Origin of the sequence: Dactylosporangium sp. CA-092794, assembly GCF_050948465.1 — a bacterium.
Lineage (GTDB): Bacteria > Actinomycetota > Actinomycetes > Mycobacteriales > Micromonosporaceae > Dactylosporangium.
Genome location: NZ_CP192044.1, coordinates 4,181,818 through 4,238,553 on the forward strand (window position 1 = coordinate 4,181,818; position 56,736 = coordinate 4,238,553).

A 56,736-nucleotide genomic window follows, 5' to 3' on the forward strand; every position below is an offset into this window, starting at 1 on the left:
TTCGAGCGGATGGAGATCCGCACCGACTCCGGCGGGGCCGGTGCGTTCCGCGGCGGGGCCGGGCTGCGCCGCGACATCCGGTTCGTGACGCCGGGGGAGTTCCTGTCGGTCATCAAGAAGACCAAGGCCCGGCCGTGGGCCCTGGCCGGCGGGCTGTCGCCGGAGCCGAACCGGGTCATCGTCTTCCCGGGCACCGACCGGGAGCGGTCGGTCAGCACCAAGCGCACCGCCGTGGCCGCCGGCGACCGGGTCACGCTGCTGACCGCCGGGGGCGGCGGGCACGGCGACCCGCGCGAGCGCGACCCGGGCCTCGTCCGCGAGGATGTCGCCGAGGGGTACGTCTCCCCGGAGGCGGCCCGGGACGTCTACGGGGTCGCGGATGTCTAGTGTGGACGGTGCCACCGCCGAGGTGGTGCGCAGCTACCTCGCCGCCGCCGCCGAGGAGATGCGCGCCGCGCTCGTGCGCACCGCGTTCAACCCGGTCATCTACGAGGTCCACGACTTCGGCATCTCGATCTACGACGCCGGCCTGCGGCTGGTCGCCGAGTCGACCGGGCTGTCGCGCTTCCTCGGCGCCAACGACTACTCGATCCGCAAGGGCGTGGAGTACGCCGGCCGGGACACCCTGCGGCCGGGCGACATCGTGCTGCTCAACTACCCCTACTGGAACGCCGCCCACGCCTACGACGCCACCCTGTTCGCGCCGGTCTTCCACGGCGGCGAGCTGGTCGCCTTCCTCTGCGTCCGCGCGCACTGGATGGACCTCGGCGCCAAGGACCCCGGCTACGTGCTCGACTCCACCGACGTGCACCAGGAGGGGCTGCTGTTCCCCGGCACCCGGGTCTTCGCCGGTGGCGAGCCGGTGCGCGAGATCCACGAGCTGATCCGGTTCAACTCCCGCATGCCCGACGCCGTGCTGGGCGACCTGCACGCCCAGGTGGCCTGCCTGCGCACCGGCGAGCGGCGGGTCGCCGAGCTGTTCGCCACCTTCGGCCGCGACACGGTGGCCGCCGTCGTCGACGCCGTGCTCGCCGCGGCCGAGGCATCGGCCCGCGAGGCGGTCGGCGCCCTGCCCCAGGGGTCGTGGAGCGCCGAGGACTGGCTCGACGACGACGGGATCACCGACGACCCCATCCTCATGAAGGTCACCGTGACGATCGATGGCGGCACGTTCACCGTCGACTTCGCCGGCTCCTCGCCCGCCGTGCCCGGCCCGGTCAACCTGCCGCTCGGCGCGACGATCGCGACCTGCCGGGTGGCGTTCAAGGCCATCACCACCCCGGCCGAGCAGACCAACGCCGGCCACTTCGCGCCGCTGGTCGTGAAGGCCGAGCCCGGCACGCTCTTCCACGCCGTCTACCCGGCCGCCACGTTCACCCAGTGGACCGGCACCGTCGCGCTGGAGCTCATCTACAAGGCCCTGGCCCAGGGCATGGCCGACCGGCTGCCGGCATCCTCCGGCGGCGACGTGCCCGGCTTCATGATGGTCGGCCTGCACCCCGACACCGGAGCGCTGTTCGCGGTGTCCAACAACGAGCCGGTCGGCTGGGGCGGGGCGCCGGCGCACGACGGCATCGGCCCGGCCAACCACCCGTGCCAGACCCAGGCCCGGATCACGCCGGTCGAGGTGCTGGAAGCGAAGACCGGCATGTTCTTCGAGCGGATGGAGATCCGCACCGACTCCGGCGGGGCCGGTGCCTTCCGCGGCGGGGCCGGGCTGCGCCGCGACATCCGGTTCGTGACCCCGGGGGAGTTCCTGACCGTGATCAAGAAGACGAAGTCCGCGCCGTGGGCGAGCGCCGGCGGTGCCTCCCCGGAGCCGAACCGCGTGCTGCTGTTCCCCGGCACCCCGCGGGAACGCGCGGTCAGCACCACCCGCACGGCCGTCGCGGCCGGCGACCGGGTCACCGTGCTCACCGCGGGCGGCGGCGGCCACGGCGACCCCGCCGCGCGCGACCCCGCCGCCGTCCGCCGGGACGTGGCCGACGGCTACGTCTCCGCCGCCGCGGCCCGCACGACCTACGGAGTGGAACTGTGAGCGTCGTCCTGCACAACTGCACGGTCGTCGACGGGCGCCTCGCGCCGGTCGAGGACGCCGCCGTCCGGGTGATCGGCGAGCGGATCGCCGCCGTCGGCCCCCGCGACCGGGTCCTCGCCGAGGCCGAGGCCGACGGCGCGGTGACCCGCGTCGACCTCGGCGGCGCCTGGCTCACCCCCGGGCTGGTCAACATGCACACCCACCTGTCGCTCACCCTGCCCGGCACCGCCGGGGACCGGCTCAAGCGGATGGGGCCGCACGAGCTCGCCCTCTACATGGCCGACGGCGCCCGGCGAACGCTGCACTGTGGAGTGACGACGGTCCGCTGCGTCGCCGAGAAGGACCACGCCGACTTCGCGCTGCGCCGCTCGATCGAGGCCGGCCGCGCGCCCGGCCCGCGCATCTTCACCGCCGGCCTCGCGCTGGTCTGCACCGGCGGCCACGGCCACGAGGGCAGCGACACGCTCGAGTGCGACGGCGCCGACGGGTTCCGCCGGGGGGTACGCCAGCAGATCCGGGCCGGCGCCGACCTCATCAAGGTGATGATCTCCGGCGGCATCGCCGGCGAGCACGAGGCGATCGACACCCGCCAGCTGCACCCCGACGAGCTGGCCGCCGTGCTGCAGACCGCGCACGACTGGGGCCGGCGGGTCACCGCGCACGCCGGCCCGGCCCCGGTCATCGCCGAGGCGGTCGAGCTCGGCCTGGACTGCGTCGAGCACGGCTACCAGCTGACCGCCGAGCTCGCCGCGCGGATGGCCGAGCGGGGCACCGCCCTGGTGCCGACCCTGCTGGTCACCCGGTGCAAGGAGTTCTTCGACGAGCTCGGCGTGCCGGACTGGATGCAGCGGCGCTCGCTCGGCGCCGGCGACCGGCACCTGCAGAGCTTCGCCTACGCCGTCGAGGCCGGGGTGGAGGTGCTGCTGGGCAGCGACATGCCGCCGTTCTGGCCGTTCGAGGGCACCAACGCGACGGTACGCGAGCTGGAGCACATGTCGGCCGTCATCGGGCCGCGGCGGGCGCTCTACGCCGGCACCCTCGGGCCGGTGCGCTGGCTGCGGGCCGAGCGCGATCTGGGCACGGTCGAGGCGGGCAAGCTCGCCGACCTCATCGCGATGGACGCCGACCCCACCGCCGACACCGCGGCGTTCCGGGGCGTGCGATGGGTCATGAAGGGCGGCGCCGTGGTCCGCGACGACCGGTGCGGGGTGCGGGCGTGAGCGCCTGCGCGGAGATCGCCGCCGCGATCGACGACATGTACGCGGCGTTCCTGGCCGGCGACCGGGCCGGCTTCGACGCCCACCTCGACCCCGAGGTCACCACCTGGGAGACCCACCTGCCCGGCCCGCTGCGCTCCCGGGCCGAGCTGGACGACTACCGCGACCGCCGGGACTCGTCCGGCGCCCGGCCGCGCCTGGCCGAGCTCGCCGCCCGGGCCAAGCGGATCGACGTGTGGGGCGACGTCGGGGTGGCCCGCTACGAGCTGCACGCCCACCCCGCGGACGCCACCGGCGCGGCGTCGGTCACCCGCGTGACCGACGTGCTGCGCCGCACCGGCGAGCGCTGGCTGATCGTGCACCACCACGCCGAGCTGGTGCGCCCGTGAGGCGGCTGGTCGCCTACCGCGACGGCGAGCCGCAGGACGTCCTCGCCGTCGCCGACATGCCCGCCGACCCGGAGCCGGGCCCGGGCCGGGTGGCCGTCGCGGTGGAGGCGGTCGGCCTGAACTTCCTCGACGTCATGTTGTGCCGAGGGGGGTACCCGGTTAAGCCTCCGCCGCCGGTCACCCCCGGCGTCGAGTTCTCCGGCCGGGTGCTGAGCGGGCCGGACGCCGGCCGGGCCGTGATCGGCTGCCCGGCGCTGCCGCACGGCGCCCTCGGCGAGACCGTCACCATCGACGCCGGCCTGCTGGTGCCGCGCCCCGTCGGGCTCGACCCGGTCACCGCCGCCGCGATCCCGGTCACCTACCAGACCGCCTGGTTCGCCCTGGAGCGGGCCGGAGTGTCCACAGGGGACACCGTGCTGGTCCACGCCGGCGCCGGCGGGGTCGGCGTCGCCGCCACCCAGCTCGCGCTCGCCCGCGGCGCGCGGGTGATCTGCACCGCCGGCGGCCCGGCCAAGGCCGCGGTCTGCCGCGACAACGGCGCCGAGGTCGCGATCGACTACCACGCCGACGACTTCGTGCCGGCGGTGCAGGAGGCCACCGGCGGCGCGGGCGCCGACGTGGTGATCGACCCGGTCGGCGGCGACGTGTTCGCCCGGTCGCTGTCGTGCCTCGCCTTCGAGGGCCGGATCGTCGCGGTCGGCGCGGCGGGCGGTCCGCCGCCGCCGGTCGACCCGATGGCCCTGGTCGCCCGCAACGCCACGCTCGTCGGCCTCTCGTGGGGCTCGGCCTACCCGTGGCAGCGGCCGGACGAGGTCGCCGCCGCCTACGCGGCGCTGTTCGCGCTGTGCGAGTCCGGCGCCGTCCGGCCGCCGGTCACCCGCATCGAGCCCCTGGAGGGCGCGCCCGCCGCCCTGGCCGACCTCGCCGCCGGGCGTACCACCGGCAAAATCGTCATCCGGATCGGAGGCTGAGCGTGTCCGAAGAGAACGACATGGAGCTCTACGACCTGCGGGTCACCGTCGACCGCATCGAGGGCCGCTCGGTCTGCGGGATGGCGGTCGGCGACTGCTTCGAGCTGGAGCAGAGCGCGCACCTGCGGCTGCCCGACGGCAAGCACTTCTGCGTCTACGCCCTCGCCGCCGTGCTGCCGTTCCTGGCCGCCAAGCAGCGCGCCCTGCCGGCCGGCGACTGGCTGGAGCGCGACACGCTGTTCTGCTGCCCCGATCCGGAGGAGCGGCTGGTGATGCGGGTTGAGCGGACCCGGCGGCGCGGGATGCGATCGGGCGACCTGACGTGACGGGCGGCGCGGAGTTCGGCGGCGTCGAGTTCGGGCTGGGCATCCAGAGCGACAAGCGGCCCGGCGACTACGCCCGGCTCGCCCGCGCGGCCGAGGCGCACGGGTTCGACGTGCTGACCGTCTTCGGCGACCTCATGTTCCAGCCGCCGATCTTCCCGCTGCTGGAGATGGCCGCCGCCACCGCTCGGGTCCGGCTCGGCGCCGCCTGCCTCAACCCGTACTCGATGGCGCCCTACGAGATCGCCGGCCAGGTCGCCGCGCTCGACCTCGCCTCGGCCGGCCGCGCCTACCTGGGGCTGGCCCGCGGCACCTGGCTCGGCGCGGTCGGCCTCGCCCAGCCCCGGCCGGTCACCGCGCTCGCCGAGGCGGCCGAGGTGGTCTACCGGCTGCTCGGCGGGCGGACCGACGGCTTCGAGGGCCGGGTGTTCTCCCTCGCCCCGGGCGTCGCGCTGCGGTATGCGGTGCAGCGCCCCGACCCGCCGCTGCTCATCGGCGCCTGGGGCGAGCGGGCCGCGGCGCTGGCCGGGCGGATCGCCGCCGAGATCAAGGTCGGCGGCAGCGCCAACCCGGCCATGGTGGGCGTCGTGCGCGAGCGGCTGCGGGCCGGTGCCGAGCCCGCCGGCCGCCCGGTCGAGCAGGTGCGGATCGTGCTCGGCGCGGTCACCGTGGTCGACCGGGACGGCGCGGCGGCCCGGGCCCGGGCGCGCACCGAGGTCGCCATGTACCTGGCGGTGGTGGCCGGGCTGGACCCGACCGCGGGGGTGCCGGCCGACCTGCTGCGCCGGGTCGCCGAGCTGGTCGACCGGGGCGAGCACGAGGCGGCCGGCCGGCTGGTCCCCGACGACGTGCTCGACCGGTTCGCCTTCTCCGGCACGCCGGAGCAGGTCGCCGCCCAGGCGCGGGCGCTGATCGACGCGGGCGTGGGCCGGGTGGAGTTCGGCACCCCGCACGGGCTGACCGACGACGGGGGAGTGGACCTGCTGGGTGCCGCGGTGCTGCCGCTGCTGCGAGGGGAGACGACGTGAACGTCGACGTGATCCTGGGCCCGGGGCTGGTGGCCGACCCCGGTCTCGTTCGCGAGCTGGCCGAGGCCGAGTTCGCGGGCCTGGGCGTCGAGGGCGTGGTGCGGGAGGTGGACGACCTCGCGGCGGCGCTGGCCGGGACCACCGGCGCGGTCGTGGCGCTGCCCGGGCCGACGGCGGCCGCCCGGGCGCTGCTGACGGTGCCCGGCGAGCACGCCGCGCGGACCGTGTGGCTGGACCTGACCGCGACCGGCCCGCTGCCCGTCGCGGACGGCGCCGAGCACCACCAGGGCCGCGAGATCTGGGGCGTGACGTGGGCCGTCCGGCGGGCGGTGCACCGGCTGCGCCGGCCGGCCCGGCGGATCGCCTACGGGCCCGGCCCGGAGCAGTGGGGCGAGCTGCGGCTGCCCGACGGCCTCGGCCCGGTGCCGGTCGCGGTGCTGCTGCACGGCGGCTTCTGGCGCTCGGTCTGGGGCGCCGACCTGATGGACGCGATGGCGATCGACCTGACCGCGCGCGGCTTCGCGGCGTGGAATCTCGAGTACCGCCGCCCGGACCGGCACGGCTGGGCGGCCACCACCGCCGACGTGGCCGCCGGGCTGGCCTTCGCCGGGATCGCCGACTCCCGGATCGACCCCGCCCGCACCGTCCTCTTCGGCCACTCCGCCGGCGGTCAGCTCGCCGTGCGGGCGGCGGCCGACGCGCCCGGCGCGGTCGCGGTGGTCGTGTCGCAGGCCGGCGTGCTGGATCTGACCGAGGGGGAGCGGCGCGGGATCGGCACCGGCGCGGTGGCGGCGGCGCTGGGTGGCGACACGGCCGCCCTCGCCGTGTCGGATCCGCTGCTGCGGCTGCCGCTGGGCGTGCCGGCGGTCGTGGTGCAGGGCCGCTTCGACGGCCTGGACCTGGTCGACATGTCCCGCCGCTACACCCGGGCGGCCCGCGCGGCCGGCGACCGGGTGGTGCACCTGGAGCTGCCCGCCGACCACTTCGACGTGATCGACCCGCGCTCCGAGGCGTGGACGGCGACCATGGCGGCGGTCACCGAAATAATGAAGTGACAGTGAACATGATCTTCAGAACAGGCGCGGGGTCACCACCGAGACCACGGTGGTGACCCCGTCGGTGTCGTTGTAGAGCCGGTGCGGGGTGCTCGAGCGCAGGTGCAGGCTGTCGCCCGGGAAGAGCCGGTGCTCGATGCCGTCGACCTCGTAGAGCAGCTCGCCCGAGACCACGTAGGCGAACTCCTCGCCGGCGTGGCCGTAGGCCTCCTCGCGCCGCCCGCCGGGCGCGATGTGCACCACCATCGGCTCGAGCACCAGCTGCGGCCCGCGGTCGGACAGCATGCGGTAGGTGGTCTGGCCCGAGACATACTCGGTGGCGCCGTTCTGCGCGCGGGTCAAGGTGAAGTGGTCCGGCGGGGTGTCGGCCGGTGCGGCCGGGCGGGACGGCTGGTCGCCCTCGTGGAGGAACTCGGCGACCGGCCGGTCCAGGGCCGCCGCGACGCCGTTGAGCGCGGTCAGGCTGATCGCCGAGATGCCCCGCTCGACCTGGGACAGGAAGCCGATGGACAGCCCCGACTGGGTGGCCAGGCCGCGCAGCGTCAGCCCCCGCTCCTTGCGGAACTGGCGCATCCGCGCACCGACCAGGGTCTGCCCGCCGCCGTCGCCGCGGTCGTGTCTTACCGTCGTGCGCACCTTCGAACCTCCTGCGGAAACTTGTTCGATCCTATCGAACTTGACCCGCTGCTGAGGACCCCCGGACGGCTGTTGTCTTGTCCGCTCCGATCGAAGGCCGCGACTCGGGCCACGCCCTCGGCGGTCGTTGCTCTCCGAAAGCCGTGCCCGGCCTGCGCCTCCCAACGCCCCGGGGTGGGCACGATCGACGGTCACGTCCTACCCGTCGGGCGGCTGCACGCCGCGGGGCACGGCGCAGCGACCGGAAGTCTCCGTGATCATGCGCACCCGGCATCGACACCAACGGTTTTTCATGATTGTGGAGCGCTGATGTACCCCCGTGTGCCACAAGTCTCCGGGATCATGGCAAACCCGGTGTGCGGTCAGCGCGAGCATCATGATCACGGAGACATGCGTCCGGCCCGGCCGCGCGGATCGCAGGTTGCGCCCGACGGGTGCGACATCGCGGTGCTGGTTGGGCCGATAGGGGTCGGCCCGGGGATCGTGACGGAGCGGGTTCAGCCGGTTGGTCCAGCGGCGGTGGAGCTGAGTCTGGTCGCCGGCGTGGAACCGGTCGTGCATGAGTTGCTGGGTGGTGAAAGCACCGCCTCCGGCTCGATGCCCCTGTAACAGGTGCGCAACACGCGGGAACGTTTGCGCAACATGCCCTGGATGAGGCAGCGTATGTTCGGCAGGGCACGGTGCGGGAGAGGACGATGCAGTGGACGCGGACCTTCGTCGGGTCGCGGAGGCCAGCGGGGTCTCCGTCAGCACGGCCTCCCGCGCGCTGTCCGGGTCGGGGCGGGTCAGCGAGGCCACCCGGGCGAAGGTCCGCCGGGTCGCCGACGAGCTCGGCTACCGCCCCAACGCGCTCGCCCGCGGCCTGCGCACCAGCCGCTCGCGGCTGATCGGCCTGGTGGTGACCAACCTGGTCAACGCGTCGCTGCACGTCATCGCCGAGGTCGTGCACCACCGGCTGAAGGCGGCCGGCTACCACCTGGTGCTGTGCGTGACCGGCGGTGACGCCGACGAGGAGCGGGCCTACGTCGAGACCCTGCGCGACCACAACGTCGACGGCATCATCGTGGTCGGCTCGGACGCGGCCGCCGTGGAGCGGCTGCGGCACACCGGGATCCCGGTCGTGCACCTGGCCCGGCGGCCCCGGCACCCGGCCGGCGACTGCGTGCTCGGCGCCGAGCTGGAGGGCGCCCGGGAGGCCACCCGGCACCTGCTCGGCCTGTCCCACCGCCGCATCGGCGTGGTGGCCGGCCCGGCGGCGGTGACCTCCGGCCACGAGCGGCTCGCCGGCTACCGGCTGGCGCTAGACGAGGCCGGCGTCGCCTACCGTGAGGACCTGGTCTTCTCCGGCCCGCTGGAGCCGGCCGCGGGCGCCGAGGCGGTGCGGCGGCTGCTGGCCCTGCCCGCCCGCCGCCGGCCGACCGCCCTGCTGGTCACCAACCACGAGTCGGCCTTCGGGCTGTTGCCGGCGCTGCGCGAGCGCAAGGTGCGCATCCCCGACGACCTCAGCGTGCTGTGCTACGAGGACGCCGACCTGCTGCGCTGGTGGGATCCGGCGATCACCGTCATGGACAACAACGCCGCCCGGATGGGCGACCTGGCGGTGAACATCCTGCTCGACCGGATCGCCGGAACGTCCGGCGGGGAGCCGGGCGCGTGGACCGAGTACCGCGTCGGCGCGCAGCTGGTCGTGCGCCAGTCCTGCCTCGTCGCCAAACCGTGATCTCGCCCGCCGGGGCCACCCTTGACTTTGACCTCCGTGGTCGGCAGGTTTGTGGAAACGTTTGCTCAAGGCGGCCGTGACAGCCCGGCCATGGAGGCCCGTATATGAAGATTCGGTCTGCCGGGGCGCTGGCAGCCGCCCTGGCCCTGTCGGCGACCCTCGCCGCGTGCGGCGGCTCGAGCTCCTCGTCGAACAACCAGCAGGCGGGCGGCACGCTCGTCATCGACAACGCCTTCCAGCTCAAGACCGCCGACCCCGGCCGCATGTTCGAGCCGACCGGCCTGATGCTCGGCCAGGCGATGTACGACACGCTGCTGACCTTCAAGGGCAGCGACGTCACCAAGCCCGTGCCCGACCTCGCCGAGTCCTACACCGCGACCCCGGACGGCAAGACCTTCACCTTCAAGCTGCGCACCGACGCGAAGTTCTCCGACGGCACCCCGGTCACCTCGGCCGACGTCGTCTTCTCGCTCACCCGCGTGAAGAACCTCAAGGGCAACCCGTCGTTCCTCATGGACGGGCTCACGGTCACCGCGCCCGACGCCGCGACCGTGGTCATCACCAGCGAGAAGCCCAACGCGGCGGTGCCGTTCATCGTGCCCAACCCGGCGCTGGGCATCCTCAACTCCAAGGTGGTCAAGGCCAACGGCGGCTCCGACGCCGCCGACGCGGACAAGGCCGACACCGCGGAGAGCTTCCTCAACGCCAAGTCGCAGGGCAGCGGGCCGTACGTGCTGGACAGCTACAGCACCACCACGCAGGTCGTCATGACGCCGAATACGAACTACTGGGGCACCAAGCCCGCCTACACCAAGGTCGTCGTGCGCAACGTGCAGGCCAACGTGCAGCGGCTCAACGTGCTCAAGAACGAGTCGCAGATCGCCGTCGACCTCTCGCCCGACCAGGCCAAGGGCCTCGACGCGCTGCAGGTCGTCAGCGGCGCCTCGCCCAACGTGTTCTTCCTCTTCACCAACAACAACCCGGCCATCTCCAAGACCACCTCCAACCCGAAGTTCCAGGAGGCGGTCCGGTACGGCATCGACTACAAGGGCCTGATCGAGCTGGCCGGCGAGGGCGCCGTGCAGGCGCCGGGCGTCGTGCCGTCGATGTTCCTCGGCGCGCTGCAGGCGAGCGACGCGGTCGCCCGCGACGTCGACAAGGCCAAGGCGGCGCTCGCCGCGTCGGGGCTGACCAACCCGACGGTGACCCTGAGCTACCCGAGCGACGTGCAGGTCAACGGCCTCAACTTCGGCGACCTCGCGGCCCGGGTCCAGGCCAACCTCAAGGACGTCGGCATCACGGTGAACCTCGCGCCCGCCTCGGTGCAGGCGGCGCTGGACACCTACCGCGGCGGCAAGGAGGAGATGGGGCTGTGGCAGTGGGGCCCGGACTACCCGGACCCCAGCGACTACCTCAACTTCCTGCCCGGCCAGCTGGTCGGCCTGCGGGCCGGCTGGGCCAAGGGCGCCGACCCGGCGCTGGAGCAGCTCGGCGACCAGGCCGCGACGACCATCGACGACCCCCAGCGGGCCGGCCTCTACAAGCAGATCCAGCAGAAGATGAACACCGCCGGGCCGATCATGCCGCTGATCCAGTCGGCGCAGATCCTGGTCACGTCCAAGTCGGTGAAGAACGTGCAGTCCAACGCGGTGTGGCTGGTCAACATCCGTGAGCTCGGCTAGCCCGGCCGCGGTCACCGGGGCGGGCCGGTCACGGCCGGGCCGCCCCGGCGGGCTGCTGTGGTTCCTCGCGCGGCGGGTGGTCATCGCCGCGCTGCTGTGCGTCGGCATCACGCTCGTCGCGTTCATCCTGACCCAGCTGGTGCCGGGCGACCCGGCCACCGCCAACCTCGGTCAGCGCGCGATCGGCGACCCGGCCGCCGTCGCCGCCTTCCGGGCCAAGTACGGCCTGGACCGGCCGCTGCCCGTGCAGTACCTCACCTATCTGGGCAATCTCGTGCAGGGCAACCTCGGCCAGTCCCAGCAGAGCCACCGGGCGGTGGCCGAGGACCTCTCCGAATATGTGCCGGCCACGATCGAGCTGGCGCTCTTCGCCATCGTGGTGTCGCTGCTCGTCGGCGTCGCCCTCGGTACCGTCGCCGCGGTGACCCGCGACCGGTGGCCGGACCAGGTGCTGCGGGTGGTCAGCCTGGGCGGCGTGTCGATGCCCACGTTCTGGGTCGCGCTCGTCGCGTTCTACCTGTTCTTCTTCAAGTGGGGCCTGCTGCCCGGCGGCGGCCGGCTCGACCCGGGGATGGCCGCCCCGCCCCACGTCACCGGCCTCTACGTCGTCGACGCGGCGGTGGCCGGGCAGTGGGACGTGTTCTCCTCGGCGGTACGGCACCTGGTGCTGCCCTCGCTCGTGCTCGCCGTCTACACCGTCGGCATGCTCATGCGCTTCACCCGCGCGTCGGTGCTGGAGATCCTCGGCAACGACTACGTGCGCGCGGCCCGGGCCAAGGGCCTGCCGGAGCGGGTCGTCATCCTGCGCCACGTGCTGCGCCCCGCGCTGGTGGCGATCATCACCGTGGCCGGCGTCGCCTTCGGCAGCCTGCTGTCCGGCGCCGTGCTCGTCGAGAACATCTTCTCCTGGCCGGGGCTGGGGCAGTACGCCTACCGCAGCGCGGTCAACCTCGACCTGCCCGCCATCATGGGCGTCAGCGTCGTCGTGGCGCTCATCTACATCGTCCTGAACCTGCTCGTCGACCTCCTCTACGGGGTCATCGACCCGAGGATCCGCCTGACATGACCGCCCCCGATCTCGCGCGTGGTGCACGGCGGGCCCGCTCGCCGTGGCGCCGGGCGCTCGCGCTTCTGGGCGCGGTGCTCGTCGTGGCCTGGGTGCTGGTGGCCGTGCTGGCGCCGCTGCTGGCCCCGCAGGGGCCGCTGGACCAGCTCTCGCCGAAGCTGCTGCCGCCGTCGGCCGAGCACTTCTTCGGCACGGACGAGCTCGGCCGTGACGTGTTCAGCCGGGTGCTCTACGGCGCCCGCGTGTCCCTGCCGCTCGCGTTCGCGCTCGTCGCCCTCGCCACCGTGCTCGGCTCCGCCGTCGGCACCGTCGCCGGCTACTTCGGCGGCTGGGTCGACGGCGCGCTGATGCGCCTGGCCGACCTGGTCTTCGCCTTCCCCGGCATCATCCTGGCGATGGCCGTGGCCGCCGCGCTGGGGCCGCAGCTGCGCAATGCCGTGCTCGCGGTCGTGGTCGTCTCGTGGCCGTCGTACGCCCGGCTGGTCCGCGGCCTGGTGCTGTCCGCCCGCGACGCCGAGTACGTGACCGCGAGCCGCCTGCTCGGCTCGTCGGCGCTGCGCACGATGCTGGTCGACCTGCGCCCCAACATCGCCGGCCCGGTGCTCGTCATGGCCGCCCTCGATGTCGGCAACGCGGTGCTGCTGCTGTCCGGCCTGTCGTTCCTGGGCCTGGGCGCGCAGCCGCCCACGGCCGAGTGGGGGGCCATGGTCGCCGCCGGTGCGGAGAACTTCGACCGCTGGTGGGTCGGGCTCTTCCCGGGCCTGGCCATCCTGACCGTCGTGCTGGCCTTCAACTTCGTCGGCGACACCCTCCGCGACGCCCTCGACCCGCGCACCGCGCGCGCCATCCGGGAGTGAGCATGGCAGGCGCACTGCTGGAGGTCGAGGACCTCACCGTCTGGCTCGCCACCCGGCGCGGGCCGCAGAAGGCGGTCGACGGGGTCTCGTTCCGCGTCGACGCGGGCGAGATCTTCGGCATCGCCGGGGAGAGCGGCAGCGGCAAGACCATGACCGCGCTGGCGCTGCTCGGCCTGCTCCCGCACGCCGCCCGGACCAGCGGGCGGGCCGTCTTCGACGGCCGGGACCTGCTGGCCATGTCCGCCCGGCAGCTGCGCGCGGTCCGCGGCCGGCACATCGCGATGGTCTCGCAGGACCCGTCGACCAGCCTGCACCCGATGCTCAGCGTCGAGACGCAGCTGACCGAGCACATGCGCCACCACCTCGGGCTGCGCCGCGGCGCGGCGCGCGACCGGGCGGTCGAGCTGCTCGCCACCGTGCGCATCCCCGATCCGGAGCGGGCGCTGTCCGCGCACCCGGCCCAGTTCTCCGGCGGCATGCGCCAGCGCATCGCCATCGCGGTGGCGCTGGCCTGCCGGCCCCGGCTGCTGCTCGCCGACGAGCCGACGACCGCGCTCGACGTCACCGTGCAGGCCGGCATCCTGCGGCTGCTCGACCGGCTGCGGCGGGAGCAGGACCTCGCCGTGGTGGTCATCACGCACGACCTCGGCGTGATGTCCGCGGTGAGCGACCGGATCTGCGTCATGTACGGCGGGCGGGTCGCCGAGGTCGGCCCGCGCGAATCCGTGCTGACCGGGCCCCGCCACCCCTACACCCGCGGCCTGCTCGACGCGCTGCCGCACCCGGAGGGCGGGGCGGCCGCGCTGCGGCCGATCCCGGGCAGCCCGCCGCCGCTGGGCCAGATCCCGGACGGCTGCCCGTTCCATCCGCGCTGCGCCTTCGCTGTGCCGAGCTGCCGCACCGAACGCCCGGAGCCGGCCCCGGCCGGCGCCGGCCACGCGGCCGCCTGCCCGCCCGACCCGTTGAAAGGCACACCGTGAGCGCCCTGCTGGAAGCCGCCGGGCTCGCCGTGGAGTACCACCGCCGCGGCGCACCGACCCTGCGCGCGGTCGACGGGGTCGACCTGAGCCTGCGCCGCGGCGAGATCCTCGGCCTGGTCGGCGAGTCCGGCTGCGGCAAGTCGACGCTGGGCCGGGCCATGGTCGGGCTACTGCCCGCGGCCGCGGGCGAGGTCCGCTTCGACGGCCGCCCCGTCGGCCGGCTGGGCCGGCGGCGGCGCCCGCGCGAGCTGCGCCGGCTGCAGATGGTCTTCCAGGACCCGTACGCGTCGCTCAACCCCCGCCGCCGCATCGGCGACCAGATCGGCGACGGCTACGTGCTCGACGGCCAGGCCCGCCCGGCTGCCGCGCGCCGGGCCGGCGAGCTGCTGGAGCGGGTCGGGCTGCCGGCCGACGCCGCCGGGCGCTACCCGCACGAGTTCAGCGGCGGGCAGCGGCAGCGCATCGCGATCGCCCGCACCCTGGCCGCCGGGCCGAGCTGCATCATCGCCGACGAGCCGATCAGCGCCCTGGACGCCTCCGCCCAGGCGGCCGTGGCCAACCTGCTCGTCGCGCTGGTCCGCGAGCTCGACATGGGCCTGGTGTTCATCTCGCACGACCTGTCGGTGGTCCGCCAGATCGCCGACCGCACCGCCGTCATGTACCTCGGCCGGGTCGTCGAGGTGGGTCCGACGCAGCAGCTGTGGTCGGCGCCCGCCCACCCCTACACCCGGGCGCTCGTCTCGGCCATCCCGCGCGCCGACGGCGCCGGCGCGCTCCCGGTCGAGCTGCCCGGCGACGTGCCCGACCCCGCGCGGCCGCCGTCCGGCTGCCGGTTCCACCCGCGCTGCCCGTTGGCGCTGCCGGAGTGCGCCCGGCACGACCCGCCGCTGGCCGCGCTCGCCGGCGCCCGGGCGGCCGCGTGCGTGCTGCAGAGCCCCGGTTCCGCGGCCCGCCCGCTTCCGCCGACGAAGGAGTGACCCGCAGTGGTACTGGCTGAGCTGACCGAGCTGTTCTGGTCCTGGCGCCTGGCCCGCGCCCCGCGCACCCGCGACGACATCACCCGCGTGGTGCGCCCGGCCGGCTGGCGCCCGGCCTGGGACGCCGCGAGCGTCGCCGACGACCGGCGGTTCCTGGCCGGGATCGAGGAGCGGCTGGATGCGGTCAAGCCGGCGGAGGATCCCGCGGTGGAGGTACCGCGGCGGCTGCTCGGCTCGGCCACCGCCCGGGCGCGCTGGGAGCTCGACATCCTGCGCAGCTGGCGGCGCGACCCGTGGTTCTACCTCGACCAGACGCTCGGCCACATCTACGACGCGCTGCTGGCGCCCGGCGAGTTCGGCGCCGAGCGCAGCGCCGACGTGGTGGCCCGGCTGGGCTGGATCCCGGCGACGCTGCAGGCCGCCCGGGAGAACCTGGCGACCACCGCCACCCGCGAGTTCGCCGAACTCGCCCTGCGCGACAGCGCCGACGCACCGCAGCAGCTGCGCACCGCGATCGACCTCCTCGCGCCGCACCTCGACGAGGCCGCGCGCGACGCCGCCCGGACGGCCGCGGACGCCGCCGCGGACGCGCTCGCCGCCTGGCGGGAGTGGCTCGCCGAGCGGCTGCCCGAGCTGCCGCCGCACGAGCCGGTCGGCCCGGAGGCGTTCGGCTTCTTCCTGCACTGCGTGGCGCTGCTGCCGTACTCCACCGCGGAGATCCTCGCCCTCGGCGCGCAGGAGCGGGACCGGGCCACGGCGTTCGAGCTGTTCGAGCGGGCCCGCTCCGGCCCGCCGCAGTGGCCCGCGCCGCCCGCCTCGGCGCAGGAGCAGTCGGACGCGCAGCGGGCGGCGGAGCTGTCCGTCCGGGCCTTCTACACCGACCGCGGCCTGCTGTCCCAGCCGGAGACGCTGCGGCACTACCGCAACCTGCCCCGGCCCGACTACCTGGAGCCGCTGCGCTGGCTCGGCGTCAGCGACGACCTCACCGACGAGCACCGCCTCGACCGCGACGGCATCAGCTACGTGCCGGCGCCCGGCCCCGACCTGCCGTACTTCTACCGCGCCAACGCCGCCGACACCCGGGCCGGGATCATCCACGAGGGCGCCCACTACCAGCAGCTCGCGCTGACCTGGCGGCACCCCGACCCGGCGCACCGCCGCTTCTACGACTCGGTGCCCAACGAGGGCATCGCCTTCTACAACGAGGAGATGACGCTGCAGGCCGGCCTGTTCGACGACGCGCCGCTGACCCGCGCCATCGTCTACAACTTCATGCGGCTGCGGGCCATCCGGGTCGAGGTCGACGTGAAGCTCGCGCTGGGGGAGCTGGACATCGCGGGCGCCGCGAACGTGCTGCGCGACCAGGTGCCGATGGACGCCGAGACCGCCCGCGAGGAGGCCGCGTTCTTCGCCGCCACGCCCGGGCAGGGCCTGTCGTACCAGGTCGGCAAGGTCCAGCTGACCCGGCTGCTGGCCGACGCGGCCCGCCGCGGCGGCGACGGCTTCGACCTGCGCGCCTTCCACGACGCGGTGTGGTCCGACGGCAACCTGCCCCTGGCGGTGCAGCGCCTGGGGCTGCTCGCCGACGCGGGCGAGCTGGCCCGCGCCGACGCGCTCGCCGCCGCCGCGGTCGACCTGCGCCGCCTCGCCGAGGACCTCCTCGACGCCATCACCGCCGGCGACCTCGGGCGGCTCGACCGGCTCTACGCCGACGACGTGCGGGTGTGGCACAACCACGACGGGATCGGCCGGGACAAGGCCGAGAGCATCGAGGCGGTGCGGCTGCTCGCCGGGCAGTATGAGGGCTTCCGCGCCACCGACGTGCGCATCGACGTGCTCGGCGACGGCTACGCGCAGCGCTGCGTCTACCGCGGGCGGGACCGGCACACCGGCGCGGAACTCGCCGTCGACGCGATGATGCGGGTCGACGTGCGGGCCGGGCGGATCGTGCGGATCGAGGAGTACACCGACCCGGCCCAGGACCCGGGCGAGCCGCCGGCGCGGTTCCGTGACGGCGGCGGCTGGGAGACCGACGCCGGCTACTCCCGCGCCGCGCGGGAGGGCGACGCCATCGCGGTGAGCGGCACCACCGCCCACGGCCCCGACGGAGCGGCCCTCCACCCGGGCGACACCTACGCGCAGACCGCCGAGTGCCTGCGCCGGGCGATCGCGGCCGCCGAGCGGCTGGGCGGCGCGCGGACCTCGGTGCTGCGCACCCGGCTGCTGCTCGCCCCGGCGGCGGACTGGCGGGAGGCGGCCCGGGCCCACGCCGACCTGCTCGGCGACGTGGCGCCGGCCAACAGCACCTACGTCGTCGGCGGGCTGATCGGCGAGGGCTTCCTGGTCGAGGTCGAGCTCGACGCCCGGGCGGCCCGGCGATGACGTACTCGCTGCGGGTCAACAACGACCTCGACGCCGCCACCCTGGTCGAGGTCGCCCGGCGGGCCGAGCGGTACGGCTTCGACCAGCTGTGGGTCTCCAACGACCTGTTCCTGCGCTCCGCGCCGGTGCTGCTCGGCGTGCTGGCCGCCAAGACGGACCGGATCCGGCTCGGCGTCGGCATCATGAACCCCTACTCGGTGCACGTCGCCGAGATCGTCATGATGGCCGCCACCATGCAGGAGGCGACCGGCGGACGCTTCCTGCTCGGCGTCGCCGCCGGCTCGGCCGAGTTCCTGGCCTGGGCCGGGATCGAGCGGGACCGGCCGCTGGCGAAGACGGCGGAGACGGTCCGGGTCGCGCGGGCGCTGCTCGGCGCCGGCGAGGCCGAGGCCGGCAAGCTGCCGGACTGGTTCGGCCCGCTCTCGGCGCTGCGCTTCCCGCTGGTGCGGCCGGTTCCGGTGTACGTCGGGGGCATGAGCCCCAAGATGCTCCAGCTCGCCGGGCGGCTCGCCGACGGCGTGCTGCCGCTGCTCTACCCGCCCGAGCACTTCACACAGGCCCGGGCCCAGGTGCTGCGCGGCGTGGCGGACGCCGGCCGGTCACCGTCCGATGTGGACATCCCGGCCTGCTTCTGGGTGTCGGTCGCCGACGACGCCGAGGCCGCCCGGGACGCCCTGGCCGCCAAGATCGCCTACTACGGGCCGTCGTTCGCGCCGTACCTGCTCGCCCGGGCCGGCCTCTCCGTCGCGGACTTCGCCCCGGTCACGGCGGCGCTGGAGCGCGACGGCCTGGCCGCGGCGACCCGGCTCGTCGACGACGCGATGCTGGCCCTGGGCATCACCGGCAGCGTGGCGCAGGTCGTCGAGCGGTGCCGGGCGCTGCGGGCGGCCGGCGCCACCCACCTGTCGTTCGGCCCGCCGCTCGGCCCGGACGTGTGCGCGGCGGTCGACGTGCTCGGCGCCGAGGTCCTGCCGGCCCTCGCGGCGGGACCTTCGCCCCTGTCGTGAGGGCCGCGGTGGCCGCATCGTGGGTGCATGACCGGCGTCTCGGGGCCGATCGACCGGCTCAGCTCGTTCGATCTGACCAACCTCGCGGTCGAGGCGCCGGACACCCCCATGCACGTCGGGCTGATCGCGGTGCTCGACGGCCAGACGCTGCTCGACGCGGACGGCGGGGTGCGCCTGGCCGAGATCCGCGCGCGGGTCGCCGACGGCCTGCGGGCCGTGCCCCGGCTGCGCAAGGTCGTCCACCGCCCCGGCCCCCTGGCCGGCCGCCCACTGTGGGTCGACGATCCGTCCTTCCGCATCGAGCGGCACGTCTCGCACGTTGCGCTCGGCCCGTCCGGCGACTTCGGCCCGTCCGGCGACTTCGGCCCGTCCGGTGGCCTCGGCTCGTCCGGTGGCCTCGGCTCGTCCGGTGGAGACGACCGGCTGCTGCGGCTCGCCGAGCGGCTGATGGAGCCGCTGCTGGAGCGCTCCCGGCCGCTGTGGCGGCTCTGGGTGGTGACCGGGCTGCCGGAGGGCCGGCTGGCCGTGGTGGTCAAGCTGCACCATGCGGTCGGCGACGGCATCGCCGCGACCCGGCTCATCGGCGCGCTGCTGGACCCGCCGCCCGCCCCGGCCGGGGCGCCGCCCTGGATCCCGGCGCCGCCGCCGAGCTGGCGGGACGCGGTGGCCGAGCGGTTCCGGCGGGGTCGCCGCGGTGGCCGGCGCCGCGGGCAGGGAGCCCGCGGCGTCTGGCGGTCGCTGCGGGAGATCACCGTGGCACCCCGCACGTCGCTGAACGCCCCGATCGGCGCCGGGCGGCGGCTCGGCGTGTTCCGGCTCGACCTGGCCGAGGCCAAGGCGGTCGCGCACGCGGCCGGCGGCAAGGTCAACGACGTGCTGCTGGCCGTGATCGCTGGCGGGCTGCGGGACGTCCTGCGGGCCCGCGGCGAGCCGGTCGAGCGCCTCGAGCCGCGCGTCGCCGTGGCCGTCTCCCTGCGCGGCCCGGGCGAGCAGGCGGCCGACGGCAACTACAACGGCAGCGTCGTGGTGCGCCTGCCGCTGGGCGGCGCCGACCCCGCCGCGCGGCTGCGCGCCGTGACCGCCGCGACCGGCCGGGCCAAGCGCCAGCAGACCGCCGTCGCCCAGCAGCACTTCATGACCCTCGCCGCCCGCACCGGCCTGGCCCGGCCGCTCAGCCGCGGCCAGCGGATGATCAACCTGGTGGAGAGCAACGTGCCGGGCCCGCCCGCGCCGGTGCGGATCCTCGGCGCTCCGGCGCTGGAGCTGGTGCCGGTCGGGGCCATCGCCGGCAACATGACGATCACCTTCCTGGCCCTGTCCTACGCGGGCCGGCTCGTCGTCACCGCGGTCGCCGACCGCGACCGGTTCCCGGACCTGCCGGTCGTGCTGGCCGGCATGGCCCGCGAGTGGGCCGCCCTGCGCGCCGCCGGCGATCGGCCCGGGTATGTGGTGTTCCGGATCGACGACTAGGGAATACCTGTTACCGGCGGACGTCGATGGTGGGCCGAAAGGCCCTGCTGGCCGGTCCGCCACGGGCTTAGCGTGAGGTCGTGGGCGCCGGCCGGGAGGCGGCGCCGGGACTGAGGAGGTCGTGATGCGACAGGTGAACGGTGGTCGGGTGGTGGTCGGGATCGAGGATTCGCTCACCGGGCTGCGCGCGCTGCGCGTCGCGGTGGCCGAGGCTCGGCGGCGCGGTGCCCAGCTGCACGCGCTGCGCTCGTGGACGCTGCCCAGCAGCGGCGCGGGCGCGACCGGCAGCTGGTACGACGAGCTGGAGCGGGCCGCGTCCGCCGAGATCATCGTCGCGTTCGACAAGACCATGGGCGGTGTGCCCCGCGACGTCGAGGTGGTCACCCGCACGGTGCTCGGCCGGGCCGGCAAGGAGCTGGTGCGCTACGCCGACCGCGACGACGACACGCTGGTCGTCGGCGCGCAGGACGGCGGCCGGCTGCGGCGGCTGCTGCGCCGGTCGGTGTCGCGCTACTGCGTCGGGCACGCCCGCTGCCCGGTGCTGGTCGTGCCGCCCGACACGTTCGCACGGCAGGCGCGGCGCGAGGGGATGGACCGCGCCATCCGGCGGGACCTGTCGACGCTGAACGGCTAGTCTTTGGCTGTTGCTAGTCTTTGGCTCTTCAGTTGCTAGTCTTTGGCTCTTCGCTTCGCTTGAGCGCTGGTGGGGGGGTTCCCACCCCACACCCCCCATGCCCGCTTCGCGGGCACTTTTGTCGCGCTTCGCGCCCCTGCGTCTCCCGGCCCATACCCCCTTTGGCTCTTCGCTTCGCTTGAGCGCTGGTGGGGGGGTTCCCACCCCACACCCCCCATGCCCGCTTCGCGGGCACTTCTGTCGCGCTTCGCGCCCCTGCGTCTCCCGGCCCATACCCCCTTTGGCTCTTCGCTTCGCTCGATCGCTGGCCGGGGGTTCCCACCCAACACCCCTGCCCGCTTCGCGGGCACTATTTCTGCGCTTCGCGCCGCTGGGTCTCCCGACCCTCGGGGGCGTGGTGGACGGTGTGGATGGCGCACCCGCTGGGCACTGCGCGGGCGGGCCGGGCGGATGTAAGTCTCCGTGATCATGATGTCTGCGGTGGTCGCATACCGGGTTTGCTGTGATCCTGGAGACTTTCGGTACACGGGGGTACATCAGCGCTCCGTGATCATGAAAAACGCTTGGTGTCGGTGCCAGTTGCGCATGATCGCGGAGACTTCTGGTCGCTGCGGCGTGCAGCGACCGATGGGTGGGACGTGATCGCCGGCCGTGCCCGCCCTGGGAAGGGCAGGTCGGGCACCACGCCCCCATGCTCGGCCGGTTCGCGGGGGCGGGCTCAGAGGTCGTTGCCGGCGTAGGACAGGTTGAAGCTCTTGTTGACCAGGGGGAAGTCCGCGACGATCGTGCCGCTCAGGGCTACCGGCAGGGCGGGCCAGTTGAGGAAGGACGGGTCGACGACCTTGACGCGGGTCAGGCGGCCGGCGGGGTCCAGTTCTACTCGGTGCACGATGGTGCCGCGCCAGCCCTCGGCTATGCCGACGCCGGAGGATGAGGGGGTGCGTGGGGGCGGTCCGTCGGGCGTGGGCCATGCGCTGGTGGTGCCGGGGGCGACGGTCGGGAGTAGGGCGTCGAGGACCGCTAGGGAGGCGTCGATCTCGGCGGACCGCTGCCGGAAGCGGGCCAGGACGTCGCCGGTGTCGTGGGTGAGTGCGGTCAGCAGGTCGGGCAGCCCGGCGCTGGTGAGGGCGCCGTCGGGGTGGTCGAGACGGGCGTCGGTGGGCAGGCCGCTGGCCCGGGCCACGTAGCCGAGCGTGCCGAGGTCGCGGGCCTGCTCCGTGGTGAGTACGGCGGTGCCGGTGAATCGTTCGGCGACCAGCGAGTTGCCCAGGGCTAGCGCGACGACCTCGCGGATGTCGGCGCCGATGGCGGCCAGCCGCGCCGGGTCGGGGACGCTCGTGAGCGTGGCGCCGCCGGGACGGACGCCGCCGCGCAGGAGCCGGTGGCCGGTGGTGTCGCGGTTCAGCCGGAGCAGGGCCTCGCGGATCCGCAGCGCGTGGGCGTTGAGGACGCCGTGCCCGACGTCGTTGCACAGTGCGCCGATGTCGCCGACGTGGTTGTACAGCCGCTCCAGCTCCAGCAGGACCGCCCGCATGCGCAGGGCCTCGGCCGGGACCTCGACGCCGAGTGCGTCCTCGACGGCGCGGCAGTAGGCCAGGGCGTGGCCGACGGCGGTGTCGCCCGAGACGCGCTCGGCCAGCGGCAGCCCGGCCGGCACCTCGCGGCCCTCGAACAGCCGCTCGATGCCCTTGTGGACGTACCAGAGGCGGGCCTTGAGCTTCAGGATCGTCTCGCCGACGACGGAGAAGCGGAAGTGCCCGGGCTCGATCAGCCCGGCGTGGACCGGGCCGACCGGGATCTCGTACACCCCGGGCCCCTCCACGGTGAGGAACGGGAACGGCTCGTCGGAGTCGCCGAAGGCGGGCGGCGGGCCGGCGTCGCGGCGCAGCGGATACCAGCCGGAGGGCCAGTGCGGGTGGCGCACGAGCCGGCGGGGCAGCGGGTGGCCGGTCGGGCGGATGCCGTAGAGGTCGTGCATCTCGCGCTCGAAGCGCCCGGCCGGGAAGGACAGCCCGGCCAGGGTCGGCACCTGCGGGTCGGCCCGGTCGACGGGCAGGTGCAGCTCCACCCGCCGGTCGGGGCCGGCGGCCAGGAAGAGGTACACGGCGCGCAGCGCGTCGCCGTCGTCGTGCGCGGCGACCAGGGCCAGCCGGTACCCCTGATCCAGCAGCGCCGCAGCGTCGGCGGCCAGGGTGTCCGCGGCCACCACCGCGGCCGTGACGGCGGCGGTCATGACGCTCCGGCTGCGGCGGCCGCGGCCTGCAGCAGGTCGTTCACCGGCCCGAGGGCGATGCCGAGGGCGGCCACCCCGAGCAGCCCGGCGATCAGCGGCACGGCGGTCGTCACCGGCAGGGCGGCGGCCGGGTCGGCGGGGCGCGGCGGGCCCAGCAGCATCCGCCCGGTGTGCCCGGCCATCGCCACGAACGCGGCCAGCACCAGGGCGAACGCGACGGCGACCGCCCAGGTCAGCCCGGCGCCGGCGGCGGCCCGGGCGATGCCGAGCTCGCTGGCGAACAGCGCCGCCGGCGGGAAGCCCAGCAGCGCGACGACCGCGAGGCCGAACAGCCCGCCCAGCAGCGGCATGCGGGCGGCCAGGGCGCGCACGTCGGCGATCCGGCTGCTGTGGTGGCGGTGCAGGATGTGCCCGGAGGACAGGAAGGCGACGGTCTTGGCCAGGCCGTGGCCGGCCATGTGCAGCAGCAGCGCGGCGACCGCCAGGCGGCTGCCGATCGCGGCGGCCAGGGCGATGAGGCCCATGTGCTCCATCGAGGAGTAGGCCAGCATCCGCTTCAGGTCGCGCTGGGCGATGAGCAGCACCGCGGCCAGCGCGAGCGTGGCCAGCGCCATGATCAGCAGCAGGGTGCGCAGGTAGCCGCCGCCGAGCGCGGGGTCGGCGACCGCCTTGACCCGCAGCACCGCGTAGAGCGCCACCGGCAGCAGCACGCCGGACATCAGCGCGGAGACCGGGGCGGGCGCCTGCGAGTGCGCGTCGGGCAGCCAGGCGTGCAGCGGGATGAGCCCGGCCTTGGCGCCGAACCCGACGACGGCCAGGCCCACGGCGATGCGGGTGACCGCGGGGTCGAGCCGGTCGGCGCGGGCGGTGAGCGCGGCCCAGTCCAGCGCGCCGATGCCGGACAGCCCGGCGTGCCGGGCGGCGGCGTAGAGCAGCACCAGGCCGAGGAAGGCCACCGCGATGGCGGCCGAGCAGATCACCACGTACTTCCAGGCCGCCTCCAGCGCCGGGCGGTCGCGGCGGTGCCCGACCAGGAACGCGGTGACGATGGTGGTCGCCTCGACCGCGACCCACAGCACGCCGAGGTTGCCGGCCAGCACGGCGGTGGCCATCGCGGCGACGAACAGGTGCAGCAGGATGCCGTACCAGCGGGCGCGGCGGCGGCTGTCCTGTCCGGCGACGAGGTACGCCGGGGAGGCCCAGCAGGCCAGCAGCGCGACCGCGCCGACGCCGAGCAGCATCCACGCGGACAGGGCGTCGGCGCGCAGCAGGCCGCCCACGGCGCGCGCCGGCCCGTCGCGGGTGACGGTGACGGCCAGGGCGATCGCGTCGGCGCCGAGCAGCGCGGTGGTGAGCACGCCCGCCCAGGCGGTGCTGCGGTGCCGCCAGCCGGCGACGGCGTAGCACACCGCCGCGGCGAGCGGCAGCAGGATCGGGGCGAGCAGCAGCAGGGCGGTCATCAGTCGTGCAACTCCCGCAGTTCGTCCAGGTCGCTGCTGCCGAACGCGGCCCGCAGCCGGGTGGTGAGCACCTGCAGCACGAGGACCACGAGCAGCAGGTCGAAGGAGACGCCAAGCTCCACGATCAGCGGCACGCCGGCCGCGGCCAGGAACGCGGTGGCGGTGATCCCGTTGTCCAGCAGCAGGAACCCGACCACCTGCGACAGCGCGCGGCGGCGGGTGACCAGCGCGAAGAAGCCGATCAGCACGACCGCGACGGCCGCCGGCAGGATCGCGCTGGACGGCGACGGCGCGAGCGCGACCAGCGGCCGGGTGACGGCGTAGGCGAGCAGGGTCAGCCCGGCCGCGGCGAGCAGGGACGCGGCGGTGTTGACCACGGGCCGGGTCTCGCGCGCCTCGGCGGCCGGGCCGCCCAGCGCGCGGCGGACCAGGTAGGGCAGCACGCCGGCCCGCAGGACGCCCAGGCCGGCGCCGACGAGGACCAGTTCGAGGCTGTCCCGGTGTACCCCGATGATCGCGACAATCGCGGCCAGCGCGGCTCCTTGCAGCCCGAACAGGCGGATCATCGGCGCGACCTGGTGGCGCCACAGCACGCCGATCGCGGTGAGCAGGAACAGGCCGGCGGCCAGGTCGAGATAGAGGGGGTACGTGCGGTCGGTCATGTGTGGCCTATGCCAGGAAGAAGGAGGAGGTGACGGCGAGCAGGGCGAGCACGAACGAGCCGGCGAGTAGCTCCGGGACCCGGAACAGCCGCAGCTTGGCGATGAACACCTCGGCCGCGCCCAGCCCGGCGCCGAGCACGCCGACCTTGGCCGCGAAGGCGACCAGCGCCAGCGGCAGCCCGGCGAGGCCCGCTCCGGCGATGCCCCAGGGGGCGAACAGCGAGGCGAGCAGGCCCAGCAGGACGGTGAGCCGGATCGAGGACGCCCACTCGACGAGCGCGAGGTCGGTCCCGGCGTACTCGAGCACCATCGCCTCGTGGATCATGGTCAGCTCCAGGTGGGTGGACGGGTTGTCCACCGGCAGCCGGCCGGTCTCGGCCACCACCACGATCGCCAGCGCGGCGGCGGCCAGCAGGCTCGCCGGTGAGGCGACCCGCGGCGGGTCGTGCAGCGTGGCGGTGACGACCTCGGCCAGGTTCGTGGAGCCGACCCGGGCCGACAGCGCGAGGACCGAGACCAGGATGGTCGGCTCGACCAGGGCCAGGACGGTGATCTCGCGGCTGGCGCCCATGCCGCCGAATGCGGTGCCGGTGTCCAGGGCGGCGAGGGCGAGGGTGACCGTACCGAGGGCGAGTAGGCCCACGACGGCGAAGAGGTCCGCGGCGGGGTCCAGCGGCGAGGCGGTGGTCAGCAGCGGTACCACCGCCGCCAGCACCAGCGAGGTGCCCATCAGCAGCAGCGGGCCGAGCCGGAAGGCCCAGCCGGTGCCGGTCGGCGTGGCCGGCGCCCGGCGCAGCAGCTTGCGCAGGTCGCGCCACGGCTGGCCGACGCCCGCACCGGCCCGGCCCTCCAGCCGGGCCCGGACCTGGCGCATGACGCCGATCAGCAGCGGGCCGCCGGCGGCCACCGCGAGCACCTGCAGGGCGGTGGCGGCCAGCCGGGCGGCGGTGTCGGCGCTCATCGGGTGACCGCCAGCACGAGCAGCAGGCCGGTGACGCCGACGAACCCGTAGGCCAGGTAGCGGTGCACGCTGCCGTTGGCCAGCACCGGTCCCAGCCGGCCCACCCGGCGGGCGGCGGCCAGCAGCGGCGCGTAGAGGCCGTGCTCGACGCGGTCGGGCACGCGGGCCTGGTAGGCGACCCGGGCCACCAGGTACGCCGACTCGGCGTGCGGGGTGACGTCGACGTCGGTCTCGGGGGCCAGCACGTCGTCGAAGACCCGCTGCATCGGCTCGGCGAACGACGTGGCGGTGTACTGCATGCGCGCCGTCGGCGGACCGGCGCCGCAGTCCCACAGCGCCACCTCGCGGCGCCGCGCGGCCCGGGCCGCGCCCAGCCGGGCCAGCCCGAGCGCCAGGACCGCGCCGGCCACCAGGGCGGCGGCGATGACCAGCGGCGACATGGTGCTCGCGATGCCCGCGAGGCGCAGGCTCACCGTGCCCCCGGCGACCTCCGCCGGGGCGTGCAGGGCGGCGCCCGCGGCCCGCGACAGGGCCGGGCCGAGCGCCGTGGGGGCCAGCGCGAGCGCGGCGCAGGCGGCGGCGAGGACGCCCATCGGGGCGAGCATCGAGCCCGGCGACTCCCGCGCCGCGGCGGCCGCGTCGCCGCGGGGGCGGGCGAAGAAGCCGACGCCGAGCGCCTTGACGAAGGTGGCGACCGCGAGCCCGGCGGTGAGCGCCACCACGGCGACCGCGAGGGGCATCGCGACGGCGATCACCACGCCGCCGGAGGGCAGCGCGTGGACCAGGGACTGCAGCAGCAGCCACTCGGAGACGAAGCCGTTGCCCGGCGGCAGCGCCGAGGCGCCCAGCGCCCCGACGGCGAACAGGGCGGTGGTGACCGGCATCCGCGGCCGCAGCCCGCCGAGCGCGTCGAGGTCGCGGGTGCCGGTGGCGCGCAGCACCGAGCCGGCCGCCGCGAACAGCAGCGCCTTGAAGGCGGCGTGGTTGAGCACGTGCAGCAGCGCCGCGGTCAGGGCCAGCGCGGCCAGGGCCGGCGCGCCGGTGGCCCGCAGCACGCCGGCCGCGCCCAGGCCGAGGAAGACCAGGCCCATGTTCTCCACCGTCGAGTAGGCCAGCAACCGCTTGAGGTCGGCCGCGACGGCCGCCTGCAGGATGCCGTAGAGCGCGGAGAGCGCGCCGGCCGCGAGGACGGCCAGCCACCACCAGCGGGAGCCGCCGCCGAGCAGGTCGAACCCGACCCGGATCACGCCGTACACCCCGAGGTTGACCATGCCGGCGGACAGCATCGCCGACACCGGGCTCGGCGCCTCGGCGTGCGCCCGGGGCAGCCACACGTGCAGCGGCACCAGGCCCGCCTTCGACCCGAACCCGGCCAGCACCAGCACGAACACGGTGCCGCGGGCGGCGGGGGAGAGGTGGGCGGCGCGCAGCTGCGCGAACGAGTCGCCGCCCGCCTGCGCGGCGTAGAGGACCAGGCCGAGCAGGATCGCGACGAACCCGGCGTGGGTGAGTGCGGCGTACCATCCGCCGGCCTCGGCCACCGCCGGGCGGGCCCGGTGCTCGGCCAGCACCAGCACCAGGGACGCGAGCGCCATCAGCTCCCACAGCACCAGCAGCGTCGACACGCTGGCCGCGGCCGGGACCAGCAGCAGCGCGGCGGCGAAGACCGGCAGCGCCACGGCCGTCGCCCGCCCGGCCGGGCCGTGCCCGTGGCCGGCGTAGCCGATGCCGTAGACCGCCGCGACCGCGACGACCCCGCCGGTCACCGCGGCGAACCAGCCGCCCAGCGGGTCGAGCTCGAGCCGAACCCCGGCCAGCGGCAGCACGCCCGGCAGCGTCGCGGCGAACGACCCGCCGCGCAGGGCGGCGACGCCGGCGACCAGCCCGGCCACGCCGATCCCGGCGGTGGTGGCGCCGGCGAGCCCGGGCCGGACCCGCCCGGGCGCGGCAAGTGCGGTGAGCATCCCGGCCACGGCCAGGGCGCAGACGGCCGCGAGTGACACCGCGATGACGTTCACCGGCCGGTCAGCCCGCGCAACGCGGCCACGATGGCCTCCGGCTCGGGCGGGCAGCCGGGCACCACCACGTCGACCGGCACCACGTCGGCAACACCGCCGTGCACGCCGTAGCCGCCGGCGAACTCGCCCGCGCCCGCCGCGCAGTCGCCGACGGCCACCACGATCGTCGGCGGCGACACCGCCTCGAACGTGCGCCGCAGCGGCACCGCCATGTTGCGCGTCACCGGGCCGGTCACCAGCAGCGCGTCGGCGTGGCGGGGCGAGGCGACCAGCCGGGCGCCGTAGCGCTCGGCGTCGTGCACCGGGCCGAACGCGGACCCGATCTCGATCTCGCACCCATTGCAGGACCCGGCGTCCACGTGCCGCAGCTGCACCGACCCGGCCAGCGCGGCCGCCTTGGGGCAGGACGGCCCGGCCGGGCGGGCGGGCGCGGGCTCGGCGACCCGCCCGGTCCGGCGGATCTTGCGCCAAAGGTCGAACACGGCCATCGTCGTGCCTCGCTTCAGGGCTGGTTGGGGGCGGGCTCGCGCAGGTCGGCCAGCAGCTCCGCCTGGCCGGAGATGACCTCGGTGAGGATCCGCCGGGCCACCGTGAGCAGCTCGGCGACCTGCGGGCTGACCAGTGAGTAGTAGACCGCCGAGCCCTCCTTGCGGAAGGTGATCAGCCCGGACCGGCGCAGCACCGCGAGGTGCTGGGAGAGGTTCGTCGGCTCCACGCCGACCTCGGGCAGCATCTCGCCGGGGGAATGCTCGCGCTCGGACAGCAGCTCGAGGATGCGGATGCGGGCCGGATGGCCGAGGTTCTTGAAGAACTCCGCCTTGACCTGGTACAGCGGCTTGTCCATCGGCATCAGCATTTCATCACTTGCGAACTTTCGCAACTCTGCAGGTCCCGGCGCTTGACTGTGACGTTACGTCACAGTCGAGACTTGGGACATGCGCATCAGCGAGCTGGCGGAACTGGCCGGCTCGACCGTCCGCACGATCCGCTACTACCACCAGATCGGCCTGATCCCGGTGCCGCCGGCCCGCCACGGCCGCCGCGACTACGACCTGACGCACCTGGCCCGGCTGGTCCGGATCCGCTGGCTCGCGCAGGCCGGCATCCCGCTGGCGACGATCGCGGCGATGCTCGGCGACGAGCCGCCGCCCGCCGCCGCGCCGGACCCGGCCGGCGGGCGCCACGAGTCGGTGCTCGCCGACCTGCGGGCGAGCGTGGCCGCCCTCGACGCGCAGCTCGCCGACCTGCGGGCGCAGCGGGAGCGCATCGCCGGGCTGATCGCCGCCGTCGAGCGCGACGGCCACCTCTCCCCGATGCCGGCGGCCCTGGTGCGCTTCTACGACCGACTGGAGGCGGAGGCCGGCGACGAGCACGTGCGCCGGGTGATCCGCCGCGAGCGCGACTTCATGGAGCTCGCGTTCTACCGCGGCGACATGCCGCCGGAGTCCGCGGTCGTCTACGAGCGGATCACCGAGGTCCAGCTCGCCGAGAGCCGCATGCTGTTCGACCGGATCGCCGAGCGCGCCAGCCGCCGCGACGAGCCCGGCCCGCACGAGATCGCGCAGATCGTCGACGCCGTCGTCGACCGGCTCACCCGCCAGCTCGGGCCGGACCTGCCGGCGCTGGCCCGCTCCATCGACCTCGGCGTCGCCCGGCGCGCCGCCGACCTGTACGTCCGGCTCAGCGACGCCCGGATGCGCCCCGTGCAGCGGGCCATCGCCGACGCGATCCTGAGCGTCATCGAGAAAGGGCAAGTGGAGTGACAGACCCCGTCATCGACGTCCGCGGGCTGGTGAAACGATTCGGGACGTTCGCGGCGGTCGACGGCCTCGACCTGAGCGTCGTCGGCGGCACGGTGCACGGCTTCCTCGGGCCCAACGGCGCCGGGAAGTCCACCACGATCCGCGTCCTGCTCGGCCTCTACCGGGCCACCGCCGGCCACGTGCGCGTCCTGGGCCTCGACCCGGCCGAGCGCGCGGCCGAGGTCACCCGCCGGATCTCGTACGTGCCCGGCGAGGTCATCCTCTGGCCCAACTTCACCGGCCAGGAGGTCCTCGACGCCCTGGCCGGCCTGCGCGGGCGCCGCGACGCCGAGGCCGAGCGGCGGCTGGCCGACGACTTCGCGCTGGACACCCGCAAGCTCGTGCGCACCTACTCCAAAGGCAACCGGCAGAAGGTGGTCCTCATCGCCGCCTTCGCCGCCCCCACCGACGTGCTCGTGCTCGACGAGCCCACCTCCGGGCTCGACCCGCTGATGGAGGAGCTGTTCCAGCGGTGCGTGCGCGACGCGGCCGCGGCCGGGCGCACGGTCCTGCTCTCCAGCCACATCCTGGCCGAGGTCGAGGAGCTGTGCGACGCGGTCACCATCATCAAGGACGGCAAGCTGGTCGAGTCGGGGCGGCTGGCCGACATGCGCCACCTCGCCGCCTCCACGATCACGGCCAAGCTGCCCCGCGACCAGAGCGTCGCCGTCGCGCAGCGGCTGCGCGGGCTGGGCGTGGCCGCCGAGCCCGACGACGGCGTCGTGCGGCTCAGCGTGGCCCGCACGCTGGTGCCCGCCGTGCTCGGCGTGCTCGCCGAGACCGGCGCCGAGGACATCACCTGCACCCCGGCGAAGCTCGAGGACCTGTTCCTGCGGCACTACGCGGTGGCGGCGCGATGAGCCTCACGCTGCTGCTCCTGCGCCGGTACCGGCTGATGCTGGGCTCCTGGCTGGTCCTGCTGGTCGGGGTGTGCGCCGGCACCGTCCGGGCCTACCAGGACACCTACGCGACCGGCGAGCAGCGCCGGGCGGCCGTCGCCCTGGCGCAGCACAACCGGGCCACCACCCTGCTCTACGGCAAGCTGCCCGACCCCGGCACGCCCGGGCAGATGTACGCCTGGGAGATCGGCGCCATCGTGACCATCCTGGCCGCCGTGATGGCCGTGCTCGTCGCGGTCTCGGTCACCCGCGCCGTCGAGGACGACGGCACGCTGGAGCTGCTGCGCTGCTGCGGCCTGCCACCCCGGCGGCCGCTGGTCAGCGCGCTGGTGCTGCTCGGGGCGGTCGGCGCGGTGCTGGCGCTGGGCACCGCCGTGGCGGCCGGGCTCTGGACCGGCCGGGTCGACGGCGTCACGTGGCCGGGCGCGGCCGCGTTCGGCGCGGGGGTCGGGCTGACCTTCCTGATCATGGCCGCCCTCACCACGGTCCTGGCGCAGGTCGCGCCGGCCGCCGGGCAGGCCCGCACGATCGGGGTCGCCGCGCTCGGCGTCGCGTTCGGCCTGCGCGCCTTCGCCGACACCCAGGACCGCGGCGCGCTCAACTGGTTCAGCCCGCTCGCGCTGCGCGCCACCGCCCAGCCGTTCTCCGGCAACCGCTGGTGGGTCATCCTCGGCGGACTGCTCGTCGCGGCCGGCCTGGCCGGGGTCGCGGTCGTGCTGTCCGGCCGGCGTGAGTTCGGCGCCGGCCTCGTCCGCCGCCACGACAGCCGCGGCACCCGGCTGCGCGTGCGCACCGCCGCCGGGCTGGCCGCCCGGGTCGACCGGGCCCGGCTGCTGTCCTGGACCGTGGTCGTGGCCGCCGTCGGCGCGCTGTTCTCGGCCATGGGCTCCGGCAGCGTCGAGCAGAGCCGCGAGGGCGACCTCGGCGGGTTCCTCGGCGCGCAGCTGGGCGCCGGCGATCCGGTGGCGGGCTACCTCGGCTACTGCGGCACGGTCGTCGGGATCGTGGTGTCGGTGTTCGCGGTGCTGTCGGTGACGGCGGGCGCGCAGTCGGAGCGGGCCGGGCTGACCGACGTGGTGCTCGCCAGCGGCGTGCGGCGGTGGGTGCCGGCGGCCGCGCAGGCGGCCGTCACCGCGGCCGGCTGCGCCGTCATCCTGGCCGCCACCGCCGCCCTCAGCGCGCTGATCGCGCCGCTGGTCATCGACGGGACGGACGTGGCCGGGCGGGCCCTGGCCTACGTGGCCGGGCAGTGGCCGGCCGCCGTGGCGATGACCGGGTGCACCACGCTCGTCGTCGGCCTGCGCCCGCGCCTGGCCGGGCTGGCCTGGCTGCCGCTGGCCGCCAGCGCGCTCGTCGCGCTTCTGGGCGACCTGCTGGGCATCCCGCAGCGCGTGCAGGACCTCGGGCTGTTCCGGCACGTGCCCGACATCGCCGCGCCGAGCCCGCCCACCGGCGCGCTGCTGCTGCTCGTGGCGGTGGGCGCGGTGCTGTGCATGTTCGGCGTGGCCGCCACCACCCGCCGCGACATCACCACCGGATAAGGGGCCGCCGGCGCCGATGGCTTGCTTTGCGGTTGATTCAGCTCAGGCCGTCCAGCCCCCGTCGGAAGCGATGACGGCGCCGTTGACATTGCGCGCCTCGGGGCTGCCCAGCCAGCAGATCAGCGACGCGATCTCGTCCGGTTCGGCGGTGCGCATGCCGCGCTCGAACGACTTCGCCAGCCGCTCGAACGCCCACTGCGACTTGGCGAACGCGGTCCGGCCGATGCCGGTGCGCACCCCGCCCGGGCAGACCGCGTTGGTGCGGATGCCGTCGGGCCCGTACAGGCACGCGAGGGACCGGGTCAGCCCGATCAGGCCGTGCTTGGCCGACACATACGCGGTGCCGGCGACCGAGCCGGTCAGCCCGCCGATGGAGGAGACGTTGACGATGGCGCCCTCGCCGCGGGCCTGCATGGCCGGCAGGACGGCCCGGCACAGGCGCATCGGCCCGGTCAGGTTCACCGCGATCACCCGGTCCCAGGTCTCGTCGTCGAGCTCGGTGACCGGCAGGAAGTAGTCCATGATGCCGGCCACGTTGGCGAGCAGGTCGATCCGGCCATCGGGCAGCGCGGCGACGAGCCGGTCGATGTCGGCCTGGTCGGTGACGTCCGCGGTCATCAGGCGCGCGACGAGCCCGTCGTCGGCGAGGAGCTTCTCGGTGGCGGCGAGCCCGGCGGCGTCGGTGTCACAGCCGACGACGGTCGCGCCTTCGCGGGCCAGGCGGAGGGCGGTTTCCTGACCGATGCCCGAGCCGGCCCCGGTCACCAGGGCGACCCGCCCGGAGTACCACTGCTGTGTCATGACGATCCCTCCCGGTGTTTACGGTGGTGGACGGCTTCAGCGTGATCCGTCCCCGCGCCACCGGGCAGGGACAATGGTCCCGCCACCCCCGGCCCTGCGGCACGACCTCCCCGCCCGGTCCCTCCGACGCGACCGGGCGCCCGGCCGGCCGGGCGTGGGGCTGCGGGCGAGTGCCGGGCGGGACTCGTCGGGTCGCCAAAGACTGGCGCGCAGGCGAGTGGGAGCGGGCACGTCGTGGTGCAGGGCCGAGGGGCGAGGCTGTCGGAAATGTCCGCCACTTCGTGACGGACATTTCCGACATTTCGGTTATGCCCCAAATCCTCGGCGGCGATAAGTCTCCGCGATCATGACGAACTGTCCTGCATACCACGGGTTTTTCATGATCGTGGAATCAAAATGTACCTATGGGTACCATATGTCTCCGCGATCATCGAAAACCGCCGCATCGAGCCGATCGCATGCAAGATCACGGAGACTTATGGTCGCCGCGCCAATCAACGGTGTGGCAGATGGGTCATAACCGAAATATCCGATATGTCCGTCACGGAGTGGCGGACATATCGGACTAAGCGGCGGCGACGGCGGCTTCCAGGGCGGTCACGGCAGCTTGGGCGGCGGTGACGGTGGGCGGCGAGGCGATGTCGGTGGGTGGGGCGGCGGGAGCGGAGCGGCGCAGTCAGCGTGGTTGGCGGGCTGCGGCGCGGTTGGTGGGCGGAGCGGCGCATCCAGCGCGTTCGGCGGGCGGGTCGGCGGTCGGCCCGGTGGGGCGGCGAGGGTCGGCCGGCGCGGCGGCGATGTCGGCGCCTGGTGCGGCGGGGCCGGCCGGCTGGGTTGCGACGTCGGCGGGCGGGTCGGCGGGGCCGGGCGGCGGATCGGCGGTGACGGCGGGGTTGGGGGGTGGGGTGGCGCGGGCGAGGGCGCGGAACTCGGCCGGGGGATGGCCGGTCCAGCGGCGGAACGCCCGGCGGAAGGCGCTCGCCTCGGAGAACCCCAGCCGGGTGGCCAGGCTCTCCACGGACTCGTCGCCGCGGCGCAGGCTGGCGATCGCGGCGTCGCGCAGGATCTCCTGCTTGATCTGGCCGATCGAGGTGCCGTGCTGGCGCAGCAGGCGGCGCAGGTGCTGGGTGCTCACGTTCAGCCGCGCGGCGATCTCGTCGGAGGTCGGCCAGTGCCCGCGCAGGCCCTGCTCGAGGATCCGGCGGATGTGGTCGGCCACCGTGACGCCGTAGTCCCGGGTCGCGAACCATACCCGCGGCTGGTCGCGCAGGTAGTCGGTCAGCTCCTGCTCGTCGCGGACCACCGGCGTGCTGAGCAGGGCGGCGTCGAAGGCGAACGCCAGCCGGGCGGTGGCGAAGGCGGGAGTCACGCCGAACACGATCTCGTACTGGGCGGCGTAGTCCGGCGTGGGCCACGGCAGCTCCACCGCCCGCAGCGGGATGCGGCGGCCGGCCAGCCAGCCGAGCACCCGGTGGATCAGGGTCAGCAGCAGCTCGGTGACGAAGTGGTCCGGGTCGTCCAGCCGGCTCGCGTCGATCTCGACCCGGCACAGGCCGCCGTCGATGCCGACCGACAGCGGGGGCATCGCGGGCAGGATCTGGCCGGCGCCGGCCAGCCGCTCCAGGCCCTCGCCGAGGTCGGGGACGTGGATCGCCGAGCGCATGACGAGCTGGAACAGGCCCAGCGGGGCCGGCGGGCCGAGGCCGAACAGCTCGTCGCCGGTGAGGATCCACAGCTCCTGGGTCAGCTCCGCGGCCTGGTCGATGCTCGGCGGGGTGCCGCCGTGCACCGCGTCGGGGCGGATGCCGGTGCGCCGCAGCAGCAGCGCCGGGTCGAGCCCGCGGCGCTCGGCGATGCCGAGCAGGCGCTGTACGACGATGCGGGGCAGTGGAGAGGCGGCCACGTCGCCCACGCTAACCGCTCGTGCGCGCCGCGGTCACGGATCCCGCTAGCGGCGGTACTCCTCGCCGGCCCCGTCCCGTTCCTACGGTCGAGGGGTGTCCTCCACCACCCTCTCCGCCGACCGGGCCGACCCGCCGCCCACCGCCGCGCCCGGCGCATCCGCCACCGTGCCCGTCCGCCACCGTGCCGCGCTGTTCGCCGCCGGCGCCCTCCTCACCCTGTTCGCCGCGGGCGGGCGCTGGGACATCACGCTCGCCGCCTGGCTCGCCGTCCCGCTCCTGCTGCGCTTCTCCCGCACCACCCGCCCGGCCGCCGGCCTGCCCCTGGTGTGGCTCGTCTCGGTCGGGGCCGCGCTGTGGTGGTTCTGGCAGCTGCGGGTCCCGCTCGCGCCGCTGCCGCTGATCGGCGCGATCGGGCTCGGCACCGTGCTGGCCGTGCCGTACGTCGCCGACCGCCTGCTGGCCCCGCGCCTGGGCACGGCGGCCCGCCTGCTGGTGTTCCCGGCGGCGCTGACCGCGACCGAGTTCGTCCTGGGCTCGTACGCCCCGTTCGGGACCGCGTTCGGGCTCCTCGCCGTCACCCAGCGGGACCAGACCGCCCTGCTGCAGGTGTTGTCGGTCGCCGGGCCGTACTCCATCGCCTTCCTCATCGGCGGGTTCGCCACCACCGTCGGCGAACTGTGGGAGCGGCCCCGGCTGCGGCCGGCGGCCGGCTACGCCGCGGTCCTCGGTGTCGTGCTGGTGTTCGGCGGCGCCCGGCTGGCCCTGGTCCCGGCGGCGAGTACCCCGACCGTGCGCATCGCCGGCATCAACCCCGCCCGGCCCGGCCCGGCATTGCCCGACACGGGCATCGTCGCGCTGTCCGGCCTCGACCCGCAGGCGGTGCGTGACGCCTACGGGCCGGTGAACGACCGGCTGCTGGCCGACACCCGCGACGCGGCCCGGGCCGGCTCCCGGATCGTCTTCTGGTCCGAGAACGCCGCCCACGTGCCGGCCGGCGACGAGCAGGCTTTCATCGCCCGGGCCGCCGACGTGGCCCGGGCCGAGCAGATCTACCTCGACATCGCCGTCCAGGTCGTGCTGCCCGCCAAGCCCTACGGCCGGGACGAGACGGTGCTGCTCGGCCCGGACGGGCAGGTGCTGTGGACGTACCAGAAAGCCCACCCGATCCCGGGCCTGGAGCCCTATCGCCCCGGTGACGGCCGGGTGCCGGTGGTGTCCACGCCGTACGGCCGGATCGCCAACGTCATCTGCTACGACGCCGACTTCCCCGCGATCATGCACGTCGACGCCGACATCATGCTCGTCCCCGGCGGCGACTGGCCGGAGATGGGCCGGGTGCACACCCAGATGGCCGGCCTGCGGGCCGTCGAGAACGGCTACGCCCTCGTCCGCCAGGACTACGACGGGTCCTCGCAGGCCTTCGACCATCAGGGCCACGTCCTGTCGCAGCAGGACACCACGAACCCGGCCCAGACCGCACCGTGGATCGTCGACGTGCCGGTCAAGGGCGTCACGACGGTGTACCGCATCATCGGCGACGCCTTCGCCTGGCTCTGCGTGGCGCTCGTCGCCGCCGCCGTCGTGCTGCGGGTTCAGAGGCGCGCGGTGAGGAAGGCGACCGCACCCGCCACGCCGTAGGACTGCTCGCCGCCGTGGCTCTGGCCCTCGTCCTGGACCAGGGTCACGGCGGCGCCGTCCGTCCGGTACCGCGCCGCGAGCCGCCGGGCCGCCTCGACCGGCAGGAGCTCGTCGGCGGTGCCGTGGTACATGTACACCGGAGCGCCCGGCGTGCCGCCGAGGCCGATCGGGCTGCTGTCGTGGGCGAAGGCGGCGAACCGGCCCGCCGTGAGCGAGCCCGGCCACGCCTCGAGGCTCGCGAGGGTGGCGTTGAACGGGCCGCCCGCGATCGCGGTGCCGGCGCAGCCGTGCGCGTCGGCGGCGGCGTAGGCGCGGGCGGTCGCGTTGAGGTACTGCTCGACGTGGGCCCGCGGGTAGGCGTTGTCCAGGGCGGCGAAGCCGAACGGCAGCCAGCCGGAGAACGGCTGCCCGCCGATGGTCCGCAGGGCGGCGTTGAGGTCGGCGATGACGCCGCCGATCGCGAAGCCGGCGATCTTCAGCTCCGGGGCGTACCGCGGCTGGAACTGCGCGGCGACGGCGGTGGCGAAGCCGCCCCCCGAGTAGCCCCACAGGCCGATCGGGGCCCGCCGGTCCACGCCGGCCGGGTCGAACGAGCGGGCGGCGCGGATGCCGTCGAGGATCCCGTGCGCGGTGGCGGCGGCGCCGAGGAACTGCGATTGCGGTCCCTCGTAGTCCGGCACGATCACCGACCAGCCGCGCTGGACCGCCGCCGCGACCTGGGGCGCGTCGAAGCCGATGTTGGTCGGCCCGACCGGGACGGCACCCGCGCGCAGCAGGTAGGACGGCGCGCAGAAGGTGGCCAGCCCGTCCTCCGGGACCTGATACGACAGCAGGGGCCGCGGTCCGGGGCCGGTCCACCGGGCGGTGGGCACCAGCAGGGTGCCGACGGTGGCGGTCGGCCGGCCGGCGTTGTCGCGGGTCTTGTACAGCAGCTGCCACACCCGGGCGGGCGCCGGCACCGTCAGGGTGTCGGCGGCCAGGCGCCGCGAGCGCAGCACCGTGCCGTCGCGCACCGAGTCCAGGTGCCGCGGGACGGCGTAGAAGGGATCGTCGTCGGGGCGCAGGACGGTGCCCGCGCTCGCCGACGCCGCCGGTGCGCCGGCCGCGACGGCGACCAGCGCCACCGCGGCCAGCATGACGAGTCGTACCAGTCTCATTGGCGTGACGCTAGGGGCGGGCCGGCGCGGTCCGGTCGCACGCGGTTGCCTAGGAATACCGGACCCACCTTGAGCGCCGGGAGACCGGTAGGCCTCCCGGCGCCCGGGTGTCAGGCGACGGTGTAGGGGATGAGGAGGGTGGACTGGTTGCCCTGCGCCGCCGACGCGTCGACGCGGACCGTGGTCGGCGCGTTGCCGATGGCGTTCCACAGCTCGAGCCGGACGCAGCCGTGGTTGAGCGCCGACAGGGTGCCGGTCGACGAGGCGAGCTGGGCCGCCTGGGTGTACGGCTCCGTGCCGGCGATCGGGTCAGTGGCGAAGTAGCGGTAGGTCTCGACCCGGCCGTAGGTGCCGCCGCCGGTGAAGTCGTAGGAGACCCGGGCCTGGATGCCCTGGCCGACCGCGGTGCCGGCGTCGACGTGGAAGGTGAACTGGGTCTGCGCGCCGTTGGGGCTGCCGGTGATGCCGCAGGCCTGGTAGGTCACCGGGTTGTGCGGGGTGCCGTCCCAGTTACCGTTCGCGGCGGTCACCGTCTGGGTGGTCGCCGCCGTCCCGGCCGTGGTGGACAGGCCGGGGCCGGTGCGCAGGTAGAAACGGTTCGACCCCACCGGCGGCGGCGACGACGAGGGAGGCGGCGACGAGGGCGGCTGGGAGGTCGGCGGCTGGGACGTGGGCGGCTGGGAGGTCGGCGGCTGCGAGGTGGGCGGGGTGCTGGTGCCGTTGCCGCCGACCCAGGTGTAGGCGCCGGTGGTGGCGGTCTTTCCGGCGGGTACCGACAGCGTGCGCCCGTCGGAGAAGGTCACCGTGATCGCGGCGGCGGTCAGGTTGGTCGCCGCGTAGGTGCGGGTGCCGTTCTTCGTGAACACCGCATAGAGCGGCGTGTTGGCGGTGACCGCGGTGTCGACCTGGCCCAGCGCGGCGAGGTTGCGGATCCAGTGGAAGGTGTGGGCCCTGCTCTCGCCTTCTTCCGGGGTGTACCCGGGGTTGGCCCGCAGGTTCGACAGTGCCTGGTCGCCGTTGCCGAGCGCCTGGAACGACCACAGCACGTCCTGCCACACGGTGGGCGGCCCGCCGTTGTTCGTCACCATCTCGTTGTAGTTGACGGCGTTGTACGCCGGGCGGTAGCCGAGGTAGAGCGACCCGCCGGTGATCGGCAGCATGTTGATGCCCTGGATCATCTCGGGCTCGGCGCTGAACCAGGTGGCATAGGCCCCGCCGTCGCCCCAGACCATGCCGACCTCGTTGTGCGCGAAACTGGCCGGGAAGTTCTGGTTCGCCGAGTCCAGCCAGTACTCCTGGATCGCCTGCGCCTGGGTCGTGTAGATGTAGAGCCCGGCGTCGCGCACGGCGGTGTTGCCGGTGGCGATGCCCCACTGGATGAGGGCGTTGGCGAAGTTCATGCCCTCCGACGACGACTCCTGGTTGTTGCCGGCGAAGAACGAGCCGTGCCCGGAGGCCCAGTCGTGCCCGGCGTAGATGTCGAAGTCGCGCAGGAACGGGAACATCGTGTCGGCCCGGTCCGGGTTGTTCGCGTCGCGGATGAGCAGGTTGACCATGCCGCCGTAGGCGCTCGTCGCGGCCCAGTTGCGGTCGAACTTGGCCAGGGTCGCGGCGGCGGCGATGTAGTAGCCGTAGTGGAAGTGGTGGTCGTTGAGCTCGGCGTCGGAGCCGTAGGAGGCCGGGTAGCCGATCAGCGTGCCCCACGCCTGGTTGTAGACGAACAGCCGGCCGGTCTCGCCGGAGCCGGCGGTGAACCAGTCGGTGAGCCTCGTGCGGATCGCGTTGAGCAGCGTGTCGCGCTGGGCGGTGCGGCCGAGCTGGTCGGCGATCTCGGCGGCGCGGGCCGCCCGGCCCAGGCCCTTGCCGGTCCAGTAGGTGTCGTCGCCGAAGCCGGCCAGCGGGTCGCCGGCGGTGACCTGGTCGAGGTAGCCGCCGACGGTGGTCAGGTCGGCGCCGGCGGAGTCGGCGACGGCGGGAATCTCCGGCAGTACCCCCTGGAAACGCGTCGCGGTGGTGAACGCTGCGGCGCCGGTGAGCACCTTCATCGCCCCGCGCGGGGAGACATAGGTCTGCGTGATCGGCGTGGCGCCGGCGAGGCTCTTCCACTGGTGCGGATACAGCGCGAGGACGGTGCCGGAGCCGCTGCCCTCGCGGGCCGTCGTGGTGACCGTGTACGTGGCGTTCACCGTGCTGGCCGCCTGGTCGTAGCTCCAGGCGACCCGGGTGCCGGTGACGTGGTTGTGCGCGTACTGCCCGTAGGTGCTGGCCAGGGCGGTGCGGTCGGCGGCCGGCGTCGACGGGGTGGTGGGCAGCAGCGCGACGGAGAAGTAGTCGCGCCCGGCCAGCGCCGAGGTGATGGTGGCGCCGCTGACCGTCCAGGTGGCGCCGGTCGGCGCGTAGGCCATGTAGTCGTGGCCGCGGACGGTGAAGCCGATCCGGTCGCCGCTGTTGGACCACACGGCGGGCGCGCCGCCGAAGGTGAGCTGCGCGTTGCCGCCGCCGGTGCGGGCGTAGACGAACGGCAGGCCGTGGCCGATGGTGGCCTTGAGCGTGCGGGTGCCGTCGGACCAGGACGGGGTGACGGTCCAGTCGGTCCAGCCGTCGACCAGCGTGCTGGGCGCGTTGAGCCCGGTCACGCCCAGCGTGAATTCGGTGGTGTACGGGTAGTGGTACTCCCCGACGCCGGTGGCGGTGCCGGAGATGGCCGCGTCGGTGGTGTAGGAGACGCCGAGCCCGCCCGCGGACGGCTGGAACGCCATCGGGTGCGCCTGCAGCGGCGTCGAGTAGGCGCAGTCGGTGCGCTTGAACAGCAGCGACGACCACCAGTCGTTGGTCGGCACGGGCCCGGCGGGGGCGTTGGCGGTGAGGTACTGGCGGGGGTTGGTGGCGATGCTGCCGCAGCCGGTCGGGCCGGTGGCACCGGCCGGCGTCGCGGTGGCGTAGCTGCCGGACCCGAGGGTGGCGGCCTCGGCATCGGGCAGGGCGAGGAACGTGAGGGCGGTGGCGATCACGGTGACGGCGATCGCTGCGGCCGCGATGGGCCGGCCTCTGGTAAGGCGCATTGGCGGACTCCGTTTGAGAAGCGGCGGTCTTCCGGGGTCCCCGCGAATGATGCGCGCGAATTGTGACCATTGTCAATGGCGAGTTTCGGAGAGCGCTCTCGAATTTGCCGGTTGAGCTGGTACTTCATGTGGAGAGCGCTCTCGCCCGATGATCACGCGGTGCGAATCAGCCCGCCGTCGACATAGATCGTCTGGGCGGTGATGAACCCGGCGTCGTCGGAGGCCAGGAACGCGACGGTCCCGGCGAGGTCCTCCGGCTCCTCCACGCGCTTGATGGTCTGCATCTGCGCGATGGCCTGGAAGCCCTCCTCGGGCATGGCCGCCGCGCCCGGGGTCCGCACGACCGACGGGGCGACGGCGTTGACGGTGATGCCGAACGGGCCGAGCTCGGTGGCGGTGCCGCGGGTGAGCCCGATGACCGCCATCTTCGAGGCGACGTAGTGCGTGGCGCCGGGCACCTGCAGGCCGACGGAGTTCGAGGCGACGTTGATGATGCGGCCCCAGCCCCGCTCGCGCATGTGCGGGCTGAACGCCTGCGTGGTGAGCAGGATCGACTCGACGTTGACGGCGAAGACGCGCCGCCAGTCCGCGAGGGTGATGCCGGCGAGGTCGATGCGGGGGTAGATGCCGGCGTTGTTGACCAGGATGTCCACCGGCCCCAGCGTGCCGGCGATCCGTTCGGCCAGGGCGGCGACCTGGTCGGGGGAGCTCACGTCGGCGCGTTCGGCGGTCGCGGTGCCGCCGGCGGCCTCGATGGCCCGGACGGTGCCGCCGGCGTCGGCGGCGTCGGCCACCGCGACGGCGGCGCCGGCGGCGGCCAGCTTGACGGCGAGGGCGCGGCCGATGCCCTGGGCGGCGCCGGTGACGAGCGCGACGCGGCCGGTGAGCCGGCGGGTGTCGAGGGCCTGCTGCGGTACTGAAACGGTCATGGCGATCTCCCGGTGTGTCAGTTGCCGAGGAAGTCGGTCAGGGCCTGCACGAACCACTCGGGCGCCTCTTCGGCGACGAAGTGCCCGGTCGGTGCCACCAGCCCGGTGAGGGTGCGGGCGTGCGGGCGCAACGCCCGGGCGGCGCTGTCGCCCATCCGCTCGCCACCGCCGATGGCGAGCACCGGCATGGCGAGCGGGCCGCGCTCCAGCAGCTGCCGGTTGTCGCGGCCGTCCTGCAGCAGGTCGTGGTACTGCGAGAAACCGCCGCGCAGCCGGTCCCGGCCCCGGTATGCGCGGGCGTAGAAGGCGAGGTCGGCGTCGGTGAACGTCCCGGGGTTGCTCAGGGCCCGGAACGACTCGGCGAAGAACTCGAGCTCGTGGCCGTCGAAGAGCATCTCCGGCAGGTGCGGCTGCATGAAGAAGCCGAAATGCCACATGCCGCCGTGCGCGACGTCCATGAGCTCCTCCAGGCCGAGGCCGGGGATGCTCACGTCGAGCATGACGAGGGCGGCGACGTCGGCGGGGAACTCGGCGGCCCAGGCCAGCGCGACCATGGCGCCGATGTCGTGGCCCACGACGACGGCCGGCCCGGGCAGCTGCAGTGCGTGCAGCAGGCCGCGCATGTCGCGGGCCTGGTTGGTCTTGCGGTACCCGTCGTGGGGCCGGTCGCTGGCGCCGGCGCCGCGCAGGTCGGGCACGACGACGGTGTACCGGCCGGCCAGCGGCGCCATGACGTGCCGCCAGGCGCGGCCGGTCTGCGGCCAGCCGTGCAGCAGCACGAGAGTGGGACCGCTACCGCCGGCGGCGGCGGAGATGGTGGTGCCGTTGGTGGGCACCCGGTGCACGGCGAAGCCCGCCGGGAGCCAGTCGTAGTCGGTGCCGCTCTCGGCGGCCAGGGTGGTGCTCGGGCCGGACATCAGGGTTCCTCCTGGTGGGTTCGGGTTGTGCGCTGTGGTGCCGCCAGTTCTCGCAGCCGGGGCTCGCCGATCAGGGCGAGCATGTCCGGCCGCTCGGGCGACCAGCCGAGCTCCGCGCGGGTCCACTGGTCGCGGCTGCGGCTGGAGCCGGCCATGATCAGGGCGCCGAAGTCGCCCCAGACGGCGCTCGCCTCGGCGGGGCTGAGGCTGCGCGTGCCGCGGCCGAGGTCCCGGGCGACGGCCTCGGCGATCCACCGGTTCGGGACCTCGCCACCGGCCGCGTGGTAGAGCGCGCCCGCCGTGCCGGCGGCGATCGCCCGCTCGTAGAGCCGCGCCACGTCATCGATGTGGACGTTGGTGTAGGTGTTGAGCCCCGCGCCCACGTAGCACGCCGCGCCGGTGGCCGCGACGGAGCGGTAGACCATGGCGACGTGGCCGTGGTCGCCGGGCCCCCAGATCAGGCCGGGGCGCAGCACGAGGGTCCGGATGCCGCGCCCGGCGGCCCCGCGGACCAGCTCCTCCACGGCCCGCCGCCGGGCCGCCAGGGGCTCGACGGGGAACGGGTCGTCCTCGCCGTAGCACGCGGAGCTCCAGGCGCCGCCGGTGCGCTGCAGGAACACCCCGGTGCCGGAGGTGAGCACGAACGTCCGGCCGCTGCCGGCCAGCGCGTCCAGCAGGGCGCCGACGGCGTCGGCCTCGGCGGCCGGGTCGAGCTGGGCGGCGTAGACGACGACGTCGGACGCCGCGGCCGCGGCGAGCACCGGGCGGCGGTCGCGGTCCAGGTCGCCCGGGTGCGGGGCGATCCCGTCGCGGCGCAGGCGCTCGGCGGCGGCGCCGGTGCGGGCCAGGCCGGTGACCCGGTGCCCGCGGGCGGCGAGGTGCCGGGCCACGCCGCCGCCGACGAAGCCGGTCGCGCCGATGACGAAGGTGTCCATGTCGCTCAGCCGGGGAGGCTGGCGCGTTCGCCGCCGTTGGCCAGCACGACGGTGCCGTTGATGTAGCTGCTGCGGTCGTCGACGAGGAACAGCACGACGTCGGCGATCTCGTCGGGCTCGCCGACCCGGCCGCGGAGGTTGGCCTGCCCGAGCAGCTCCACGTTGCCGCCGAGCATCTGTTCGGTGCCGGCGGTGCGCACCGGTCCCGGCGAGACGCCGTTGACCCGCACGCCGCCGGCGCCGAACTCGGTGGCCCAGGAGCGGGTGAGCAGCTCCACCGCCGCCTTCGACGCGCCGTAGGCGGTGCCGATCGGCGCGGCGGACGTGGCCGCGGTCGAGGTGACGTTGACGATGACGCCGTGCCCGCGCTTGACCATGGCCGGGGCGAGGGCGCCGACCAGCAGGTACGGCGCGCGGGTGTTGACCGCGAAGTGCCGGTCGAAGCTGTCCGCGCCGGTGTCGGGCGTGCTGGTGAACGCGTAGATCCCGGCGTTGTTGACCAGGATGTCCACGTCGCCGGCCGCGACGGCGAGCCGGGTGACCTCGCCGGCGTCGGCGAGGTCGGCGGCGACGAACCGGGCCCGGCCGCCCCGCCGGGCGATCTCGGTCACCAGCTCGGCGCCGCGCTCCGGGTCGCGGCCGTGCGCGACGACCTCGGCGCCGCGGCCGGCCAGCTTGAGCGCGACGGCCCGGCCGATGCCGGCGGTGGCCCCGGTGACCAGCGCCCGGCGCCCGGCGAGCTCGGCGGTGTTCCCCATAACAGTCCCCTTTCTGGGTTGGACAACCCAATTTCTAGCACCGAGTTTTGGACAGTACAACCCAGAAAAGCTATGATCGGCATCATGACCCAGCCCGCCGCGCCCCGGCTGACCCGCAAGGGCCAGGCGACGAGGGAGCGCATCCTCCAGGCGGCGACCGAGCTCATCGCCGCGCACGGCGTGGCCGGCACGAGCACCGAGGACGTGCGCAAGGCGGCCGGCGTGAGCGGCTCCCAGCTGTACCACTACTTCGACAGCAAGCAGGCGCTGATCCGGGCGGTCATCACCCGCCAGGCCGACGCGGCGCCGGTGCCCGGGCAGCCGATGATGGGCCTGCTCGACAGCTTCGACGCGCTGCGCGCGTGGGCCGACGCGGCGATCGAGCGGCAGGAGGAGAACGAGGGCCGCGGCGAGTGCACGCTGGGCTCGCTGGCCGCCGAGCTCAGCGCCGACGAGCAGGCGCGGCCCGACCTGCAGGAGGGCTTCCTGCGCTGGCAGGGCCTGCTGCACGACGGCCTGCGGGCGATGCGCGACCGGGGCGAGCTGCGGGCCGACGCCGACCTCGACGAGCTGGCCCTGGCCCTGCTGGGCGCGCTGCAGGGCGGCGCCCTGCTGTCCCAGACGATGAGCACCGCGCGCCCGATGCGGGCCACGCTGAGCGCCGCGCTGAGCTACGTCGGTTCGTTCACGGTCAGCGCCGCACCGCCCGGGCCGGCCGGCGCCCGCTGAACCAGTCGGCCGCTGCGGACGGGTCGGCCCGCAGGTCGATCAGCAGCGGCCGGTCGAGGCCGGCGAGCGGGTCCGCCACCGCCTCCGCCTCGGCCAGGCGGACCGGGACGCGCTCGGCGGCGCCGACCTGACAGTGTGGTGCGCGCGGTGGCCCGGCCGCTGCCGTCCTCGAACTAGGGCGCGGCGTGCGCCACGCGTCCCGCGATCACCGTCGCCGCGACCAGGTCGGCGGCGAGCGACGCGCGGGCCTCGCGCCACGGCACCCGCAGCAGGCACAGGTCGGCCGGCGCGCCGACGCGGACCTCGCGCGGCCGCCCGCCGGGCCGGTCGGCCGGGCCGGTGTAGAGCGCGAGGGCCTGCTCCGGCGTGATCCGCTCGGCGGCGCCGACGACCCGGCCGGTCCGGGTGGCCCGCGTGACGGCGGTGCGCATCGCCAGCCACGGGTCGTCGGGGCCGAACGGCGCGTCCGACGACCCGCCGACCGGCACGCCCGCGGCGAGCAGCGACCCGATCCGGTACAGCCCGGGCACGTCGGCCGGGTCGACCCGGCTGAGGTAGTCGTCGCCGCGGTCGTGCAGGAAGCCCGGCTGGGTCACCACGGTCAGCCCGCTGGCCGCCAGCCGCGGCAGCAGGCCGGCGTCGAGGACGCTGGCGTGCTCGACGCGGTCGCCGGCGCGCGGCCCGGCCTCGTCGAACGCGGCGAGCGCGAACACCACCGCGGCGCCGCTGGCGCAGTGCAGCGCGACCGGGCGACCGGCGCGGTGCGCGGCGGCGATCCGCGCCGCCGTCTCGTCCAGCGACCAGCCGGCGTGCTCCTCCAGCATGATCTTGTCGGCGCCGCCCGGCACGCCGCGGCCCATGAGCGTGACGGCCTGCAGCAGCTCGCCGCGCGCCCGGGCGGCGGCGACGTGCGCCGCGACGGCGGCGTCGTTGCCCGGGCTCGCGTCGGTGACGGCGGTGACGCCGTAGCCGGCCAGCCGGCGCGACAGCTCGCCGAGCGCGGGCGGCCCCGCCGCCGGCGGCAGCGCCTCGGCGCCGTAGACCCAGCCGTCCGGTCCGGTGCGCACGCCGGCCGGGCGGCCCGCCGAGCCGAGCACCCACGCATGCCCGCCGCGGTGCTGGACGCGGATCGGCACGCCGCCGCCGGCGCGGTCGAGGAACGCCGCGTCGATGCGTCCGGTCGCCTCGTCGTCGTAGCCGACCGCCCGCACCGGCCGGCCGGTCGCGGCCGCCGCGCGCAGCCGCCCGGCGAGCGCGCCGAGGTCGGGGGCGTGGGCCGGTGACACGTCGAGCGAGCCGGCCCGGGCCGCCGCGGCCAGCAGATGGATGTGATGGTCGCGCAGGCCGGGCAGCAGCGCGCCGCCCCGGCCGGCCACTTCGCTGGCGCCGGCGCGGCCAGCTACCTCGCCGGCGCCGGCGCGGCCGGCCACCTCGCCGGCGCCGGCGCGGGGCAGGCCGGGCCCGATGGCGGCGATCCGACCGCCGGCGATACGCACGTCGAGCCCCGCCCGCCCGGCCACCTCGACGTCGCGCAGCAGCAGCTCGCTCACGGCCGCCCCGGCTCCGCCAGCACGGCCTCGGTGTCCGCGCCGAGGCCCGGCGCCGGGCCGGTGGCGGCGCGGGCGCACGGCGCAGGGTCGGCCGGGGCGCACGGCGCAGGGTCGGCCGGGGCGCGCGGGCGCAGCACCGTGGCGCCGAGGCCGGTCAGCGGCCGGCCCGCGTATCCCGCCGCGCGGCTTGCCCCGGTCTCGGAGAACGGCGGGCCGGTCGAGTCGCTCAAGGTACCGATTCTGCCAGGGCGGTGGTTGGGGTCCGAAAGCTAGCCACGCGCGACTTCGTCGCGGCGCTGTGTCTGGGGGGTTCCCACCCCAGACCCCCCATGGCCGCTGCGCGGCCACTCTTTCCGCGCTGCGCGCCCCTGGCGTCTTGGGCGCGGTGGTCTGTTGCGCCTTCGGCGCTGCGGATGTCTTGCTCGTTGGGTGAGCACTTGGTTGGTGCGGCCGGGGGGACGTATGTCTCCGTGATCATGATCGATGTCGTGGGCGCACCGCGGGTTTTCCATGATCTCGGAGAGTTGTGGTACACGGGGGTACCTTGCCGCTCCGTGATCATGAAAAAGCGTTGGTGTCAGTCGTCGGTGCGGCATGATCGTGGAGAGTTTTGGTCGTTGCGCTGGGCTTCGTGGCCTGCGGCCACATTTGTTGCGCTGTGCGCTGCTGGCGTCCTGGGTGCGGTGCCCTATCGGCGCCTTCGGCGCTGTGGTGCTGCCGCTTGTCGCGCCTTCGGCGCGGTCGGTGGGGTTTCTTGTCGCGCCTTCGGCGCGGTGGTTGGGGTTTGTTGTTGCGCCTTCGGCGCGTTTGGTTGGGGTCCGAAAGCTAGCCACGCGCGACTTCGTCGCGGCGCTGTTCCTGGGGGGTTCCCACCCCAGACCCCCCATGGCCGCTGCGCGGCCACTCTTTGCCGCGCTGCGCGCCCCTGGCGTCCTGGTTGGGGGTCCCGTCCCCCTGTGCGGCCCTGGTGCTGTGCTGGGGGCTGTGGGGGCTAGGTTGGTTTGGTTTTCAGGTGGGTCAGGGCGGTGGTGGCTCGGGTCAGTTCTTCGGGGCGGTTGATTTCGGTGGCCAGGGTGCGGGCCTCGGTGTGGCTGGCGATGGCCTCGGTGCGGCGGCCCTGGGCGGCGAGGGCCTGGCCCAGGCCGTTGAGGGCGCAGGTCTCGCCGTAGCGTTCGCCGAGGGCGCGGAAGAGGGTCAGGGCCTCCTCGTAATGGCCCACCGCGTCGGCGAAGCGGCCCTGCATGGTCAGGGCGTCGCCGAGGTTGTTCAGGGCGGTCGCCTCGCCGCCGCGGTGGTGCAGGGCGCGGAAGAGGGTCAGGGCGCGGCGGTTGTGTTCGACGGCCGGGTCGGGGCGGCCGAGGCGCACGTAGACGCTGCCGAGGTTGGTCAGGGTGTTGGCCTCGCCGACGCGGTCGCCGATCTCGGCGAAGCGCTCGAGGGCCCGCAGCTGGTAGGCGGCCGAGATCTCGCACTCGCCGGTCGCGCTGTGCACGACGCCCAGGTTGCCCAGGGTGCGGGCCTGGCCGCGGGCGTCGCCGAGGCGCTGGAACAGCGACAGCGCCCGCTCGAGGTGCTCGATCGCCTCGGGATGGCGGCCCAGCTGCCAGCAGACCACGCCGACGTTGGTCAGCGCGGTCGCCTCGGCGACGCCGTCGCCGAGGGTGCGGGCGGCGTGGTGGGCCTCGGTGTGGACGGCGAGGGCGTCGGCCGGGTGCCCGCCGTTGTCGAGGTAGGAGTACAGGGTGGCGGCCAGGTGCACGGCGACGTCCGGCCGGCCGTTGCGGGCGGCGTGCAGGCAGACCGCGACCAGGGTGGTGCGTTCGGCGTCGAGCCAGGCCAGCGCGGCCTCGGGATCGTCCAGGGGCGGGCCGGCGGCGGGCCGCGGCGGCAGGGTGGGGCGGCGGTGCCGCTCGGCCGGGTAGAGCGCGTCCATGGCGGCGCCGGCGCAGTACAGGTAGTGGTCGAACAGGCGGCCCAGGGCGCGGCGACGCTCCGCCGGTCGCTCCTCGTCGTTGGCGCGGTCGACGGCGTAGGTGCGGACCAGGTCGTGCAGGGTGTACCGGCCGTCGAGCGGCTGCTGCACGAGATACTCCCCGGCGAGGCGGCGCAGGTGCGCGGCGGCGGTGGCCGGGTCGGTGCCGAGCAGGGCCGCGCCGGCGTGGTCGTCCAGGTCGGGGCCGGGGTGCAGGGCCATGCGGCGCAGCAGCGCCTGCCGGGGTGCGGGCAGTTGCCGGTAGGACAGGTCCAGCGCCAGCTCGACGCCGCTGTCGAGCCGGAGCCGGTCGTGGCGCTCGTCGAGGCGGTCGGCGTGGTCGGTGACCGTCCAGCCGGCCCGGGCGGCGATCTGGCCGGCGACGACGCTCAGCGCCAGGGGCAGGTAGCCGCACCGCAGGGCGACCCGCCGGTGCGCCGTGCGGTCCGGGCCGACCGGCACCGCCGGCACCGACCGGACCAGCAGTTGCTCGGCCTCGTCCGCGGTGAACACGTCGAGGTCGAGGTGGACGTCGGGGTCGATGCCGTCCATCCGGCGGCGCGAGGTGAGCAGCGTCAGGGCGTCGTCGGCGGGCGGCAGCAGCGGGCGCACCTGCTCCTCGGAGGCGGCGTTGTCGAGCACGACCAGCGCCCGCCGGTCGGCGATCCGCTCGCGGAACGCCGCGGCCCGGGCCTCGATGCCGTGCGGGATCTCGTGGCCGGACAGGCCGAGCAGGCGCAGGAAGCCGTCGAGCACCGCGGCCGGCTCCGCGGGCGGCTGCGCCGGATCGGGATCGAAGCCGCGCAGGTTCACGAACAGCGTCGTGTCGAACCGGCCCTCCGCGGCCAGCAGGTGCCCGGCGTGGATGACCAGCTGCGTCTTGCCGACCCCGGCCATCCCGGCGAGCACGCACGTCCCGCCGGCCGCGGCGGCGAGCGGCCGCAGCCGGTCGATCTGCGCCTGCCGGCCGGTGAACGCGCCGATGTCCTCGGGCAGCCGGTCGAGGACGCGCACCTGGGCGGCCGCGGCCGTCTCGGCCAGGCTGACGCGCAGCGCCTGCCGCCAGTGCGCCAGATACCCCGCGTCGTCGTGCAGCGCCTGGACCGCCGCCACCACCAGCTCGGCGTTGATCCGGCGGCGGCCGGTCTTGAAGCAGTCCACGACCGTGCCGCGGCGGGCGAGCTCGTCCGCGGGCCGGCCCTCGGCCCGCCAGCGCGCGTTGATCCGGCGGGTGATCGTCTCGTAGGACGGGTCGCCGGCCCACACCTTCAGCCCGCGCAGGCATCCGACGAGCTCGTCGAGGCTGCGCGCCGGACCGGGGTCGGGTGGCCCGGGCGTGCGCCGGTCAGACTCCGTAGCCACCATGCACCCCCGCGCCGGCTCAAACCCATCGATCCCGATGGTGCCACACGGCGGCGCGCGAGGCTGCCCCGGCCGGTGCGCACGCCGCCGGGCCGGCCCCCCGTGGAGGCCGGTCCGGCGGTCGGTGCGGAGGACGGCGTTAGTGGAGCACCCAGCTGAACCACTCGTTCTGGGCGTTCCGGTCGCAGGTGTACTGGATCAGGTCGGCGCCGTCGGCCGTCGAGGCGCCCTCGACGTTGAGGCACTTGCCGTTGTCGCGGTTGATCAGCATGTACCAGTCGAGATTGTCGCGGCGGGCCACGAGGTCCGGCAGCCATTCGTCGTTGTGCTCCGGCGCCGCGCCGCACTGCCAGAGCTTGACCTTCGCTCTGTCGGTATCTACGGCGCCCGACACGTTCAGGCAGACGTTCTGCACGACGTTGCCGTGGTTGCGGATGTGGTAGTACCCGCCCGAGAGCGGCTCGAAGTGCCACATCTGGTCGGTGACCCGGGCCCCCTGGCAGGTCTCCTGCTCGACCTGCGTGCCGGGCCGGACATCGTGGCTCTGCGGGTGCAGGCACGACCCGGAGTAGTAGTTGAAGATCTGCCAGGTGTCGCTCGCCGCGGCCGAGGCCGTCGACGGCCAGGCCAGCACCGCCACCGCCGCGGCCGTCGCCGCCGCGATCAGCGCGGCCGTCAGACGCTTCCCCCTGATGCGCAACACGTCGCTCCCCTCCTGTGCGCGGATGCCTCTGGAGGTGACCTCACCGCATCGGCGCCACCGGAGGGTGAAATCCAAACAATTCCATACGTGCTGCAAGGGCCGAACATGGCCGCCGCTGCACGCCTTCTGGAAACCTTCTGTTTCCCGGCCATTCAGGTCCGGCTTCGAGGCTCGGCAGGTCAGTGGCTCATGGAAGCTTCCATCCCACAGGAGTGTTTCGTATGACCATCTCTCGTCGTCAGGTGATTTCCGGCGGTGCCGCCGCCGGTGTGGGCCTGACCGTTGCCGGTGTGCTGCCCAGCCTCGCCGAGCCGGCGGCCGCGCACGACCCGAACTGGGCCGCGGACCGGTCGAACCCGGGCGACCGGCCGTTCCCCCCGCTGCAGGACGACCCGAACGGGATCCTCGCCCTGCCGGCGGGCTTCTCGTACAAGATCGTGACCCGTGAGGGCGAGACCGACCTGTCGTTCGGCCAGGGCAAGACCCCGGCCTTCCACGACGGCACCGGTGTGGTCGACGCGAGCCGCAAGGGCCTGACGATCATCCAGAACCACGAGCTCACCCCGCACATGGCGACCCACGGCGTGCCGCACGTCGCCGGCACCGTCTACGACCCGGGCGCGGCCAACGCGAGCGGCTGCACGGTCATCACCACCGACGGCAACGGCAAGGCCACCGCCGAATGGGTCGGCATCTCGGGTACCGTGCGCAACTGCGCGGGCGGCGTGACCCCGTGGGGCACCTGGCTGACCTGCGAGGAGACCTTCATCACCGCGGGCGCCACCTGGTCGGCGGCCGGGCAGACCGGCACGTACCAGCGCAACCACGGCTACGTCTTCGAGGTGTTCCCGGCCGACTCCGGCCACCAGCTGCCCAAGCCGATCAAGGCGTTCGGCCGGTTCGAGCACGAGGCCCTGGCCGTCGAGCCGAAGCTCAAGCACGTGTACCTCTCCGAGGACGCCAGCGGCCCCAACGGCCTGTTCTACCGCTGGACCGCCCCGCACGGCGTGAAGCTGGGCCCCGGCCTGGCCAACACGCTGCCGGACACCGCCGGCAAGCTCGAGGCGATGCAGATCCGCCTGGACGACGGCAGCATCCTGCCCGACGTCGCCTACCTCACCTCGGCGCAGCTGGGCCGCCCGTTCAAGGTGACCTGGCTCGAGGTCCCCGACCGCGACGCGACCACCAAGACCATCCGCACCCAGTTCGCCGACGGCACCGTCACCCGCGGCAAGAAGTTCGAAGGCGTGTGGAGCAACGGCAAGGGCTGCTACGTCGTCAACAGCTTCGCCTTCGCCGCGAACGACCTGCCGGCCGACGCGACCAAGCACGACGGCATGGTGTGGTTCTACGACTACGACGACGAGACCATCACGCTCGTCACCTACTTCCCGCACAACCCGGCGGCGGAGACCGAGGGCGCCTACCCGAAGTACGCCGACCTGACCTTCGACGGCCCCGACAACGTGACCGTCACCCCGTGGGGGACCCTGGTCCTGGCCGAGGACGGCGTGCGCGCCTCCCACGTGCTGAGCTCGGTGCCGGGCGGCCCGACCTACGCGATCGCCCGCAACATGCTCAGCAACGGCACGTCCGGCGGCGCGCCGACGTACTCGGAGTTCACCGGCCCGACGTTCTCCCCGGACGGCAAGATCCTCTTCGTGAACATCCAGGCGCCGGGCATCACCCTGGCCATCACCGGCCCCTGGGAGAAGTACCTCGGCTGACACCGCCGCGAGCCCGGGGCCGCACTGGCCCCGGGCTCACCGGTGACGCCGGAGCGTAGTTCAGGTCGCAGTGTGTTCGCGTCGAGGCGGCGTGGCTAGCGTCGCAGCGTGCGGGTCTCTGTCATCATCCCGAACTACAACAAGGAACGGTCGCTCGCGGCCTGCCTCGACGCCGTCCACGCGCAGACCCTGCCCGCGGCCGAGGTCATCGTCGTCGACGACGCGAGCACCGACGGGTCGCGGGAGATCATCGGCCGGTACCCGTGCCGGCTGCTGACCACACCGGTCAACGGCGGCGTCTCCGCCGCGCGCAACCGGGGCGCCGCGGCCGCCGCGGGCGACGTGCTGTTCTTCGTCGACTCCGACGTCGCCCTCGCCCCCGGCGCGCTCGAGGCGGCGGTGCGCGAACTGCGCGAGCATCCCGGCTGCGGCGTGGTGCAGGGCATCTACGACGCCCGCCCGCTGTTCCCCGGCGGCGCGGTGCAGCGGTACCAGACGCTCTCCGAGCATTTCTGGCGGCGCCGGGCGGCCGGGCTCGCCGATGCCACGCTGTTCGCGCTGACGGCCGTGCGCCGGGAGGCCTTCGCGGCCGTCGGCGGGTTCGACGAGCGGCTGCGCGACGCCGAGGACGTCGAGTGGGGCACCCGGCTGCCGGACCGGTGGGAGATCCGGATGAGCGCCGAGGTCGTCGGCCGGCACGACCACGCCGACGGGTTCGGGGTGTACGTGACCGAGCAGTTCCGCCGGGCCCGCACCTACGCCGGCACCGTGCTGGACGGGCGGCGGGCGGCGCCCGGGCCGGTCCGCGCCGCCCGGCGGCGCCGGGGCATCGACGTGCCCGCGGTGGCGGCGATGACGAGCTGCGCCGCCGCCGTGGCGAGCCTGCCGCTGCCGGCCCTGTCGCCGTGGTTCGCCGCGCTGCCGGCGCTGGCGGTGGTGGCGTTCCTGGCCCTCGACCGCCGGCTGCTGGGCTTCGCCGCCGCCGGGCGGGGGCCGGTGTTCGCGGTGTTCTTCGCGGCGATGCGGTTCCTCACCCACGTCACCGAGTTCGCCGGCATGGCGCTGGGCGTCCTCGCCGCGCTGGGCCGGCGCTGGGGGAGACGGCTGAACCAGCTGTTCGTGGCGGTGTTCGTGGTCGCGCTGGCGGCCGGCGTGGTGCTGTTCCTCGACGCGCAGGACTGGACCCCGGCCCGCACCCTCGCCGCCGGCCTGGGCACCGGGCGGGTCGCCGCCGCGCTGGGCCTGGCCGCGCTGATCAACGCCGCCGGCCTCGTGCTCGGCCTGGTCTCCTGGCGCGCGCTCTTCACCGACCTCGGCGCCCGGGTCAGCGGCTGGACCGCGGCCCGGATGTTCTTCGTCGGCTTCCTCACCAAGTTCCTGCCCGGCCGGTTCCTCGCGCTGCCGGTGCTGCTGCGCATGGGCCGCGAGGTCGAGGTCGGGCCGGTCCGGCTGGCCGGGCTGTTCATGCTGAGCTGGAGCGTGGTCGCGCTGACCGGTCTCACCGTCGGTATCGCGGCCGGCCCGGCGCTGGCCGGCGGGCAGTTTCTGTGGCTGCTGCTGGCCGCGGTGCCGGTGGTGGCGCTGCTGGTCCGGCCGCGGCTGTTCAACGCCGCGGTGGCGGCCGCCCTGCGCGTGCTGCGCCGGGAGCCGCCGGCGGTGGCCGCCTCCGACCGGGGGCTGCGCCGGGCGCTGGGCGCGCAGACGCTGTCCTGGATCGTCTCCGGGCACCACCTGTGGCTGCTGGCCGTGGTCGCGGGCGCGCCGCCGCTGCGTTCCTACCTGCTGTGCATCGGCGGCTTCGCGGCCGCCGCGACGGCCGGCGTGCTGGTCATGGTCGCGCCCGACGGGCTGGGCGTGCGCGAGGCGATCGTGATGGTGGGGCTGGTCACCGTGCTGCCGGTCTCGGTGGCCACGTCCGTGGTGCTGGCCAGCCGGCTGGTCTGCTCGCTGAGCGAGGTGATCGTCGGCTCGGGGGGCCTCGTGACCGCCGAGTACATGCACCGCCGCGGCCCCGTGCGGGTTCCGGACGGCGCGGCCTGTCTGCGTTCTGGACCTGGCCTGGACTACCCGGCGTAACCCTTGTTTAGATCTACGTTCGTCGATATTTTGCGATGGTGATGAACACGCTGTTCGCCCGGCTGTCCCGGCTGCTGCGCGGCCCGGTGGAGCGCTTCGTCCGCCCCAACCGGCGGATCAACTCGATGATGTGGGACCTGCAGTACGCGCTGGGCTTCTGGCGCTACCTCGACCGGCTCAGCGACGGCGAGATGCCCTTCACGCTGATCGAGACCTGGGCGAAGCGACCGTCCATCCTGGACCTCGGCTGCGGCAGCAGCGCCAACATGCCGCTGCCGGCCGGGCGGTACCGGCACTACCACGGCGTGGACGTGAGCCGGTCCGCGATCCAGCAGGCGCGCCGCCTCGGCCGGCCGGACACCTCGTTCGAGGTCGCCGACATCCGCACCTTCGCCACCGGCGAGCGCTACGACGCCGTGCTGCTGCGCGAGGTGCTCTACTACCTGACCGGCGAGGAGGCCCGCGACCTGCTGCTGCGGCTCCCCGCGATGCTCAGCGACCGGGGCCGGATCGTGGTGCAGATCTACGACGTCGCCCAGGCCCGCGACATCGTCGAGGTCATCCGCGCCTGCGGCGTGCCGATCGACCGCGAGGTCCCGGCCCGGCTCGGCGACGGGCCGCGGGGCGCGTTCCTGGTGCTCAAGGCACCCGTGGCCGCCTGAGGGCGGGGCGGCCCGGTCAGGCCGGGATGCGGCGGTTCCACCAGGGCCGCACGCCGACCGGCTCGCTGCGCAGCAGGCGGCGGTGCAGGTCCTGCAGCTGGTGGCCCGGCTCGACCCCGAGCCGGTCGGCCAGCGTCACCCGGGCGTCCTGGAACGCGGTCAGCGCCTCCGCCCGGCGCGACGACTGGCCGAGCGCCACCAGCAGCAGCTCCCACAGCCGCTCCCGCATCGGCTGCTCGGCCAGCATCCAGCGCAGCTCCGACACGAGGTTCTCGTCGTCGCCGAGCAGCAGCCGGATCCCGGCGATCTCCTCCAGCACGTCCTGGTGCAGCTCGGCCAGCCGGGCCCGCTCGGCCTCCGCGAGCGGGCCGGTGGCCTCCTGCAGCGGCGGGCCGCACCAGCGCGCCACCGCCCGCTGGAAGTGCCCCAGGGCCTCGGGTAACTGGGCCGCGGCGCGGGCCGCGCGGGCCTGCCGGACGTCGCGCTCGAACAGGTTCACGTCCACCGCGTCGGCGGCGATGGCCAGGGTGTAGCCGGGCCGGGTCGAGCACAGCACGGTGGCCCGGGCCGGCTTCTGCCGCTGCGGTTCGAGGGCCCGGCGCAGGCGCCCGATGTAGGTGTGCACCATGTTCTCCACCGACGGCGGCCGGCGGGGGCCCCAGACCGCGTCGACGATCTGCGCCACCGACATGACCATCCCGGATCGCAGCGCCAGCACGGCCAGCACCTCGCGCTGCCGCGGCGTGCCGAGGTAGAGCGCGGTACCGCCGCGGCGTGCCTTGACCAGTCCCAAGAGCGACACCGCGAGATTGTCCTCGGACACGCTCCCTCCCCTCCTGCTCGGGCGTCACGCGCTCGCCGGGCTATCGGCGGCCGGCGGGCGTCGTGAAGGTCAGTCCCCGCGCCAGCAACTGCGGCAGCACGCGGGCGAGGGCCGCGACGGTCTGCGACCGGTCGCCGCCGCCGTCGTGGCAGAGCATGATCTGACCGGGCCGGCTGCGCGACAGCGCCCGCGCGATCCGGTCGGTACCGGGACGGCGCCAGTCGCTGGGATTGACCGTCCAGTCCACCGGGGCGAGGCCCTGCTCCGCGGTGGCCCGCAGCACCCCGGCCGACCAGTTGCCCGACGGCGCCCGGAACAGCCGCGGCGAGACGCCGGTGGCCGCCTCGATCTCCGCCTGCGCCCCGGCGATCTCGGCCCGCTGCACCGGCGGCGGCAGCGCCGCGAACGGCTGCGGGTGGGTCATCGAGTGGTTGCCCAGCACGTGCCCGGCCGCGGCGATGCGGCGGGCCAGGCCGGGCCGCTCCCGGACCCGGTCGCCGACGAGGAAGAAGGTGGCCCGGATGTCGTGCCGGGCGAGCAGGTCCAGCAGCGGCGGCGTCCAGTCCGGGTGCGGGCCGTCGTCGACGGTGAGCGCGACCGCGCCCCCGCCGACGCCGAACGCCGGCCAGCCGGCGCCGCCCAGGCCGGGCCGGCGCCGCAGGTACTGCTGATATCCGCGGACCGCGAAGAACCCGTAGTGCAAGAGCTGGGCGGCGCGCCTGCCGGTACTCATCGGCTCAGGTGCTCCTCGACGACCCGGGCCGGCCCGAAGTCCCGGTCGCGCAGGTGGCGCAGGCCCCCGGCCAGCGCACCGGCGACGATCGCCAGCTGCACCAGGAAGTGCACGGCGAAGAAGAAGCCGGCGAACGCCGGCCCGCGCCGGGCCGCCACGAACCGCAGCAGTCCCGGGTCGGCCAGCACGAACCCCGCGAGGGCCAGCGCCGGCACGGCCAGCAGCGCCGGCGCGACCAGGCCCAGCGGCAGGGTCACGGCCGCCAGCGCCGCCAGCGCGACCGCGGCCGGGCT

The 56,736-nt window shown here is 74.8% G+C and carries 50 protein-coding genes (2 of these 50 cut by a window edge); 27 read left to right on the forward strand and 23 right to left on the reverse strand.

Annotated features, from left to right (window positions below):
* The 8 genes in view from ACQPXD_RS18035 to ACQPXD_RS18070 are tightly spaced (at most 2 nt apart) and all read left to right on the forward strand, a layout consistent with a single transcriptional unit that may run on beyond the window.
* A protein-coding gene (locus tag ACQPXD_RS18035) for a hydantoinase B/oxoprolinase family protein (RefSeq protein WP_432839867.1) crosses the window boundary here: on the forward strand, nucleotides 1-387 show its final stretch. 1,278 nt of this gene lie to the left of the window's left edge; only the last 387 of its 1,665 coding nucleotides appear in the window; its start codon lies off the left edge, out of view; its stop codon occupies nucleotides 385-387.
* Nucleotides 380-2,038, forward strand: a complete 1,659-nt coding sequence (locus ACQPXD_RS18040; protein WP_432839869.1) for a hydantoinase B/oxoprolinase family protein — start codon at nucleotides 380-382, stop codon at nucleotides 2,036-2,038. Before ACQPXD_RS18035 ends, ACQPXD_RS18040 begins: the two co-directional genes overlap by 8 nt.
* Nucleotides 2,035-3,258: an amidohydrolase family protein gene (locus ACQPXD_RS18045; RefSeq protein WP_432839871.1), complete on the forward strand. Its 1,224-nt coding sequence runs from the start codon at nucleotides 2,035-2,037 to the stop codon at nucleotides 3,256-3,258. The genes ACQPXD_RS18040 and ACQPXD_RS18045 overlap by 4 nt, the downstream gene beginning before the upstream one ends.
* Entirely contained in the window at nucleotides 3,255-3,644 is a 390-nt protein-coding gene (locus ACQPXD_RS18050) for a nuclear transport factor 2 family protein (RefSeq protein ID WP_432839873.1), read from the forward strand. The genes ACQPXD_RS18045 and ACQPXD_RS18050 overlap by 4 nt, the downstream gene beginning before the upstream one ends.
* Nucleotides 3,641-4,615, forward strand: coding sequence for a zinc-binding dehydrogenase (locus ACQPXD_RS18055; protein ID WP_432839875.1), 975 nt, complete (start codon nucleotides 3,641-3,643; stop codon nucleotides 4,613-4,615). The genes ACQPXD_RS18050 and ACQPXD_RS18055 overlap by 4 nt, the downstream gene beginning before the upstream one ends.
* A 2-nt stretch (nucleotides 4,616-4,617) precedes the next feature.
* Nucleotides 4,618-4,941, forward strand: a complete 324-nt coding sequence (locus ACQPXD_RS18060; protein WP_432839877.1) for a TIGR04076 family protein — start codon at nucleotides 4,618-4,620, stop codon at nucleotides 4,939-4,941.
* A complete protein-coding gene (locus tag ACQPXD_RS18065) occupies nucleotides 4,938-5,966 on the forward strand; it encodes an LLM class flavin-dependent oxidoreductase (RefSeq protein WP_432839879.1) in 1,029 nt (342 codons plus the stop codon). Before ACQPXD_RS18060 ends, ACQPXD_RS18065 begins: the two co-directional genes overlap by 4 nt.
* Nucleotides 5,963-7,021: an alpha/beta hydrolase gene (locus ACQPXD_RS18070; protein WP_432839881.1), complete on the forward strand. Its 1,059-nt coding sequence runs from the start codon at nucleotides 5,963-5,965 to the stop codon at nucleotides 7,019-7,021. The genes ACQPXD_RS18065 and ACQPXD_RS18070 overlap by 4 nt, the downstream gene beginning before the upstream one ends.
* 15 nt (nucleotides 7,022-7,036) lie before the next feature.
* Here ACQPXD_RS18070 and ACQPXD_RS18075 read toward each other — a convergent pair whose 3' ends face one another.
* Nucleotides 7,037-7,657 (reverse strand): helix-turn-helix domain-containing protein, encoded by a 621-nt coding sequence (locus tag ACQPXD_RS18075; RefSeq protein WP_432839883.1) that lies wholly within the window; start codon nucleotides 7,655-7,657, stop codon nucleotides 7,037-7,039.
* Nucleotides 7,658-7,999: 342 nt separating this feature from the next.
* Here ACQPXD_RS18075 and ACQPXD_RS18080 point away from each other — a divergent pair, with 342 nt between their 5' ends.
* From ACQPXD_RS18080 to ACQPXD_RS18130, 11 genes are all read left to right on the forward strand, one after another.
* The gene (locus ACQPXD_RS18080; RefSeq protein ID WP_432839885.1) at nucleotides 8,000-8,266 is read left to right on the forward strand and encodes a hypothetical protein; all 267 of its coding nucleotides are present in this window, start codon (nucleotides 8,000-8,002) and stop codon (nucleotides 8,264-8,266) included.
* A gap of 91 nt (nucleotides 8,267-8,357) precedes the next feature.
* Nucleotides 8,358-9,377, forward strand: coding sequence for a LacI family DNA-binding transcriptional regulator (locus ACQPXD_RS18085; protein WP_432839887.1), 1,020 nt, complete (start codon nucleotides 8,358-8,360; stop codon nucleotides 9,375-9,377).
* Between the two features lie 104 nt (nucleotides 9,378-9,481).
* Complete coding sequence (locus tag ACQPXD_RS18090) at nucleotides 9,482-11,059, forward strand: ABC transporter substrate-binding protein (protein ID WP_432839889.1); 1,578 nt, start codon at nucleotides 9,482-9,484, stop codon at nucleotides 11,057-11,059.
* Nucleotides 11,046-12,125, forward strand: coding sequence for an ABC transporter permease (locus ACQPXD_RS18095; RefSeq protein ID WP_432839891.1), 1,080 nt, complete (start codon nucleotides 11,046-11,048; stop codon nucleotides 12,123-12,125). The genes ACQPXD_RS18090 and ACQPXD_RS18095 overlap by 14 nt, the downstream gene beginning before the upstream one ends.
* A complete protein-coding gene (locus ACQPXD_RS18100; RefSeq protein WP_432839893.1) occupies nucleotides 12,122-12,982 on the forward strand; it encodes an ABC transporter permease in 861 nt (286 codons plus the stop codon). Before ACQPXD_RS18095 ends, ACQPXD_RS18100 begins: the two co-directional genes overlap by 4 nt.
* 2 nt (nucleotides 12,983-12,984) lie before the next feature.
* A complete protein-coding gene (locus tag ACQPXD_RS18105; protein WP_432839895.1) occupies nucleotides 12,985-13,962 on the forward strand; it encodes an ABC transporter ATP-binding protein in 978 nt (325 codons plus the stop codon).
* Nucleotides 13,959-14,939, forward strand: a complete 981-nt coding sequence (locus ACQPXD_RS18110; protein WP_432839897.1) for an oligopeptide/dipeptide ABC transporter ATP-binding protein — start codon at nucleotides 13,959-13,961, stop codon at nucleotides 14,937-14,939. Before ACQPXD_RS18105 ends, ACQPXD_RS18110 begins: the two co-directional genes overlap by 4 nt.
* 6 nt (nucleotides 14,940-14,945) lie before the next feature.
* Nucleotides 14,946-17,321: a DUF885 family protein gene (locus ACQPXD_RS18115; protein ID WP_432839899.1), complete on the forward strand. Its 2,376-nt coding sequence runs from the start codon at nucleotides 14,946-14,948 to the stop codon at nucleotides 17,319-17,321.
* Nucleotides 17,318-18,328: an LLM class flavin-dependent oxidoreductase gene (locus ACQPXD_RS18120; protein WP_432839901.1), complete on the forward strand. Its 1,011-nt coding sequence runs from the start codon at nucleotides 17,318-17,320 to the stop codon at nucleotides 18,326-18,328. The genes ACQPXD_RS18115 and ACQPXD_RS18120 overlap by 4 nt, the downstream gene beginning before the upstream one ends.
* A gap of 27 nt (nucleotides 18,329-18,355) precedes the next feature.
* The gene (locus tag ACQPXD_RS18125) at nucleotides 18,356-19,798 is read left to right on the forward strand and encodes a wax ester/triacylglycerol synthase domain-containing protein (RefSeq protein WP_432839903.1); all 1,443 of its coding nucleotides are present in this window, start codon (nucleotides 18,356-18,358) and stop codon (nucleotides 19,796-19,798) included.
* 124 nt (nucleotides 19,799-19,922) lie between these two features.
* On the forward strand, nucleotides 19,923-20,432 hold the full coding sequence (locus ACQPXD_RS18130) for a universal stress protein (protein ID WP_432839905.1): 510 nt from the start codon (nucleotides 19,923-19,925) through the stop codon (nucleotides 20,430-20,432).
* 718 nt (nucleotides 20,433-21,150) lie between these two features.
* Here the strand turns inward: ACQPXD_RS18130 and ACQPXD_RS18135 are convergent.
* The 7 genes from ACQPXD_RS18135 to ACQPXD_RS18165 are packed head-to-tail and all read right to left on the reverse strand — an operon-like array spanning nucleotide 21,151 to nucleotide 28,610.
* Entirely contained in the window at nucleotides 21,151-22,665 is a 1,515-nt protein-coding gene (locus ACQPXD_RS18135; RefSeq protein ID WP_432839907.1) for an NADH-quinone oxidoreductase subunit C, read from the reverse strand.
* On the reverse strand, nucleotides 22,662-24,125 hold the full coding sequence (locus tag ACQPXD_RS18140; protein WP_432839909.1) for a proton-conducting transporter transmembrane domain-containing protein: 1,464 nt from the start codon (nucleotides 24,123-24,125) through the stop codon (nucleotides 22,662-22,664). Before ACQPXD_RS18140 ends, ACQPXD_RS18135 begins: the two co-directional genes overlap by 4 nt.
* The gene (locus tag ACQPXD_RS18145; RefSeq protein WP_432839911.1) at nucleotides 24,125-24,787 is read right to left on the reverse strand and encodes a hypothetical protein; all 663 of its coding nucleotides are present in this window, start codon (nucleotides 24,785-24,787) and stop codon (nucleotides 24,125-24,127) included. The genes ACQPXD_RS18140 and ACQPXD_RS18145 overlap by 1 nt, the downstream gene beginning before the upstream one ends.
* 7 nt (nucleotides 24,788-24,794) lie before the next feature.
* Nucleotides 24,795-25,748, reverse strand: a complete 954-nt coding sequence (locus ACQPXD_RS18150; protein ID WP_432839913.1) for a respiratory chain complex I subunit 1 family protein — start codon at nucleotides 25,746-25,748, stop codon at nucleotides 24,795-24,797.
* A complete protein-coding gene (locus ACQPXD_RS18155; RefSeq protein WP_432839915.1) occupies nucleotides 25,745-27,751 on the reverse strand; it encodes a proton-conducting transporter transmembrane domain-containing protein in 2,007 nt (668 codons plus the stop codon). Before ACQPXD_RS18155 ends, ACQPXD_RS18150 begins: the two co-directional genes overlap by 4 nt.
* 11 nt (nucleotides 27,752-27,762) lie before the next feature.
* Entirely contained in the window at nucleotides 27,763-28,254 is a 492-nt protein-coding gene (locus ACQPXD_RS18160) for an NADH-quinone oxidoreductase subunit B family protein (RefSeq protein WP_432839917.1), read from the reverse strand.
* A 14-nt stretch (nucleotides 28,255-28,268) separates the two neighbouring features.
* Entirely contained in the window at nucleotides 28,269-28,610 is a 342-nt protein-coding gene (locus ACQPXD_RS18165; RefSeq protein WP_432839919.1) for an ArsR/SmtB family transcription factor, read from the reverse strand.
* A 91-nt stretch (nucleotides 28,611-28,701) separates the two neighbouring features.
* Between ACQPXD_RS18165 and ACQPXD_RS18170 the strand changes: the two genes are divergently transcribed.
* From ACQPXD_RS18170 to ACQPXD_RS18180, 3 genes are read left to right on the forward strand one after another with little or no spacing between them, the layout of a single operon-like run.
* On the forward strand, nucleotides 28,702-29,529 hold the full coding sequence (locus ACQPXD_RS18170) for a MerR family transcriptional regulator (protein ID WP_432839921.1): 828 nt from the start codon (nucleotides 28,702-28,704) through the stop codon (nucleotides 29,527-29,529).
* Nucleotides 29,526-30,428 (forward strand): ABC transporter ATP-binding protein, encoded by a 903-nt coding sequence (locus tag ACQPXD_RS18175; protein ID WP_432839924.1) that lies wholly within the window; start codon nucleotides 29,526-29,528, stop codon nucleotides 30,426-30,428. The genes ACQPXD_RS18170 and ACQPXD_RS18175 overlap by 4 nt, the downstream gene beginning before the upstream one ends.
* Nucleotides 30,425-32,008: a hypothetical protein gene (locus ACQPXD_RS18180; protein ID WP_432839926.1), complete on the forward strand. Its 1,584-nt coding sequence runs from the start codon at nucleotides 30,425-30,427 to the stop codon at nucleotides 32,006-32,008. The genes ACQPXD_RS18175 and ACQPXD_RS18180 overlap by 4 nt, the downstream gene beginning before the upstream one ends.
* 42 nt (nucleotides 32,009-32,050) lie before the next feature.
* On the opposite strand, the gene ACQPXD_RS18185 is transcribed toward ACQPXD_RS18180, so the two are convergent.
* Nucleotides 32,051-32,809: an SDR family NAD(P)-dependent oxidoreductase gene (locus ACQPXD_RS18185; RefSeq protein ID WP_432839928.1), complete on the reverse strand. Its 759-nt coding sequence runs from the start codon at nucleotides 32,807-32,809 to the stop codon at nucleotides 32,051-32,053.
* Between the two features lie 676 nt (nucleotides 32,810-33,485).
* A complete protein-coding gene (locus ACQPXD_RS18190) occupies nucleotides 33,486-34,709 on the reverse strand; it encodes an AraC family transcriptional regulator ligand-binding domain-containing protein (RefSeq protein ID WP_432839930.1) in 1,224 nt (407 codons plus the stop codon).
* A 94-nt stretch (nucleotides 34,710-34,803) separates the two neighbouring features.
* Here ACQPXD_RS18190 and ACQPXD_RS18195 point away from each other — a divergent pair, with 94 nt between their 5' ends.
* Nucleotides 34,804-36,348, forward strand: coding sequence for a nitrilase-related carbon-nitrogen hydrolase (locus tag ACQPXD_RS18195; RefSeq protein WP_432839932.1), 1,545 nt, complete (start codon nucleotides 34,804-34,806; stop codon nucleotides 36,346-36,348).
* Here the strand turns inward: ACQPXD_RS18195 and ACQPXD_RS18200 are convergent.
* The 6 genes from ACQPXD_RS18200 to ACQPXD_RS18225 form a co-directional block, all read right to left on the reverse strand.
* On the reverse strand, nucleotides 36,303-37,505 hold the full coding sequence (locus tag ACQPXD_RS18200; RefSeq protein WP_432839934.1) for a lipase family protein: 1,203 nt from the start codon (nucleotides 37,503-37,505) through the stop codon (nucleotides 36,303-36,305). The two genes, ACQPXD_RS18195 and ACQPXD_RS18200, sit on opposite strands and share 46 nt — an antisense overlap.
* A gap of 110 nt (nucleotides 37,506-37,615) precedes the next feature.
* Complete coding sequence (locus ACQPXD_RS18205) at nucleotides 37,616-40,567, reverse strand: glycosyl hydrolase (protein ID WP_432839936.1); 2,952 nt, start codon at nucleotides 40,565-40,567, stop codon at nucleotides 37,616-37,618.
* Between the two features lie 152 nt (nucleotides 40,568-40,719).
* Nucleotides 40,720-41,496, reverse strand: coding sequence for an SDR family NAD(P)-dependent oxidoreductase (locus ACQPXD_RS18210; protein ID WP_432839938.1), 777 nt, complete (start codon nucleotides 41,494-41,496; stop codon nucleotides 40,720-40,722).
* 17 nt (nucleotides 41,497-41,513) lie between these two features.
* Entirely contained in the window at nucleotides 41,514-42,413 is a 900-nt protein-coding gene (locus ACQPXD_RS18215; RefSeq protein WP_432839940.1) for an alpha/beta fold hydrolase, read from the reverse strand.
* Complete coding sequence (locus ACQPXD_RS18220) at nucleotides 42,413-43,348, reverse strand: NAD-dependent epimerase/dehydratase family protein (protein WP_432839942.1); 936 nt, start codon at nucleotides 43,346-43,348, stop codon at nucleotides 42,413-42,415. The genes ACQPXD_RS18215 and ACQPXD_RS18220 overlap by 1 nt, the downstream gene beginning before the upstream one ends.
* Nucleotides 43,349-43,353: 5 nt before the next feature.
* On the reverse strand, nucleotides 43,354-44,106 hold the full coding sequence (locus ACQPXD_RS18225) for an SDR family NAD(P)-dependent oxidoreductase (protein ID WP_432839944.1): 753 nt from the start codon (nucleotides 44,104-44,106) through the stop codon (nucleotides 43,354-43,356).
* 84 nt (nucleotides 44,107-44,190) lie between these two features.
* Between ACQPXD_RS18225 and ACQPXD_RS18230 the strand changes: the two genes are divergently transcribed.
* The gene (locus ACQPXD_RS18230; protein ID WP_432839946.1) at nucleotides 44,191-44,835 is read left to right on the forward strand and encodes a TetR/AcrR family transcriptional regulator; all 645 of its coding nucleotides are present in this window, start codon (nucleotides 44,191-44,193) and stop codon (nucleotides 44,833-44,835) included.
* Nucleotides 44,836-45,008: 173 nt separating this feature from the next.
* Here ACQPXD_RS18230 and ACQPXD_RS18235 read toward each other — a convergent pair whose 3' ends face one another.
* From ACQPXD_RS18235 to ACQPXD_RS18250, 4 genes are all read right to left on the reverse strand, one after another.
* Nucleotides 45,009-46,385, reverse strand: a complete 1,377-nt coding sequence (locus ACQPXD_RS18235) for an amidohydrolase family protein (RefSeq protein ID WP_432839948.1) — start codon at nucleotides 46,383-46,385, stop codon at nucleotides 45,009-45,011.
* Entirely contained in the window at nucleotides 46,382-46,615 is a 234-nt protein-coding gene (locus ACQPXD_RS18240; protein ID WP_432839950.1) for a hypothetical protein, read from the reverse strand. The genes ACQPXD_RS18235 and ACQPXD_RS18240 overlap by 4 nt, the downstream gene beginning before the upstream one ends.
* Nucleotides 46,616-47,376: 761 nt before the next feature.
* Nucleotides 47,377-49,722 carry a tetratricopeptide repeat protein gene (locus ACQPXD_RS18245; protein ID WP_432839952.1) on the reverse strand — a complete coding sequence of 782 codons (2,346 nt, stop codon included), beginning with the start codon at nucleotides 49,720-49,722 and terminating at the stop codon, nucleotides 47,377-47,379.
* 136 nt (nucleotides 49,723-49,858) lie between these two features.
* Complete coding sequence (locus tag ACQPXD_RS18250; RefSeq protein ID WP_432839954.1) at nucleotides 49,859-50,422, reverse strand: RICIN domain-containing protein; 564 nt, start codon at nucleotides 50,420-50,422, stop codon at nucleotides 49,859-49,861.
* A 221-nt stretch (nucleotides 50,423-50,643) separates the two neighbouring features.
* On the opposite strand from ACQPXD_RS18250, the gene ACQPXD_RS18255 reads away from it, so the two are divergent.
* From ACQPXD_RS18255 to ACQPXD_RS18265, 3 genes are all read left to right on the forward strand, one after another.
* Nucleotides 50,644-52,149, forward strand: a complete 1,506-nt coding sequence (locus tag ACQPXD_RS18255; protein WP_432839956.1) for an alkaline phosphatase PhoX — start codon at nucleotides 50,644-50,646, stop codon at nucleotides 52,147-52,149.
* Nucleotides 52,150-52,257: 108 nt separating this feature from the next.
* Nucleotides 52,258-54,225 carry a glycosyltransferase gene (locus ACQPXD_RS18260; RefSeq protein ID WP_432839958.1) on the forward strand — a complete coding sequence of 656 codons (1,968 nt, stop codon included), beginning with the start codon at nucleotides 52,258-52,260 and terminating at the stop codon, nucleotides 54,223-54,225.
* 41 nt (nucleotides 54,226-54,266) lie between these two features.
* Complete coding sequence (locus ACQPXD_RS18265; RefSeq protein WP_432839960.1) at nucleotides 54,267-54,887, forward strand: class I SAM-dependent methyltransferase; 621 nt, start codon at nucleotides 54,267-54,269, stop codon at nucleotides 54,885-54,887.
* A 16-nt stretch (nucleotides 54,888-54,903) separates the two neighbouring features.
* On the opposite strand, the gene ACQPXD_RS18270 is transcribed toward ACQPXD_RS18265, so the two are convergent.
* The 3 genes in view from ACQPXD_RS18270 to ACQPXD_RS18280 are tightly spaced (at most 40 nt apart) and all read right to left on the reverse strand, a layout consistent with a single transcriptional unit that may run on beyond the window.
* Complete coding sequence (locus tag ACQPXD_RS18270; protein WP_432839962.1) at nucleotides 54,904-55,710, reverse strand: AfsR/SARP family transcriptional regulator; 807 nt, start codon at nucleotides 55,708-55,710, stop codon at nucleotides 54,904-54,906.
* Between the two features lie 40 nt (nucleotides 55,711-55,750).
* A complete protein-coding gene (locus ACQPXD_RS18275; RefSeq protein WP_432839964.1) occupies nucleotides 55,751-56,443 on the reverse strand; it encodes a polysaccharide deacetylase family protein in 693 nt (230 codons plus the stop codon).
* Nucleotides 56,440-56,736, reverse strand: the 3' portion of a protein-coding gene (locus ACQPXD_RS18280; protein WP_432839966.1) for a glycosyltransferase family 2 protein. Its footprint extends 705 nt past the window's final position; 297 of the gene's 1,002 nt are visible here — the last part of the coding sequence; its start codon lies off the right edge, out of view; the stop codon is at nucleotides 56,440-56,442. The genes ACQPXD_RS18275 and ACQPXD_RS18280 overlap by 4 nt, the downstream gene beginning before the upstream one ends.

Coding starts and splice junctions, on each gene's coding strand:
- ACQPXD_RS18120 (WP_432839901.1), top strand. CDS start 17,318: ATGACGTACTCGCTGCGGGTCAACAACGACCTCGACGCCGCCACCCTG.
- ACQPXD_RS18170 (WP_432839921.1), top strand. CDS start 28,702: ATGCGCATCAGCGAGCTGGCGGAACTGGCCGGCTCGACCGTCCGCACG.
- ACQPXD_RS18180 (WP_432839926.1), top strand. CDS start 30,425: ATGAGCCTCACGCTGCTGCTCCTGCGCCGGTACCGGCTGATGCTGGGC.
- ACQPXD_RS18100 (WP_432839893.1), top strand. CDS start 12,122: ATGACCGCCCCCGATCTCGCGCGTGGTGCACGGCGGGCCCGCTCGCCG.
- ACQPXD_RS18160 (WP_432839917.1), bottom strand. CDS start 28,254: ATGGCCGTGTTCGACCTTTGGCGCAAGATCCGCCGGACCGGGCGGGTC.
- ACQPXD_RS18135 (WP_432839907.1), bottom strand. CDS start 22,665: ATGACCGCCGCCGTCACGGCCGCGGTGGTGGCCGCGGACACCCTGGCC.
- ACQPXD_RS18165 (WP_432839919.1), bottom strand. CDS start 28,610: ATGGACAAGCCGCTGTACCAGGTCAAGGCGGAGTTCTTCAAGAACCTC.
- ACQPXD_RS18185 (WP_432839928.1), bottom strand. CDS start 32,809: ATGACACAGCAGTGGTACTCCGGGCGGGTCGCCCTGGTGACCGGGGCC.
- ACQPXD_RS18040 (WP_432839869.1), top strand. CDS start 380: ATGTCTAGTGTGGACGGTGCCACCGCCGAGGTGGTGCGCAGCTACCTC.
- ACQPXD_RS18140 (WP_432839909.1), bottom strand. CDS start 24,125: ATGACCGCCCTGCTGCTGCTCGCCCCGATCCTGCTGCCGCTCGCCGCG.
- ACQPXD_RS18105 (WP_432839895.1), top strand. CDS start 12,985: ATGGCAGGCGCACTGCTGGAGGTCGAGGACCTCACCGTCTGGCTCGCC.
- ACQPXD_RS18215 (WP_432839940.1), bottom strand. CDS start 42,413: ATGTCCGGCCCGAGCACCACCCTGGCCGCCGAGAGCGGCACCGACTAC.
- ACQPXD_RS18225 (WP_432839944.1), bottom strand. CDS start 44,106: ATGGGGAACACCGCCGAGCTCGCCGGGCGCCGGGCGCTGGTCACCGGG.
- ACQPXD_RS18230 (WP_432839946.1), top strand. CDS start 44,191: ATGACCCAGCCCGCCGCGCCCCGGCTGACCCGCAAGGGCCAGGCGACG.
- ACQPXD_RS18275 (WP_432839964.1), bottom strand. CDS start 56,443: ATGAGTACCGGCAGGCGCGCCGCCCAGCTCTTGCACTACGGGTTCTTC.
- ACQPXD_RS18130 (WP_432839905.1), top strand. CDS start 19,923: ATGCGACAGGTGAACGGTGGTCGGGTGGTGGTCGGGATCGAGGATTCG.
- ACQPXD_RS18080 (WP_432839885.1), top strand. CDS start 8,000: ATGGCAAACCCGGTGTGCGGTCAGCGCGAGCATCATGATCACGGAGAC.
- ACQPXD_RS18255 (WP_432839956.1), top strand. CDS start 50,644: ATGACCATCTCTCGTCGTCAGGTGATTTCCGGCGGTGCCGCCGCCGGT.
- ACQPXD_RS18205 (WP_432839936.1), bottom strand. CDS start 40,567: ATGCGCCTTACCAGAGGCCGGCCCATCGCGGCCGCAGCGATCGCCGTC.
- ACQPXD_RS18245 (WP_432839952.1), bottom strand. CDS start 49,722: ATGGTGGCTACGGAGTCTGACCGGCGCACGCCCGGGCCACCCGACCCC.
- ACQPXD_RS18210 (WP_432839938.1), bottom strand. CDS start 41,496: ATGACCGTTTCAGTACCGCAGCAGGCCCTCGACACCCGCCGGCTCACC.
- ACQPXD_RS18145 (WP_432839911.1), bottom strand. CDS start 24,787: ATGACCGACCGCACGTACCCCCTCTATCTCGACCTGGCCGCCGGCCTG.
- ACQPXD_RS18265 (WP_432839960.1), top strand. CDS start 54,267: ATGAACACGCTGTTCGCCCGGCTGTCCCGGCTGCTGCGCGGCCCGGTG.
- ACQPXD_RS18220 (WP_432839942.1), bottom strand. CDS start 43,348: ATGGACACCTTCGTCATCGGCGCGACCGGCTTCGTCGGCGGCGGCGTG.
- ACQPXD_RS18200 (WP_432839934.1), bottom strand. CDS start 37,505: ATGAGACTGGTACGACTCGTCATGCTGGCCGCGGTGGCGCTGGTCGCC.
- ACQPXD_RS18150 (WP_432839913.1), bottom strand. CDS start 25,748: ATGAGCGCCGACACCGCCGCCCGGCTGGCCGCCACCGCCCTGCAGGTG.
- ACQPXD_RS18090 (WP_432839889.1), top strand. CDS start 9,482: ATGAAGATTCGGTCTGCCGGGGCGCTGGCAGCCGCCCTGGCCCTGTCG.
- ACQPXD_RS18125 (WP_432839903.1), top strand. CDS start 18,356: ATGACCGGCGTCTCGGGGCCGATCGACCGGCTCAGCTCGTTCGATCTG.